At 63.7% G+C, this 57671-nt stretch carries 54 protein-coding genes and 1 pseudogene (2 of these 55 only partly in view); 44 read left to right on the top strand and 11 right to left on the bottom strand.

What is annotated here, in order from left to right:
* From C1H69_RS02460 to C1H69_RS02415, 10 genes are all read left to right on the top strand, one after another.
* A protein-coding gene (locus C1H69_RS02460) for an ABC transporter permease (protein WP_102651827.1) crosses the window boundary here: on the top strand, positions 1-271 show its 3' portion. 491 nt of this gene lie to the left of the window's left edge; 271 of the gene's 762 nt are visible here — the last part of the coding sequence; its start codon lies off the left edge, out of view; it ends in the stop codon at positions 269-271.
* A 59-nt stretch (positions 272-330) separates the two neighbouring features.
* Positions 331-1671, top strand: a complete 1341-nt coding sequence (locus C1H69_RS02455; protein ID WP_102651826.1) for a glutamine synthetase family protein — start codon at positions 331-333, stop codon at positions 1669-1671.
* A gap of 232 nt (positions 1672-1903) precedes the next feature.
* Entirely contained in the window at positions 1904-3109 is a 1206-nt protein-coding gene (locus C1H69_RS02450; protein WP_102651825.1) for an NnrS family protein, read from the top strand.
* Between the two features lie 48 nt (positions 3110-3157).
* The gene (locus tag C1H69_RS02445; protein WP_205738394.1) at positions 3158-3553 is read left to right on the top strand and encodes a SirB2 family protein; all 396 of its coding nucleotides are present in this window, start codon (positions 3158-3160) and stop codon (positions 3551-3553) included.
* Positions 3554-3662: 109 nt separating this feature from the next.
* Positions 3663-3980: a carboxymuconolactone decarboxylase family protein gene (locus tag C1H69_RS02440; RefSeq protein ID WP_102651824.1), complete on the top strand. Its 318-nt coding sequence runs from the start codon at positions 3663-3665 to the stop codon at positions 3978-3980.
* Between the two features lie 241 nt (positions 3981-4221).
* A complete protein-coding gene (locus C1H69_RS02435) occupies positions 4222-4668 on the top strand; it encodes a c-type cytochrome (RefSeq protein ID WP_102651823.1) in 447 nt (148 codons plus the stop codon).
* Between the two features lie 32 nt (positions 4669-4700).
* Positions 4701-6047, top strand: coding sequence for a cbb3-type cytochrome c oxidase subunit I (locus C1H69_RS02430; protein WP_102651822.1), 1347 nt, complete (start codon positions 4701-4703; stop codon positions 6045-6047).
* A gap of 58 nt (positions 6048-6105) precedes the next feature.
* Entirely contained in the window at positions 6106-6927 is an 822-nt protein-coding gene (locus tag C1H69_RS02425; RefSeq protein ID WP_102651821.1) for a CbbQ/NirQ/NorQ/GpvN family protein, read from the top strand.
* A gap of 169 nt (positions 6928-7096) precedes the next feature.
* Positions 7097-9037, top strand: coding sequence for a nitric oxide reductase activation protein NorD (locus C1H69_RS02420; protein ID WP_102651820.1), 1941 nt, complete (start codon positions 7097-7099; stop codon positions 9035-9037).
* 13 nt (positions 9038-9050) lie between these two features.
* Positions 9051-9266 (top strand): hypothetical protein, encoded by a 216-nt coding sequence (locus tag C1H69_RS02415; RefSeq protein WP_102651819.1) that lies wholly within the window; start codon positions 9051-9053, stop codon positions 9264-9266.
* Positions 9267-9300: 34 nt separating this feature from the next.
* On the opposite strand, the gene C1H69_RS02410 is transcribed toward C1H69_RS02415, so the two are convergent.
* The 8 genes from C1H69_RS02410 to C1H69_RS02375 form a co-directional block, all read right to left on the bottom strand.
* Positions 9301-9612, bottom strand: coding sequence for a cytochrome C oxidase subunit IV family protein (locus C1H69_RS02410; RefSeq protein WP_102651818.1), 312 nt, complete (start codon positions 9610-9612; stop codon positions 9301-9303).
* Between the two features lie 2 nt (positions 9613-9614).
* Entirely contained in the window at positions 9615-10202 is a 588-nt protein-coding gene (locus C1H69_RS02405; protein WP_102651817.1) for a cytochrome c oxidase subunit 3 family protein, read from the bottom strand.
* Between the two features lies 1 nt (position 10203).
* Entirely contained in the window at positions 10204-10770 is a 567-nt protein-coding gene (locus C1H69_RS02400; RefSeq protein ID WP_102651816.1) for a hypothetical protein, read from the bottom strand.
* An 18-nt stretch (positions 10771-10788) separates the two neighbouring features.
* The gene (locus C1H69_RS02395) at positions 10789-11238 is read right to left on the bottom strand and encodes a DUF4870 family protein (RefSeq protein ID WP_102651815.1); all 450 of its coding nucleotides are present in this window, start codon (positions 11236-11238) and stop codon (positions 10789-10791) included.
* Between the two features lie 177 nt (positions 11239-11415).
* Complete coding sequence (locus C1H69_RS02390; protein WP_102651814.1) at positions 11416-12918, bottom strand: MFS transporter; 1503 nt, start codon at positions 12916-12918, stop codon at positions 11416-11418.
* 57 nt (positions 12919-12975) lie between these two features.
* Positions 12976-13434 (bottom strand): universal stress protein, encoded by a 459-nt coding sequence (locus tag C1H69_RS02385; RefSeq protein ID WP_102651813.1) that lies wholly within the window; start codon positions 13432-13434, stop codon positions 12976-12978.
* Between the two features lie 63 nt (positions 13435-13497).
* The gene (locus C1H69_RS02380) at positions 13498-15126 is read right to left on the bottom strand and encodes an MFS transporter (RefSeq protein WP_205738393.1); all 1629 of its coding nucleotides are present in this window, start codon (positions 15124-15126) and stop codon (positions 13498-13500) included.
* Positions 15127-15542: 416 nt separating this feature from the next.
* Positions 15543-16451, bottom strand: a complete 909-nt coding sequence (locus tag C1H69_RS02375; protein WP_165789402.1) for a LysR family transcriptional regulator — start codon at positions 16449-16451, stop codon at positions 15543-15545.
* Positions 16452-16719: 268 nt separating this feature from the next.
* On the opposite strand from C1H69_RS02375, the gene phnA reads away from it, so the two are divergent.
* Genes phnA through C1H69_RS02345 form a run of 6 tightly spaced genes read left to right on the top strand, consistent with a single transcriptional unit; the run spans position 16720 to position 24187 of the window.
* A complete protein-coding gene (gene phnA, locus C1H69_RS02370) occupies positions 16720-17946 on the top strand; it encodes a phosphonoacetate hydrolase (protein WP_205738392.1) in 1227 nt (408 codons plus the stop codon).
* Positions 17946-19232 carry an alkaline phosphatase family protein gene (locus C1H69_RS02365; protein WP_102651810.1) on the top strand — a complete coding sequence of 429 codons (1287 nt, stop codon included), beginning with the start codon at positions 17946-17948 and terminating at the stop codon, positions 19230-19232. Before phnA ends, C1H69_RS02365 begins: the two co-directional genes overlap by 1 nt.
* A complete protein-coding gene (locus C1H69_RS02360) occupies positions 19229-20794 on the top strand; it encodes an ABC transporter substrate-binding protein (protein WP_165789401.1) in 1566 nt (521 codons plus the stop codon). The genes C1H69_RS02365 and C1H69_RS02360 overlap by 4 nt, the downstream gene beginning before the upstream one ends.
* On the top strand, positions 20791-21669 hold the full coding sequence (locus C1H69_RS02355; RefSeq protein ID WP_108724225.1) for an ABC transporter permease: 879 nt from the start codon (positions 20791-20793) through the stop codon (positions 21667-21669). The genes C1H69_RS02360 and C1H69_RS02355 overlap by 4 nt, the downstream gene beginning before the upstream one ends.
* Positions 21666-22577 carry an ABC transporter permease gene (locus tag C1H69_RS02350; protein WP_102651809.1) on the top strand — a complete coding sequence of 304 codons (912 nt, stop codon included), beginning with the start codon at positions 21666-21668 and terminating at the stop codon, positions 22575-22577. Before C1H69_RS02355 ends, C1H69_RS02350 begins: the two co-directional genes overlap by 4 nt.
* Positions 22574-24187 carry a dipeptide ABC transporter ATP-binding protein gene (locus C1H69_RS02345; RefSeq protein ID WP_102651808.1) on the top strand — a complete coding sequence of 538 codons (1614 nt, stop codon included), beginning with the start codon at positions 22574-22576 and terminating at the stop codon, positions 24185-24187. Before C1H69_RS02350 ends, C1H69_RS02345 begins: the two co-directional genes overlap by 4 nt.
* A 136-nt stretch (positions 24188-24323) precedes the next feature.
* Here C1H69_RS02345 and narL read toward each other — a convergent pair whose 3' ends face one another.
* Complete coding sequence (gene narL / locus C1H69_RS02340) at positions 24324-24989, bottom strand: two-component system response regulator NarL (protein WP_102651807.1); 666 nt, start codon at positions 24987-24989, stop codon at positions 24324-24326.
* An 8-nt stretch (positions 24990-24997) separates the two neighbouring features.
* Positions 24998-26890, bottom strand: coding sequence for a histidine kinase (locus tag C1H69_RS02335; RefSeq protein WP_102651806.1), 1893 nt, complete (start codon positions 26888-26890; stop codon positions 24998-25000).
* 184 nt (positions 26891-27074) lie between these two features.
* On the opposite strand from C1H69_RS02335, the gene C1H69_RS02330 reads away from it, so the two are divergent.
* From C1H69_RS02330 to C1H69_RS02220, 23 genes are all read left to right on the top strand, one after another.
* A complete protein-coding gene (locus C1H69_RS02330) occupies positions 27075-28370 on the top strand; it encodes an MFS transporter (RefSeq protein ID WP_102651805.1) in 1296 nt (431 codons plus the stop codon).
* Positions 28371-28576: 206 nt separating this feature from the next.
* Positions 28577-32347 (top strand): nitrate reductase subunit alpha, encoded by a 3771-nt coding sequence (locus C1H69_RS02325; RefSeq protein WP_102651804.1) that lies wholly within the window; start codon positions 28577-28579, stop codon positions 32345-32347.
* On the top strand, positions 32344-33906 hold the full coding sequence (gene narH, locus C1H69_RS02320; RefSeq protein WP_102651803.1) for a nitrate reductase subunit beta: 1563 nt from the start codon (positions 32344-32346) through the stop codon (positions 33904-33906). The genes C1H69_RS02325 and narH overlap by 4 nt, the downstream gene beginning before the upstream one ends.
* Positions 33899-34693 (top strand): nitrate reductase molybdenum cofactor assembly chaperone, encoded by a 795-nt coding sequence (gene narJ / locus C1H69_RS02315; protein ID WP_102651802.1) that lies wholly within the window; start codon positions 33899-33901, stop codon positions 34691-34693. The genes narH and narJ overlap by 8 nt, the downstream gene beginning before the upstream one ends.
* 13 nt (positions 34694-34706) lie before the next feature.
* Positions 34707-35399: a respiratory nitrate reductase subunit gamma gene (gene narI / locus C1H69_RS02310; RefSeq protein ID WP_102651801.1), complete on the top strand. Its 693-nt coding sequence runs from the start codon at positions 34707-34709 to the stop codon at positions 35397-35399.
* Positions 35400-35579: 180 nt separating this feature from the next.
* Positions 35580-36401 carry a peptidylprolyl isomerase gene (locus C1H69_RS02305; protein ID WP_102651800.1) on the top strand — a complete coding sequence of 274 codons (822 nt, stop codon included), beginning with the start codon at positions 35580-35582 and terminating at the stop codon, positions 36399-36401.
* A 10-nt stretch (positions 36402-36411) separates the two neighbouring features.
* Entirely contained in the window at positions 36412-36996 is a 585-nt protein-coding gene (gene moaB / locus C1H69_RS02300; RefSeq protein WP_102651799.1) for a molybdenum cofactor biosynthesis protein B, read from the top strand.
* Positions 36993-38243 carry a molybdopterin molybdotransferase MoeA gene (locus tag C1H69_RS02295; protein WP_102651798.1) on the top strand — a complete coding sequence of 417 codons (1251 nt, stop codon included), beginning with the start codon at positions 36993-36995 and terminating at the stop codon, positions 38241-38243. The genes moaB and C1H69_RS02295 overlap by 4 nt, the downstream gene beginning before the upstream one ends.
* Positions 38203-38946 carry a Crp/Fnr family transcriptional regulator gene (locus C1H69_RS02290; protein ID WP_102651797.1) on the top strand — a complete coding sequence of 248 codons (744 nt, stop codon included), beginning with the start codon at positions 38203-38205 and terminating at the stop codon, positions 38944-38946. Before C1H69_RS02295 ends, C1H69_RS02290 begins: the two co-directional genes overlap by 41 nt.
* Positions 38947-39038: 92 nt before the next feature.
* Positions 39039-39446 carry a putative zinc-binding protein gene (locus C1H69_RS02285; protein WP_102651796.1) on the top strand — a complete coding sequence of 136 codons (408 nt, stop codon included), beginning with the start codon at positions 39039-39041 and terminating at the stop codon, positions 39444-39446.
* A complete protein-coding gene (gene moaA, locus C1H69_RS02280) occupies positions 39443-40432 on the top strand; it encodes a GTP 3',8-cyclase MoaA (RefSeq protein ID WP_102651795.1) in 990 nt (329 codons plus the stop codon). The genes C1H69_RS02285 and moaA overlap by 4 nt, the downstream gene beginning before the upstream one ends.
* 86 nt (positions 40433-40518) lie before the next feature.
* Positions 40519-42600 (top strand): prolyl oligopeptidase family serine peptidase, encoded by a 2082-nt coding sequence (locus C1H69_RS02275; RefSeq protein WP_102651794.1) that lies wholly within the window; start codon positions 40519-40521, stop codon positions 42598-42600.
* A 268-nt stretch (positions 42601-42868) separates the two neighbouring features.
* Positions 42869-44251, top strand: a complete 1383-nt coding sequence (locus C1H69_RS02270; protein ID WP_240609782.1) for an ABC transporter substrate-binding protein — start codon at positions 42869-42871, stop codon at positions 44249-44251.
* A 460-nt stretch (positions 44252-44711) separates the two neighbouring features.
* Entirely contained in the window at positions 44712-45635 is a 924-nt protein-coding gene (locus C1H69_RS02265; RefSeq protein ID WP_102651793.1) for an ABC transporter permease, read from the top strand.
* Positions 45632-46501 (top strand): ABC transporter ATP-binding protein, encoded by an 870-nt coding sequence (locus C1H69_RS02260; protein ID WP_240609781.1) that lies wholly within the window; start codon positions 45632-45634, stop codon positions 46499-46501. The genes C1H69_RS02265 and C1H69_RS02260 overlap by 4 nt, the downstream gene beginning before the upstream one ends.
* A gap of 65 nt (positions 46502-46566) precedes the next feature.
* On the top strand, positions 46567-47325 hold the full coding sequence (locus tag C1H69_RS02255) for a GntR family transcriptional regulator (RefSeq protein WP_102651792.1): 759 nt from the start codon (positions 46567-46569) through the stop codon (positions 47323-47325).
* Complete coding sequence (locus C1H69_RS02250) at positions 47322-49058, top strand: fumarate reductase/succinate dehydrogenase flavoprotein subunit (RefSeq protein ID WP_102651791.1); 1737 nt, start codon at positions 47322-47324, stop codon at positions 49056-49058. Before C1H69_RS02255 ends, C1H69_RS02250 begins: the two co-directional genes overlap by 4 nt.
* 47 nt (positions 49059-49105) lie before the next feature.
* Positions 49106-49339, top strand: coding sequence for a 4Fe-4S dicluster domain-containing protein (locus tag C1H69_RS02245; protein ID WP_102651790.1), 234 nt, complete (start codon positions 49106-49108; stop codon positions 49337-49339).
* A gap of 3 nt (positions 49340-49342) precedes the next feature.
* Positions 49343-50302 carry a HEAT repeat domain-containing protein gene (locus tag C1H69_RS02240; RefSeq protein WP_102651789.1) on the top strand — a complete coding sequence of 320 codons (960 nt, stop codon included), beginning with the start codon at positions 49343-49345 and terminating at the stop codon, positions 50300-50302.
* Positions 50303-50469: 167 nt separating this feature from the next.
* Entirely contained in the window at positions 50470-50793 is a 324-nt protein-coding gene (fdxA, locus tag C1H69_RS02235; protein ID WP_102651788.1) for a ferredoxin FdxA, read from the top strand.
* A 3-nt stretch (positions 50794-50796) separates the two neighbouring features.
* Positions 50797-50994 carry a hypothetical protein gene (locus C1H69_RS02230; protein WP_102651787.1) on the top strand — a complete coding sequence of 66 codons (198 nt, stop codon included), beginning with the start codon at positions 50797-50799 and terminating at the stop codon, positions 50992-50994.
* On the top strand, positions 50991-51323 hold the full coding sequence (locus C1H69_RS02225; RefSeq protein ID WP_102651786.1) for a DUF971 domain-containing protein: 333 nt from the start codon (positions 50991-50993) through the stop codon (positions 51321-51323). The genes C1H69_RS02230 and C1H69_RS02225 overlap by 4 nt, the downstream gene beginning before the upstream one ends.
* A 190-nt stretch (positions 51324-51513) precedes the next feature.
* Positions 51514-52293, top strand: coding sequence for a ferredoxin--NADP reductase (locus C1H69_RS02220; RefSeq protein ID WP_102651785.1), 780 nt, complete (start codon positions 51514-51516; stop codon positions 52291-52293).
* A 4-nt stretch (positions 52294-52297) separates the two neighbouring features.
* Here the strand turns inward: C1H69_RS02220 and C1H69_RS02215 are convergent.
* Positions 52298-52582, bottom strand: a pseudogene (locus C1H69_RS02215) (thioesterase family protein); the annotation flags it as partial.
* Between the two features lie 178 nt (positions 52583-52760).
* Here C1H69_RS02215 and C1H69_RS02210 point away from each other — a divergent pair.
* From C1H69_RS02210 to C1H69_RS02190, 5 genes are all read left to right on the top strand, one after another.
* Positions 52761-54344 (top strand): ABC transporter substrate-binding protein, encoded by a 1584-nt coding sequence (locus C1H69_RS02210; protein WP_102651784.1) that lies wholly within the window; start codon positions 52761-52763, stop codon positions 54342-54344.
* Positions 54345-54411: 67 nt separating this feature from the next.
* On the top strand, positions 54412-55392 hold the full coding sequence (locus C1H69_RS02205) for an ABC transporter permease (RefSeq protein WP_102651783.1): 981 nt from the start codon (positions 54412-54414) through the stop codon (positions 55390-55392).
* Complete coding sequence (locus tag C1H69_RS02200) at positions 55389-56366, top strand: ABC transporter permease (RefSeq protein WP_205738391.1); 978 nt, start codon at positions 55389-55391, stop codon at positions 56364-56366. The genes C1H69_RS02205 and C1H69_RS02200 overlap by 4 nt, the downstream gene beginning before the upstream one ends.
* Before the next feature lie 43 nt (positions 56367-56409).
* On the top strand, positions 56410-57438 hold the full coding sequence (locus C1H69_RS02195; RefSeq protein WP_102651782.1) for an ABC transporter ATP-binding protein: 1029 nt from the start codon (positions 56410-56412) through the stop codon (positions 57436-57438).
* Positions 57428-57671: the start of an ABC transporter ATP-binding protein gene (locus C1H69_RS02190; RefSeq protein ID WP_102651781.1), read on the top strand. The gene runs 806 nt beyond the window's last position; the window shows 244 of its 1050 coding nt (coding positions 1-244); it begins with the start codon at positions 57428-57430; its stop codon lies off the right edge, out of view. Before C1H69_RS02195 ends, C1H69_RS02190 begins: the two co-directional genes overlap by 11 nt.

Raw genomic sequence — 57671 nt, 5'->3', positions numbered from 1 at the left:
CTTCTTTTTTGTCGTTTTTCCGGCAACGATACCCTTTATCTTTACGGGTATGCGGCTGGCGATGGGTAATTCTTTCATGACGGTCGTGTCGGCGGAAATGATAGCGGCCCAAGAGGGGCTTGGTTACATGATCATTCACGCCAGGCTATTCATGGCACTTGATCAGATATTTGTAGGAATCATCTGTCTTGGCTTGTTGGGTTGGGGTACTGATACAGTGCTTCGCTTTCTGATCAGAAGGTTCGGCTCTCGCTATCAGCCAGTAGCTTGATTGAGGTTTTTTTTGACGAATATCTTATCCCAAGCAACTCTCGGAAAGAGGATTGTCTTATGTCTGAAAAAGAACAAGTGGCGGCCATGCTGCGTGCCGCCGATGTACGTTGGGTGCGTGTGTTGTGGTGCGATAATGCCAATATCATCCGTGCTAAATCATTCAATGTTTCACAGCTGGATAGTCGTTATATCGATGGTGTTGGAATTGCCGAAGCGCAAATGGCTCTACCTGTCATGTATGATGCCGTGGTCCCGGACAGTGGTCTGACCCCAGTCGGTGAAGTCAGGTTACGGCCGGACTGGAATACGTTGAATGTCCTGCCCTATGCACCAGGCCAGGCCCAGGTCATGGGGGACATGGTCACGGCAGGAGCGACATGGCCGGTCTGTCCTCGGGAATTCCTGCGCAGGCAGATCGCCAGGGCCGCCGAGCATGGACTAGAGATCGTGGCTGCTTTCGAAAATGAGTTTTTCCTTCTGGAAGCCGGTGGCGATGGTATCACCCCAGTCGATGAAACGCCGTTCGCTTCTACATTGGCCATGGGGCAGAGTGGCGCTGTCATCAATGATATGGTTGATGCGCTGGAAGCGCAGGGAGTCATCGTCGAGCAATACCACCCCGAAGCCGGCCCTGGACAACATGAGTTGGCTACCCGCTATTGTGATGCCATGGCTGCGGCTGATAGGCAAATCATCTTTCGTGAGACCGTGCGCGGTGTCGCATTGGGTCATGGGTTGCGAGCCTCGTTTCTACCGAAACCTTTTGAACATGCCGCTGGCAGTGGTTGCCACCTTCATCTCAGCCTTTGGCGAGATGGAAAAAGTTTCACAACGGATCCGCAGCAACCCTATGGGCTGACAGCCGAGGCCATGGCTTTCATGGCCGGCGTATTGAAGCATTTGCCAGCCCTGATGGCGATTACTACACCCAGCATCAACTCCTATCGACGTATCCAACCCCATTTCTGGAGCGGTGCGTTCTGTGTCTGGGGTATGGATAATCGTGAAGCCGCGTTGCGTGTACCAAAATCGCCTGACGGCGGTGCACCTAGCAATATGGAATTGAAAGCGGTCGATGCATCTTCCAATCCTTATTTGGCGCTTGGCGCAGTTATTGCCGCAGGCCTGGATGGTGTGGTTAACCAGCTGGTTCCCGGGGAGCCGGTTGACGTGGATCCAGGCACGCTGTCCGATGACGTCAGGAACGCTTCCGGGATCGCTCCGCTCCCCGGTTCGCTCAGTGAAGCCCTGGTTCACCTTGAAAAGAATGCCGTATTGCTCGAGGCGCTGGGACCGGCGCTCGCGCACGCTTTCATAGCCGTGAGAAAGGCCGAATGGGGCGCGCTGAAGAACGTCTCATTCGAGGAAGAGACCAGGCTGTTATTGGAAAAATACTAATGGTTGACTGTGCCACGACGCCCTGTTGAAAGAGTCCGAACCTTGTCCGCACTGGGAAAGCTTGTCGCTTATAGACGACTTTGCCGGCCCATGTTCGGCAGTAGTCGTGAGTTTTTTAATGTACTCAGGAGCCGTGTTCTCTAAAAGAAGCATTCTTGATACCCGTCATGGTGCTGCCCTGCCCTAATGCTCACAATAGCTGTGTCCAAGCGTTTGAGTCGGGTATGCCATCATGAATTCACCCTCTGCACCTGTATCCGGCCTGACGCGTCTGCCCGTGGCGCGTCTCGCCTTTCGTCCCTTCTTCCTTCTCTCCTCGCTGTTCAGCGTGCTGGCCATGGTGGTGTGGTTCGCCTTCTGGCACGGCGACATCCTGCTGCGGCCCCATGGCGGCCTGATGTGGTGGCATCAGCACGAAATGATCTTCGGTTTCGGGGCCGCCGTGGTGGTGGGCTTCCTGTTGACGGCGGTACAGAACTGGACCGGCCGGCGCAGCATAAGCGGAGCGCCGCTGCTGGGACTGGTAGGCGTCTGGCTGGCGGCACGTCTGCTGCTTGCTTCCCCCATGGGCCTGCCGGCCTGGCTGCTGGCGCTGGTCGACGTGGCGTTCCTGCCGCTGGCGGCCCTGGCCATGGGACAGTTGGTGGTACGCGCCAGGCTATGGCGCAACCTGATGTTCGTGCCGGTACTGCTGCTGCTGGCCCTGGCCAACCTGGCCATGCACCTTGGCGTCATCCAGGGCAAGCTGCCGCTGATCCGCGAAGGGGGCTACCTGGGTGTGCTGCTGATCGCCGTGCTGATGGTGCTGCTCGGCGGTCGGGTCATTCCTTTCTTCACCTCGCTCAAGCTGGGCCGCCCAAAGCCTGCGCCCATCGCGTGGCTGGAGACGCTCTCGCTGGGGTCGATACTGATGGTGGCCGTTCTGCAGCTGCTGATATTGCTCGGCGTGCCCGTGGCGGCGGGCCTGCTGGCCCTGGCCATGCTGGTAGCCGCCGTGGCCAACCTCCTTCGCCTGGGGCGCTGGGAGGGGTATCGCACCCTGCATGAGCCGCTGCTGTGGGGGCTGCACCTGAGCTATGGCTTCATCTCGCTGGGGCTGGTGATGTGGGCAATGGCGCTGATGGGTGCCTTCCGTGTCGAGCTGGCGCTGCATGCCCTGGCCATAGGCGGCATCGCCGCCATGATGCTGGCCATGATGTCCCGGGTCTCATTGGGGCATACCGGCCGTGCGATTCGTACCCTGCCGGGAATTGGCGTGGGTCTCGGACTGATGTTTGCCGGCGCGCTGCTGCGCTCACCGATCCTGGCGCTGTTCCCCCAGATCACTCACTGGACCTACAACCTGAGCATTCTGTTCTGGTGCATTGCCTACCTGATCTTCCTGCTTCACTACACCCTGCCGCTTCTGAGTACCCGGGTGGATGGCAAGGACGGCTGAAGCTGCCTGCGCTCGTCGACGTTTCAACCAGTGCCCCGGGAGACGGCCATGATCGAATACTACTTTCTGGTCAAACACCTGCACATGACCACGGCGGGGCTGAGTCTCGCCTTCTTCATCCTGAGAGCCTGGTGGTCGGCGCGCGAGGCGCCGATCCTGGGGCGGCCCTGGGTCAAGGTCGTACCGCACATCATTGATACCCTGCTGCTCACGTTTGGCATCCTGCTGATGGTGATGTTGTCGATGTGGCCGCATCAGCATCCGTGGCTGGCCGCCAAGATTCTCGCCCTGCTGACTTATATCGGCCTGGGTACGGTTGCGATCAAGCGGGGTCGGACGCCGCAGATACGCGTCATGGCGGCCCTGGCCGCGGTGGTCGCGTTTCTCTACATGGTAGGAGCAGCGGTGCATAACGATCCACTCTCCTGGCTGGCGTCTCGCTGAGGAAAGCGACCGAGTCCCCGCTGGCTTTCGTCTGATGACACGACATCTATACTGAGATCACATTGATTCACGTCGCATCTCTGCTTCATGCCGAACCAAGGAGAACCGCATGACCCAACAGGATCTACCCTCCGGCGCCGGCAAGGTGGCCAAGCAGTATCCCGAGGTCTGGGATGCCTTTGCTTCCCTTGGACAGGCCTGCGCCGAAGCCGGGCCGCTGGACGCCCGTACCCGTCGCCTGGTCAAGCTGGCATTGGCTGTCGGGGCCGGCTCCGAAGGCGCCGTTCATTCCCATATGCGTCGTGGCATCGAGGAAGGCATCGAGCCCGAGGCGCTCAAGCAGGTGGCCATGCTGGCTATTCCCACCCTGGGGCTCCCCTCTGGCGTGGCGGCACTGACCTGGATCGAGGACATGACAGAGTCCTGACATGATTCGACACATGGCGGGCCCTGCCGCCTGCCATGCGACACTAGGCCGCAATCCCGTTACGTCCCGCACTACTTCGACTCCTGCGGTTCTTTACCCACGATTTGACGAAGGTCAATGCCTCCCCCCGCCGGCCCCTGCTACCCTAAACATGCATTGAAAATGCATGTTATAAGGAGTGGGACTGGTCGATCACGGTCGCAAGTCCTGACAATGCCACATGAGCAAGGGGGAAAGGCCCATGACCGAAGGCCTCACCAAGGCGGCGGCTCGTAATATATTCTACGGCGGTTCGCTATTCTTCTTCCTGCTGTTTGCCGCGCTGACGGCTCACAGTCATTTCTACATCGTCAATACCTCGACCCAGCCCCTGACTGACTCCGTCAGGCTGGGCAAGCACGTCTGGGAAGAGAACAACTGCATCAACTGCCACACCATTCTCGGCGAAGGTTCCTATTTCGCGCCCGAGGTCGGTAACGTCTGGACCCGCTACGGCGGACACGACAACCCCGACGGTGCGCGTATGGCCCTAGAGGCCTGGATGAATGCCCAGCCCACCGGCGCACCTGGCCGCCGCCAGATGCCCGCCTTCGATATCAACGACGAGGAGATGGCTGCCCTGATCGACTTCTTCGAATGGACCGATTCCATCGATACACAGGGCTGGCCGCCGCATCCGGCCGGCTGATCCGGATTCCAGAACCAAGGAGAGTCGAACCGATGAAATACGAAACGCAGAAGGTGGCCTTACCCTTCTTCATGGTGGCCATGGCGCTATTCGCGCTACAGATCGTTTTCGGACTGCTGGCGGCAGCGGCTTATGTGTGGCCGCACTTCATGTCCGAGGCAATGCCGTTCAACATCACCCGTACCAGTCATACCAACCTGCTGATCGTCTGGTTGCTGATCGGCTTCATGGGCTGTACCTACTATCTGATGCCGGAAGAGGCCGAAAACGAGATCTACAGCCCCAACCTGGCCTACTTCCAGTTGGGGCTGTTCGCCATCGCCGGTGCCGGTGCACTGATCAGCTACCAGTTCGGCATCCATGAAGGCCGCCATTATCTCGAGCAGCCCCTGTGGGCGAAGGTGGTCATAACGATCTCCTTCCTGCTGTTCCTGTTCAACACCAGCCTGACCATGCTGAAGGGGCGCAAGACCGCCATCAACATGGTCTTGATGCTGGGCCTGTGGCTGGCCGCGGTGTTCTGGCTCTTCGCCTTCTACAACCCGGACAATCTGGCGCTGGACAAGCTGTGGTGGTGGTGGATCGTTCACATCTGGGTGGAAGGCGTGTGGGAGCTGATCATGGCCTCCCTGCTCGGCTACCTGCTGATCAAGATGACCGGTGTGGACCGCGAAGTGATCGAGAAGTGGCTCTACGTCATCGTCGGCCTGGCGCTGTTCTCCGGCCTGCTTGGCACCGGACACCACTACTACTGGATCGGCACCCCCGGCTATTGGCAGCCGATCGGCAGCATCTTTTCCACGCTCGAGGTGATTCCGTTCTTCGCCATGGTGGTGTTTGCCTTCTACATGTTCTGGAAAGGCAGCCGCAACCATCCGAACAAGGCCGCCATGCTGTGGACCCTGGGTTCTGCCGCCGTGGCTTTCTTCGGCGCCGGCGTATGGGGGTTCATGCATACCCTGTCATGGATCAACTACTACACCCACGGCACTCAGATCACCGCCGCCCATGGCCACCTGGCCTTCTACGGCGCCTACGTGATGCTGGTGCTGGGTGTCATCACTTACGCCATGCCGCAATTGCGTCGGGTGCAGCCCTACAACCAGGTGCTGAACATGTGGGCGTTCTGGATCATGACCTCGGCCATGTGGTTCATGACCTTCACCCTGACCTTCGCAGGCGTGGTCCAGACTCATCTGCAACGGGTCCTGGGCATGAATTTCATGCAGATCCAGGCACAGCTCGACCTGTTCTATGTGATGCGCTTCAGTACCGGCATCTTCGTGGGCATTGCCGCCCTGATGTTCATCTACTCGGTCTTCGGGCCGGCGCGGGAGCAGGTGCCCGCCACCAGCAAGCCGCTGACTGCCACCGAGTGACAGACCCTCGGCGGGGCGCGCTTCGCGCTCCGCCGAGACCTTTTCCTGGAGTAACGCCATGTCCCACATCGCTACCGCCACTGCGACTGCTCCTCACCTCGATCAGGATCTGCCCTACTATGAGCCGGTCGGCAACGAATGCGCGCTTTTCGAGCAGGCGTATCGACAGCGGCTACCGCTGCTGCTCAAGGGACCGACCGGTTGTGGCAAGACGCGCTTCGTCAGCCACATGGCGGCAAGGATGGGCCGTCCGCTGTTCACCGTGTCGTGTCACGATGACCTCACCGCCGCCGACCTCACCGGACGCTACCTGCTGCAGGGCGGCGAGACCCGCTGGGTCGACGGTCCGCTGACCCGCGCCGTGCGCGAAGGCGGCATCTGCTACCTCGACGAGGTGGTCGAGGCGCGCAAGGACGTCACCGTGGTGCTCCACCCCTTGACGGATGATCGCCGCATGTTGCCGCTGGAACGTACCGGCGAACTGCTCGAGGCGCCCAAGGATTTCATGCTGGTGGTCTCCTACAACCCCGGCTACCAGCACATACTCAAGTCGCTCAAGCCGAGTACCCGGCAGCGCTTCGTGGCGATGTCCTTCGACTTCCCGCCCCCCCGGGTGGAGTGCGACATCGTGGCCCGTGAAAGTGGCCTATCGCATGAGCGGTGTGCCGCCCTGGTCAATCTGGCCGCGCGGCTGCGCGCGCTCAAGGGCCAGGATCTGGAGGAGGGCGTTTCCACCCGCCTGCTGGTCTACTGCGCCACCCTGATCAATGCCGGCATGCCGATTCTCGAGGCCACCCGCGCCACCCTGGTCGAGCCGCTCTCGGATGACCTGGACGTACAGGAAGGGTTGATGGAGTCGATCAGGGCAACCTTCGGCTGAAACATTCCACAGCGAGGGGCGTAGGGGGCAGGCCGAAGAGGAGGTCCTACGCCAGGGATGGCGTCGGTAGCGTACAGGGAAGTATTTACAGCGCCTCCTCGCAGGCCTGCCGCCGAATCAGCCGCGAGCCATGGTGCCGGTTGGCGCCTTGTCGAACAGGAGATCGGTTATGCACTTTCTCGAACTCGAGGAGTTCGTCGGTCGCCACTGGCACCGCTGGGCGTCCAGTGCGGCAAGCTACCAGCGCTATCCCGAAGCGGCCGTGAACCTGGAAGCGTTGCGCCACGTGCTCGGCGTGTTCTTCCGTGCCAGCGGTGGCGAGGCCGGCGTCGAGGTCGCCGCCATCGTCGCGCGCAGTTCGCAGCACCGCCTGTCGCTGCGTCAACGCCTGGGCTTCGACGACGAGGCCATCGATCAGGCGCGCCGCGACGAAGAGAACCTGCTCCTGCCGCCCACGCTGGACGTCTTTCCCGATGCGGGCCTCAACCGGGATCTCTACTTCTGGCTGGTGGCCTACCTCGCCGTGGCACGGCGCCCGGTCGCCCAGCGAGATCCGTTGCGTGACGACCTCTCCCGACTGCGGGAAGCGGTGCGCGCCCGCGATACGGCGCTCGTTCGCTTCCCGGGGCTTGCCGAACGCTACCGCCGTCTGAGCCTGGCATTGCTGATCGTTCGCCCGTCGAGACAGCGGCTGCCACCCATGGAGAAGGCGCTGGAAGAGACTCTGCGCGTGCTGCTGGGAGAAGAGCTGGTCCTCGAGGGCTGGGCTGCCGCCATGCACCGGGCGGTATGTGACGGCGAGGCGTCGCTGGCGGAATTCCGTGCTCCTCGCGGTTATCGCCCGCCGTTGCCGGTTCCGCTGTGGGGGCAGGTGGTGGAGCTAGGTACGGGAGCCGGCCGCGCCGAGGATGACAGCGATCCCCGGGAGGAGGGCACCATCAACAGCCCACAGACGGTGAGCGACGGCAAACGCAAGGCCGAGCGCAAGACCCAGGACCAGACCGAGCGCGACGATCCGCTGATCGCCAACCGTTTCGAGAAAATGCTCTCCTGGACCGAGATGGTCAACCTCAATCGCCTGGTCGAGGACAACGAGGACGAAGAAGCCAAGCGTGCCGCAGAGCAGATGGAGGAGATCATCCTGAGTCCGCACAAGCAGCGTGCGGCGACTCGCATCAAGATCGACCTCGACCTGCCGCCGGACGAAGTGATGGGTGAACGGCTGCGCGGCAAGCACCCCTATGTGGAGTGGAACTACCGCAAGCAGGTCTACCTGCCCGACCACTGCCTGGTGCATACCGAGCTTGCGAGCGAGGAGGGCGAGCAGTGGGAGCCCGATGCCGCCACCCACCGGCGCATCCGCCGGGTGCGCCGCGAATTCGAAGCGCTGCGCCCACGGCGCGAGACGCTGCGTGGCCAGCTCGACGGCAGCGAACTGGACATGGATGCGGTGATCCGCTCGCGCTGCGACCTGGCCGCCACCGGCGAGTCCAGCGACCGCCTCTACCAGGCCACCCGGCAGCAGGCCCGCGACCTGGCGGTTTCGATCCTGGTCGACGTCTCGCTCTCCACCGACGCCTGGCTGGAGGACCGCCGGGTGCTCGACGTGGAGAAGGAGGCGCTGCTGGTGCTGGGCCACGGCCTGGCCGGCTGCGGCGACGACTATGCCATCCACTGCTTCACCTCGCATCGCCGCCAGAAGGTCTGGGTCAATACCCTGAAGACCTTCGAGGAGAGCATGAGCGAGCGGGTGGCACGGCGCATCTCGGCGCTCAAGCCGGGGCACTACACCCGCATGGGGCCAGCGATCCGCCACGTGACACAAGAGCTGGCCAAGCGACCCAACCGGCACCGACTGCTGCTGGTGATCACCGACGGCAAGCCCAACGACACCGACTACTACGAGGGGCGCTACGGCATCGAGGATACCCGCAAGGCGGTGCTCGAGGCGCGCCGGCAGGAGGTGCGGGTCTTCGGGGTGACCGTCGACAGCGAGGCCCACCAGTATGTCTCGCGCCTGTTCGACCGCGGCAGCTACGCCATCGTCAACCGACCCGAGCACCTGGCCCAGGCCTTGCCGGGGATATACCGTCAGATCATCGGCAACTGAGGGAGGACTTCACATGACACTCACAATGAGCCGTCCCGTCAAGGCAATGCTGTTCGGCGTGATAGCAGCCTTCGTCGTGCTCACGCCGCTGATCTGGCTGATCAACACCCGCGACTGGGGCATCTTCCTGATGCTGGTGGTTCCCTTCGTGATCTACGGCCTGATCCACGCCGGACGCCGGCTGGCGGAGTGGGCCGATCCGTTGCCACCGCCTCTCGAAGATGACTGATGGTGTCACTTCGTCGGTTTCCCCTCTCGGCTCGTCAACTGCCCAGCCGTGCCAGCAGGTAGCCGGAGGCCACCAGCACCAGCGTGAGCAGTACCAGGCCGATGAAGGCGCCCCGCCAGGCGGAACTGGCGTCGCGCAGGCCCAGGTAGGTCATCAGCACCTGATGCGCCTTGAAGGCGGTGCTGAGCAGCAATAGCCCGGCCGACCACAATGGCAGCGCCTGCAGGCGGGCGTCACCGCCCAACTGTGCCGAGAGCATGGTGACCAGGGTCAGGCCCATCAGCACCGCCCAGGTGAACAGCAACCGGCGAGTGGCGTGGGGCAGGGTGGCGAGCAGCGTCGGCATGATCACCTCAGCAGGTAGATGACGGGATAGAGCAGGATCCAGATCAGGTCCACCATGTGCCAGAAGGCGGCCGCCGTCTCCACGTTGTCATGGGAGATGCGCCAGGCCACCAGGGCGATCAGCCCCAGTCCGAACAGCACATGGGCGAAGTGGAAGCCGGTCAGCAGGTAGTAGAAGGTGAAGAAGGTATTGGTTTCCGGCACAAGGCCGGCGCCGAGCTTGTCGGCGTACTCCATCACCTTGACCACGCAGAACGCCACGCCCAGGGCGAAGGCACCGGCCAGCCACTGGCGGCAACGACGTATCCGGCCGGCCGAGATGGCCTGGACGGCAAGGGCGGCGAACAGGCCGCTGGTCAGCAGCACCAGGGTATTGATGCCGCCAGCCACCGGGTCGAGCAATTGCCGGGAGGCGTCGAACACCTCCCGTTCACCGATCCTCAGCCAGGCGAAGAGTCCGAAAAAGGCAGCGAAGACCACCATCTCACTGAGGATCAGCACCCACATCAAGGGGTTGCCCGGCAGGGTGGAAAGCGGCCCCCAGCCCGGATTGGGCACGGGGCGGGGGTATGCCTCCTTGCGCTGCGGCATCTCAGCCCTCCGGGGCGATGGGAGTTCGGTCGAATTCGGCGCGCACGGCCGGTGTGGTCAGCTTCCATCCCGCCCAGGCGAACAGAGCCACCAGCAGGGTTGCCATCAGGACCAGCAGGCCGAGAGCCCCGACCAGGCCCGCCACTGGATGGGCGGGATTCACGGCATCGGCCATGGCGGCATCCGGCAGCAGGCCGAATGTCATCGGCGTGAGGGCCGCTCCACCGAAGACGCCAACGAAGCCGGCCACCATCAGGCCGACAAAGGCTCGGCGGGCCCAGGCGCGTCGCTTCAGCAGAGCCACGGCCAGCGTCAGCGTGACCAGGGCACCGATCATCAACAGGACGGCCAGGACGCTGCTGCGATCAATCAACCAGGCCACGCCGCCGGTCAGTCCGCCGCTCCCGGATTCCACACCCAATGATGCCACCATGGCCTCGCCGGGCAGCAGCGGCAGGGTCAACAGCGCAAGGGTAAGGACCGAGAAGGTGATGAAACCCCAGGCGATGCCGGAAACGGCAACGGAACGGGATGGCATCGAGCGAGAGTGATGGGTGGCCGTGTGCATGTGACGCTCCCTGACGAATCAGTCTTCCAATGAGACGATGGCGCCGCCGAACAGCAGGCTGCGTGGCGCATCGATGGCACGGTTGTTCATCAGGCGGTTGATGCCGACGCCGCAACGGCCGATGGTCCAGCCCAGGCAGGCGGTGAAGAAGCCATAGCCAAGCACCCAGGAAGCCCAGGAGGGCGCGCCGATCAGGCCCAGCAGATACCAGGCGGCAAGCACCGCGGCACCGGCCAGGGCGCCAAGCCAGAAGGTGCGGATCTGGAACAGCAGGTGGCTTTCCACCCAGGCGGCGGCACGCCGCCGCCGCAGGTGAGCGATCAGCACGCCGATGGGGGCGGTGACCACTGCCATCACGCTGCCCAGGTAGAGCACGTAGACTACGGCGGCAAGCACCTTGCCACGGCGATTCAGGTCATCCTGCGGTGCGCAGGAGGTATCGGTCTGCGAATACGCGGTGGAGGACATCGTCACCTCCCAGTGAAGTCATGTATTGAACAGGTATTAAGAATACCACTATCTGCCACTATGCCGTTTGCTGTCAGGAGCGTCCTTGTCATGGGTCAAAACCCGTCTCGGAGCGACAGAAAAAGGGGCCTCGCGGCCCCTTGAAAGAAGCGGCTCCCGAGCCGCCCTGACATGCTCTCAACCCTGCTGCGGCTTGGCCTTGGCCATCTCCTGCTCCTCGATCATGCGATCGACGGACGACACGTAGTACTCCTCGTCGAATGCGCCTTCCGGTTCCTTCAGCCACACCAGGCAGATCAGCCAGCTGAGGAAGGCGCCGCCGGCGATGATGTAGAAGAACTGGGTCGGGGTGACGAAGGTGAAGATGGTCAGGTAGACCACCGCCCCCACGTTGCCGTAGGCGCCGGCCATGCCCGAGATCTGGCCGGTGATGCGGCGCTTGATCGAGGGAATGATGCCGAAGGTGGCGCCCTCCGCACCCTGCACGAAGAAGGAGGTGAAGATGGTGATGGCGATGGCGATGACCAGCGGCCAGCTGGAGTTGAGCAGGCCCATCAGCACGAAGCCGATACCGATGCCGAACATGTAGCTGAGCATCACGAAGCGGCGGTTGCCCATGCGGTCCGATACCAGGCCGCCCATGGGGCGCGCCACCAGGTTCACGAAGGCGAAGGAAGCGGCGATCAGGCCCGCCGTGGCGGCATTCAGTCCCCAGGTCTCCTCGAAGAACATCGGCAACATGGAGACCACGGCGAGTTCAGCGCCGAAGTTGGCGAAGTAGGTGCTGTTGAGGGCGGCGACGCTGCTGAACGGGTACTTGTCGTCTTCCGGTACCCCCTTCTTCAGGATCGGCACGTTGACCCGCAGGATCTGCACGACTTGATAGATGATGACGGAGACGATGGCCAGATAGCAGATCACGGCGGCGGTCACCGACATGTAGCCCATGCTCTGGACGCGCCACACCAGGATGCCCAGGCAGCCCACCAGCGGGATGGTCCAGATGATCAGCTTGATCATGTCGCCCCAGGTGCTCACCTCCATGGCGGCGGCCTTGCGCGGCTTGCGGTGGGCGCGGGCATCGGGGCCGTCGGTGATGGCGAACCAGTAATAGACGCCATAGGCGGCCATGACGATGGCGCTGATGGCGATGGCATAGCGCCAGCCGTCGTCGCCGCCGAATAGGGTCAGGGCGATGGTGGGCAGGGTCATGGCGGCGGCGGCGGAGCCGAAGTTGCCCCAGCCGGCATAGAAGCCCTCGGCGAAGCCGATGTCCTTGGGCTTGAACCACAGTGCGGTCATATGGATGCCGACCACGAAGCTGGCGCCGATGGAACTCAGCACCAGGCGCGAGATCAGCAGCTGGGTCATGGTGTTGCCGAAGGCGAAGGCGAGTGCCGGGATCGCCATGGTCACCATCAGCACCGAGAACACCCGGCGCGGGCCGAAGCGATCCAGCGCCATGCCGATGACGATGCGGGCGGGAATGGTCAGCGCCACGTTGAGGATGGCGAACAGGCGGATATCATCCCGGGTCAGCCAGTCGACGCTCTTGAGCATGCTCGATGCCAGCGGCGCCATGTTGAACCAGACGTAGAAGGTGATGAAGAAGGCAATCCAGGTCAGGTGGAGTGCCCTGATCTCAGGGTTGCGGTACTTGAAAACGGCGGACACTTTCATGGTCGTATCATCCTGCAGATGGCGAAAAAGCGGAGACGAGTGGCTGCGATGGACTGCTCAGGGGCTGGGCAGGATCAACAGGGGGCACTCGACGCGCCGGGCCAGGAAGGAACTGACGCTGCCGAAGGTCATGTAATCGAGTTCGTCGACGAAATAGCTCAACGACTGGGCGATGATCCCGCCGTCAGGCTTGTTGCTGTGGCGTGCGATGACCAGCACGTTCGGCTGGTGCTTCTGGGTGGCACGCAACAGCATCTTGCGCGGATCCCCCTCGGCCAGGATCCAGTCGACGTCGAATCCCTCGCGGGTAGCGAAGTCGACGCCCTCCTGGAGGGCCGCCTTCAGCGCTTCGTACTCCTGCTGGAAGAGATCTTCGTTGGCATCGGAGGCATCGCGGGGGTTTTCCGCCACGCCGACCAGCACCAGGGTGGGGGCGTTGCAGCGAAACAGGTCGACGGTCTGGGCCAGGGCCAGCTTGGCGTTGCGCGAGCCGTCATAGGCGATCATGACTTTCATGGCATCCCTCCGGAGAAGGCGAGGTAGGGAATAGGCTCCGGAACTCTCCGGAGCACGGCTGAATCAGGGATTCTTTACGTAGGCGCCCGGGCGCAGGTAGAACCACCAGTTGACCACCAGGCAGACGGCGTAGAAGACCGCAAAGCCGTACATGGCGAGTTCCGGGGTACCGGCCTGGATCTGCTCACCCATCACCCGCGGGGCGATGAAGGCACCGTAGGCGGCCACGGCGGAGGTCCAGCCAAGTACCGGGCCCTTCTGGTGTTGGTCGAAGATCACGCCGATGCTGCGGAAGGTGGAGCCGTTGCCGATGCCGCTGGCGGCGAACAGGATCACGAACAGGATCATGAACAGGGCGAAGTAGCTGTTCGGGTCGGTGGAGTTGTAGGCCAGCATCATCACGTAGCCGGTGACGGCGGAGGCCACGACCATGACGACCGAGATGATCTGGGTGACGATGGAGCCGCCCACCTTGTCGGAAACCCAGCCGCCGATGGGACGGATCAGAGCGCCGACGAAGGGTCCGATCCAGGCCCAGGTTAGGGCGCTGGGGCCGTCGGGGTTGGCCACCCGGGTCACGCTGCCGTCGGCGGCCACGTCCATCATGTTGCCGAAGATGACGTTGATCGAGAGCGGCAGGGCGGCGGAGAAGCCGATGAAGGAGCCGAAGGTCAGGATGTACAGGACCGTCATCGACCAGGTGTGCTTGTTCGAGAAGATCGCGAACTGCTTCTGGATGTTGGGCTTGATGTCACCGGGAATCAGGCGCAGCAGCACCAGGGTCAGCACGATGGTCAGCGGCAGGGCGAGCCACATGCCCAGCAGGCTCAGGGCAAACATGCCCACGATGCTGGCCACCGCCCCCACGGCATAGAGGCCGAGAATCTTGCCGAAGGCCTGGAGCGGGGAGCCGGGATTGGGAGTGATGGGGCGCAGATTGTTCATGCCGAACCAGCCGGCGATGGCCAGCGGGACCAGGAACAGCAGCCAGACGAAGCCGGCGTTCTGGATCCAGGTGTCGGTACCCGCCTCGATCCGTCCGATCAGGGTGCCGCTGGCGCTTTGCAGCTCCATGGGGCTACCGGCGATGACGCCGAAGAGGCCCACGGTCATCACCAGTGGAATGAGTATCTGCATGGTGGTGACGCCGAAATTGCCCAGGCCGGCATTCATGCCCAGGGCGTAGCCCTGCTGCTTCTTGGGGAAGAAGGTCGATATGTTGCTCATGGAGCAGGCGAAGTTGCCCCCGCCGATACCGGAGAGCAGAGCCAGTGCCTGGAATACCCAGAGAGGCGTCTCGGGATTCATCAGCGCGAGACCGGTGCCCAGCGCCGGGACCATCAACAGGGCGGTGGTCAGGAAGATGGTGTTGCGCCCGCCGGCGATGCGGATCATGAACGAGGCGGGGATGCGCAGGGTGGCGCCCGAGAGGCCGGCCAGCGCGGTCAGGGTGAACAGCTCGCCGACCGTGAACGGGAAGCCCAGGTTCTGCATCTGGGTGGTGATCATGCCCCACATCATCCACACCGCGAAGCCCATCAGCAGGCTGGGAATGGAAATCCACAGGTTGCGATTGGCGACCTTCTTGCCCTCGCGCTCCCAGAATTCATCGTTTTCGACATCCCAGTGCTCGATGTCGGCATTCTTTCCGGGCTTCATGACGGGCCCGGTATCGGCACTCGTTCTGGCCATGATGATTTCCCCTTGGTGGCTCCGCTGACTCCCGGCTTGCGACCTGCGGCCTGACCGGGATCAATTCAGGTTCGTATGGCGCAAAGATACGCCGCGCGAAAGGGCGGCGAAACCGGCCGAAAATGCCGGAAAATCAGCGGAATACCACTTGAGGGGTAGCGGGGGTATATGTCTAACCAGCTGTTCTGTAAGCGTTTGCAAAAAACAGAAGGGGAGGGGGTGGCGCCTTGAGGGCGCCCGGAAGTATTTGGAGGTATCCACACAGAACCGAGTGTGGCAGCGAAGCGGGACTCCTCATACTACAGTCGGAACTCAATTTGGCGACTCGGTATATCAGAGAGCTCATGGTTGACCGCTGCGCGCTGGAAAACCTCGAGCATCATCCCGATGAGCATGACTGATCGAGGAACCAAAGGTCATCTAACCTCGATCTCTCTACCGCTGGCCGGCGAAGTGGCAGGTATTTCGTTTTCGTTCAATTCCGTGGCGGCGTCGCTCACGGTCTTCACGAGCCAATCGACGAAGGGTTTGGCAGCACTCGTCGCCGGTGAAGTCTGGTCGATGCCTACGCGGTAGATCGAGCCCGCGACACGCCGGTTGGGCCACGGTTCGACCAATGCTCCCCGCATCAGGAGTTCCTCGATGATTTCGAGCGGCACGACGAGCGCGCCGTTACCCGACAACGCGGCTTCCAAAGCGATATAAAAATGCGGCAGGCGCATCGGTTCACCCCACGGCTCCGTCATACCCGCTGCCTGTCGCCATTTCTGCAACTCCCCTGGGCGTGTGTCGGCCTCGATATAGGGCAGGTCGGCACATGGCCGACCTGCAAGAGAAGGTGCCACTACCAAGCCCAGCGTCTCAGAGAAGAGTTTGCGAGGTGTGAAGTGCTCCGCCAGGGACTCGGCCCGACGGATCATTACATCGAACTCGAGGGCATCCCAGTTATCGGGAGTATGCATCGGCCGAACTCGAACGCTCACGCTCGGATGCTGAAGGTGAAATGCCGGCAGCCGAGGAATCAGCCACCGCATCGCCAGTGTCGCAGGTGCAACGACGTTGAGCAGTGTGGGAACCGGTACGTCCATTTCGTCGAGTGTGGCTTCGAGAATCGCACGGGCCTTGCCCATCGCTTCCGCCAATTTCACGCCGTCGGAATTGGGCGACATGCCACGTCGCTTCTCGCTGAATAGAGGGCGTTCGAGCCAATCCTCCAGTAGGGCGAGTTGCTTGCTCACCGCACCATGAGTGACGCCAAGCTCCCCCGCTGCGGCGGAAACACTACCCGTACGGACCACGCTTTCCAGCGCGGCCAACGCCTTCATCGAAGGTAATCTTTTCTTCATGTGAACATAACTCACAAGAGGGTAGAGTTTATTTCGTTTTACAAATAAAACCCGTATCAACAGAATAAAAAAACAAGCAGAAAAGCACGAGCCCCAATCTTTGATATTACATTAATGTGAAGATTTCATTTTAAAGAAGTTAAATTTTAATATATCACAGGAATGCAACGTTTTTATGACCACAGTGCAAAAAATCTCTTCGCAGGCAGGAGGCTCCGAGGCTCCCGCCCACACCAAGACTCTTTCAGTGAATGGTCGTGATTATCGCTATCCTCGGCAACCGGTTGTCGTGATTTGCTATGACGGTTGCGATCAGCGCTATATCGACGCGGCCATTGCCCAATCGATCATCCCCAATATGCAACGAATGATGGAACACGGTTTCGCGGGCTCCTCATTGGCGACCATGCCGACCTTCACCAATCCAAACAATGTATCGATCGTCTGCGGAGCGCCCCCCAGCGTACATGGTGTCTCGGGCAATTATTACCTGGATCGCGAAACGCGACGCGAGGTCATGATGCTGGATGCCACGCTGTTGCGTGCGCCGACTATCCTGTCCTCTTTTTCCCACCAAGGCGCCCAGGTGGTTGCCATCACCGCCAAAGATAAGCTGCGCAAGGTGCTTGGCCATGAAATGCTCGGCATCGCCTTTTCGGCGCAACATGCCGACACATGCACGCTCGAAGAAAACGGTATCGAAAACGTAGAGGAACTCGTGGGACGCCCGGCGCCGATGCAGTATGACGCGGACCTTTCGCTGTTCGTGCTCGATGCGGGAGTTCGGTTGCTCGAAACGCGCGGATTCGGCCTTGCCTACCTGTCGCTCTCCGACTACGTACAGCACGCCCATGCGCCGGGAACGCCGGAAGCCAACGCTTTCATGGCGGCCGTCGATGTGCGGCTGGGGCGCCTGGCTGAACTCGGCGCCATCGTAGGCATCGTCGCCGACCACGGCATGAGCGACATGGCGGATGCCGACGGCGCTCCCAAGATCCTATACCTGGGTGACGCCCTCGACGAGACTTTCGGCAAGGGTGCCACACGAGTGATCTGCCCGATCACCGATCCTTTCGTGCGTCATCACGGTGCCCTTGGCGGCTTCGTGCGGGTCCACTTCATGCAGGATGGGCTGGACGCAGCCTCGGTGCTCGACTTCATCGCCTCGCGAGACGGTGTCGCACTGGCGCTGCCCGGTCCCATCGCCGCGCAACGCTTCGATCTGCCTGCCGATCGCGAGGCCGACATCGTCGTCATCGCAGAACGCGGTGTGGCCCTGGGAGCGGGCACGCAGGACCATGACCTGAGCCAGCTTGCCGGTACGCGGCTGCGCTCCCATGGAGGCCTGGAGGAGCAGCCAGTGCCTTTCATCGTTTCACACTCGCTCAGTGATGCCTATGCCGAGCGCGCGAAGGCCCAGCCTCTGCACAATTTCGACATTTTCGACTTCGTGTTGAATGGAGTGGAGGTCTGATGCGCCGCGTGGTCGCCGTCATCCTCGACGGGCTGAGACGTGATTTCGTTCGCCCCGACACCACCCCGCACCTGGCACGCTTCAAGGAGCGCTGCCAATGGTTTGCAGCGCACCGCAGTATGGCGCCCTCGGTGACCCGGGTCTGCTCGTCGAGCTTTGCGACCGGCTGCCTGCCCATGCGCCACGAAGTCGAGGGGAACACGCTGGCGCTGGTCGAGGATGGCCGCTTTGCAGTGCACGATGTAGGCCAGCCCGGCTTCTTCGCTCACAAGCGGCGTGTCACCGGCCGCTCGCTGGCCGCCCCCACGCTCGCCGAGCGGCTACACAATCATGGAGGCGCCGTGCTCTTCTCCAACGTCTCGCCGGGGGCCGCCTATGCGCACGATCCGGACGGGCATGGCTTCGTCTACCATCGCGCCGGCTCTTTTGGCCCAGGCGGCAAGCCCGTGGCACCGGAACGAGCCCTCGGCATCGGCCCCGATATCACCGGCGACAGGATCATGGCCGAGCGCTTCGTGGCAGAGACGTTGACCGCGCATGAGCCGGCTTTCGCCCTGATATGGCTCGGTCACCCCGATACGACCCAGCATGCGGTACCGCTTGGCTCCCCCGAACATCTCGCCGCACTCAAGTCGGCGGACGAGCATGTCGCGCTGGTCATTGACGCCGTCGACCGCCTGCGCGCCGCGGGCGATGACGTGCTTCTGCTCGTTGGCTCCGACCATGGCCACCAGACCGTACACAGCGTGGTAGACGTCGAAGCGGAGACGGCCAAGCTCGGCTACGCGGATGCGATCACGGCCAACGATCTCATCATCGTGCCAAATGGCACCTCGGTTCTCGTCTATGCCAGCGAGGCAGGGCGCCCGCTTGTCCCGCAACTCACCGAACGGCTCGCTGCGCAGCCCTGGGTCGGGGAGGTGCTCGCCGGATCGGCGCTCGCCAGGATCGGACAAACGGAACGGCGCGGTCTCGCGCTGTTCCTCTCTTTGACTGCCGATCATGAAGTCAATGCCTTCGGCGTACCTGGCCGCAGCTATGCCGCCAAACCCCGTGGCGGCAAGGCCGACCGCCTTGGCTGCGGGCAGCACGGCGGACTCGGCACGTATGAGCAGTCACCGGTCCTGGCGATCGAGGGTTCCGGCTTCACCGCGGGAGCCGCCGTCGATCACCCCTCCTCCCTTATCGACATCGCCCCGACCGTCCTCTGCCATCTCGATCTCCCCTCGAACGGCATGGACGGTAGGTCTTTGCAAAACCCGCCAGCAATGGAGCTCTTCCGATGACGATCGAAACTCTCACAATCACCCGGCGCCGCTTACTCGCCGCCGCCGCCGCGACCGGCCTTGCTAGCACCACTGGCCTTGCTGGTCTAATGCGAATCGCACACGCCAATGTGGCCAGTACGGGCGGCGTGCTGCGTTATGCGACACTCGGTCTCGACACCTCCGACCCACATCGCCACACCGGCAGTATCGGCGTGCAGCAGGTCTTCGTGGAAGCCCTCACCTCAATCGGCCCGGACGGTGGTATCGAGCCTTTCCTGGCAGAATCGTTCGAGGTTTCGGACGACGGACGCGTCTATACCTTCCATCTCCGCCCGGACGTGCGCTTCCACAATGGAGACGTGATGACCGCGGCCGACGTGGCTGCCAATATCGAGCGCGTGCGCACCCATGTGACGGGGGGCTGGCTCGCCTCGGCGATGGCCTTCGTCGAGCGGGTCGAGACCCCGGACGATACGACAGTCGTGCTCACCATGCAGCGTTCCTATGCGCCATTGCTGGCGCTCATGTCCGAACTCTGGGTCCTCTCGCCGAAGTCGGACGGCTGGGACGATACCATTTCGCTACCAATCGGTACCGGTCCCTTCCACTTCGGCAACTGGCAGCCCAATGTCCAGTTGGTATCGCCACGCCACAGTGGCTATTGGCAACCGGAGTTGCCGCATGTCGACACCATCAGGTTTGACCTACGCGAAGACACCGATAACGCCTTGGCGCTCCGGGCGGGCGATCTCCATATCGGTGTGATCGATCGTGCCAGCGCAGAGCAGCTTGCCCCGGACCCCGCCATCGACATCAAGCCGCTCAAGGACTCTAACTGGTTTTTCATCTCCTTCAATAACCGCAACCCGCGTCCACCCTTCGACGATGTGAGGGTGCGCAAGGCGATCACCTATGCCATAGACAAGGCGGCTTTCATCCGCTTTACCGCCGGTGACTATGGCGTCGTCACCAACCAGATGGTGAAACCGGGCAACCTATACTTCGACCAGTCGGTACATGACGCCGACGTTCATGCCGAGCCCGATCTAGACAAGGCGCGGGAGTTGCTTCAGGAAGCCGGCGTGGACCCCTCCACGGTTACGATCCAGTTCATATCCTGGCAGGAGAGCTATCCTCAGGTCGTCGTTCAGATGGTACGCAGCCTCGGTTTCCAGGTGAACCATGTCGCCCTCGACGATCTCGGTGCGCAGAACCGGCTCGGGGAATACGACTGGGACATGAACTGCATGGCCTCTGGCCCCAGGGCGGACATCTTTCTGCGCTATGTGCGCCTGATGAGTGATGGCCCCAATCCCGTACTTTGGGGTGGGGTACAGGATCCCGAGTTCGATCGACTCGTCAATGAAGCCGTTGGCGAGCCCGACTTCGAAGAGCGCAAAGCCCTGTACCTTGCCGCCTGGCAGCGTGCCATGGACAATTACTATACCGTAGTGCTCGGGCACGGCTCGGATCTCATTGCCGTACGACAGGAGGTGGAAGGCTTCGATACCGGCTTCACCTGGTCGCCAAACTGGGCGGGTGGCGGCGTCGGTCATGCGCAACTCGTGGATGCCTCGTGAGTCTGCCTGTCCACCCGGACACCGCACCGGCGCATGCGCGACTACCCTTTCCGAGCGGGGCTAGCGTCGGTGCGGTCCTGGTCACGGCGATTCTGGTCATCGCACTCATTGCACCCTGGGTCGTCCCCTACGACCCGCTCTACCAGAACCTGCTGGCGATCAATACACCACCGGGCCCGGAGTATTGGCTGGGTGTCGATCATCTCGGTCGTGACGTTCTGTCACGGCTGATCATGGGCAGTCGCACCACGCTCGCCATCAGTGTTGGCGGCGTAACGCTTGCTTTCTTCATCGGGGGCTGCCTCGCACTCCTGGGCCTGGCTCTTGGGCGCGTCAGCGAAAGGCTCGTATTTGGAGGGATCGACCTCGCTCGCGCAATGCCTGACATCCTGCTTGCGCTGCTGCTGATCGTAGCCTTGGGGTCGGGTGCGGTGCCGGTGGCGATAGCCCTCGGTGTCTCTTTCTCGCCATTCTTTGCCTATGTGGCACGGACCGCCTACAAACGAGAAATGGCCCAGGACTACGTGCGCGCGGCGCGCCTGTTCGGCGGCGGCCGATTGCACGTCCTCCTCCGCCACGTACTGCCCAATATCGCGGGCGGCCTCGTGACCCAGGCGGCCATCATCCTGCCGCGCTGTATTGTCACCGAATCGGTACTGAGCTTCCTGGGTCTTGGCTCCTCGCCCGATGCTCCCACCTGGGGGCGCATGATCTCCGATGCGAGCCGTTTCATCGAGCAAGCGCCGCACGCAATCCTCGCCCCAATGCTCACCCTCGTCCTGCTGACCGTGAGCCTGTTACTGGTAGGTGACTATTCGCGGGCACGGCTCGATCCCCTGCGTGGGGCACGCAATCGCCAAGGAGTGATGCCATGAACCTGCTTCAAGACATCGCGTTCCAACTTGCCAGGGCACTGATGCAAGCGTTTGCCATCATGGTTATTGTCTTCTTGCTGGTGCGTGTCACTCCGGGTGACGTGGTGGATGTTCTTGCCATCGAGGGGGACCTCACTGCCGAGCAGCAGGAGGTGATGCGCGAAGAGCTTGGCCTCGACCGTCCGCTGGTTACTGAATTTTTCAATTGGGTCAGGCAGGCGGCAACCGGTGACTTGGGTCAATCGTTACGCTATGGCAGGCCAGTTGCCGACATGGTGGGCAACGCTCTGCCGACGACGCTCACCCTCGCGGCATCAAGCTTTATCATCGGCCTCGTGCTCGCTTTCTCCACGGCACTCACCGCCACCATGACGCAAGGCCGCTTCACCACCTCGCTGGTCAATCTCCTCAACATCTGGTCGATCGCCTTTCCGACCTTCTGCGTGGGGGTGGCGGCAATCCTGGTCTTTTCCATCTGGCTCGGCTGGCTGCCCGTTCTTGGTGCCATGATCGCTCCTGTCGTCATCATCGGTATCGACAACGCGGGTCAGATTGCCAAGCCCCTGTTCGAAGAATTGCGCGAGGCTGCCAATTCGGCCCATGTCAGGACAGCTCGGGCCAAGGGGTTGCATCCCGTGCGCATCGCCATTGCCTACCTGCTTCCAACCGCAATTCCCATCGCGCTTGCGCTCTCCGGCCTCATACTGGCCGGCCTGGTTGCCGGTACGCTCACCATGGAAGTGCTTTTCGGCCTATCGGGTATCGGCAGCCTGACGCTGCAAGCCATCCATGGCCGCGACTATCCGGTGGTGCAGGGGGCGGTCGTAGTGATCGCGCTCGGCATCGTCGCCATCAATACCGTCATGGATATCCTTCATCGGCTGATCGACCCGAGGCTCGCACGATGACAGCTCCTCTTCTCAAAGTGGATAATCTATGTATCTCGGCTCCCTCCGGGCCTATCGTCCAGGGGGTTGGTTTCACTCTGGAGCGTGGCCGAACGCTGGCGCTGATAGGCGAATCCGGTTCCGGCAAGTCGATGACTGCCCTCTCGATCCTGGGCCTGTTGCCACCGGGGCTATCTCATGCGACCGAAGGCGGTGTCATCTTCGCGGGCGAGGCGTTGCCGCTTGGCGAGGAGCGGCGGATGCGGACGATTCGCGGCAAGCGCATCGCCATGGTCTTTCAGGATCCAATGGCTTGCCTCAATCCTTTCTCGAGCGTCGGCTCGCAGCTCGATGAAACGCTGCGACGGCTCAACGTCACGGCTCGTGAAGTGCGTCGCGAACGCTCGCAACGTCTGCTGACCGAGGTCGGGTTGCCCGACCCGCCAACGATCTTGCGCCGTTATCCGCACGAGCTCTCCGGTGGGCAGCAGCAGCGCGTCATGATCGCCATGGCCATCGCCGGCGAGCCGGAGCTGCTAGTCGCCGACGAACCCACCAGCGCGCTCGACGCAAGCGTCGCCGACGGCATCGTACGTCTGCTCGCCGATCTCCAGAGGCGCCACCGGATGGCCATGCTCTTCATTACCCACGATCTCGCGATCGCTGCACGACTCGCGCACGACATCGCAGTCATGCAGCGTGGAAAGGTCGTCGAGATCGGTGCCGCTCAAGTGTTGATGTCGGCTCCTCGCCACCCCTGTTCCACCCGGCTCATCGGTGCACGTCGCATGCTGGGAGCGCCGCGCTCTCCGGCGCCGACGACAATCGAAAGTCGCGTTCTTGTCGCCAATGGAGTATCGGTCGACTACGCGCCGCGCCGGCTGTTCGGCCGCCCATTCCGCGCGGTCGAGGACGTATCGCTCACGCTGGGTGCCGGCAACACCCTCGGCATCCTGGGGGAATCAGGCTCAGGCAAGAGCACGCTCGGTGCGGCCATTGCCGGGCTGATCGGCATCTCAGGCGGGTGCATGACGGTCCTCGGCCAAGAGAGGACACAGCGCCTCCACACCCTGCAAGGCAGCCGACGGCGCGAGTGCCAGCTCATTTTCCAGAATCCTTACGGCGCGCTCAATCCACGTCTCACCATCGCGCAACTCATGGCTGAACCGCTCGCATTGATGGGGGTGGCAGCGGCACAGCACACGGAGCGGACTACGGTAGCGCTCGCCGAGGTCGGGCTAGAGCGGCAGCACATGATGCGTTATCCACACCAGCTTTCTGGCGGCCAGCGCCAACGTGTTTCCATCTCCCGCGCGCTTCTCTGCCGGCCACGGCTGCTCGTATGCGACGAGGTGGTCTCGGCGCTCGACACGACCGTGAAGGTTCAGATACTGAAGCTACTCAAGCGCTTGCAGGAGGCGTACGGCTTCGGCATGGTATTCATCGGTCACGACATCGAGGTCGTACGCTGGATCTCCGACGAGATCATCGTCATGCACAAGGGCCGGATCACGGATCGTTTCGCCGCGGCTGAGATGGAGGCGGACGAACGCGACACCTGGACCAAGCGACTTCTCGCTTGCACTAGGGTGCCATCCCATTCACCGAGTACGGCTCACGCCTGCGGGTGAGTACGGAATGCGCTTTCCAGCGACTGCCCCTATCACTACAGTCGTGGCTAAACTTGCCGACTACATCGATGACCTGGCCCGTGGTTGGGCGATACCTCCCCTGATGAAGGTCGCGCCATGACTGTATACGGCAGTACTAGCGGTCGATACCTTCCTGCACTGCCCACACCGCCGCCTCCACCCGCGAGCGCAGGTTGAGCTTCTTGAGCAGGTGCTTGACGTGCACCTTGACGGTGCCCTCGGTGATGTCGAGCTTGCGGGCGATCAGCTTGTTGGATAGCCCGGCGGCCAGTTCGCGCAGGATCTCCCGCTCGCGCTGGGTCAGGCTGTGGATGTCCGGCGTGGCCGGCTGGGAACGCTGGTTGCGCAGTGCCTCGGCCAGCAGGGCGGTGAGGCTTTCGCTGACCACCATGCGCCCCAGTGCCACCTGGCGCAGCTGGCGCACCATGTCTTCGGGCTCCATGTCCTTGAGCAGATAGCCGTCGGCACCGCCGCGCAGGGCCGCGACAAGATCCTCTTCGTGGTCGGAGACGGTGAACATCACGATGCGTCCGGCATATCCCTCCTCGCGCAGCCGCTTGAGGGTCTGGATGCCGTCCATGCCCGGCATGTTCAGGTCCAGCAGGATCATGTCCGGGTCCAGTTCGCCGGCCATGTGCACGCCGACTTCCGGTTCGCCGGTATCGCCGACCAGCAGCAGGTCGTCCTCCAGCTCCAGCAACTGGGCCACGCCCCGGCGCAGCAACGGATGGTCGTCGATGATCAGGATACTGGCGGGGGTCTCGTTGGTTGACTGGCCCATTTGTGCTCTCAGTTTCCGTGGTCGTGAATGGTGGGTTCCTCGACGGGCTGCCGGGTGATCAGGCGTGCCGTCTGCGGGGTGAAGATCACTTCGACTCGGGTACCGCCCTCGGCACGGTTGGCCAGGCGAAGCTCCCCGCCCAGGGTGTTGGCCCGGTCACGCATGATCACCAGCCCGTAGTGCATGGGTGGGGAGTCGTCGTTGGCAAGCCCCACGCCGTCGTCCTCGATGCGCAGCACGATCCGCGCATTCTGGAACTGTACCGTGACGGCGGCCCAGTGGGCCTGGGCGTGCTTGTGGGTATTGCTCAGGGCCTCCCGGGCGATCTGCAGGACGTGGATCTCCTCGTTGGGATTGAGCAAGTGGGGCGGCACGTCGTAGTGCAGCTCCACCGGTGCGCCCATGCGGTCGGAAAACTCTTCGGTGGTCTGCTGCAGGGCCGATTGCAGACCCGACCCTTCCAGCTTGAGTCGGAAGGTGGTGAGCAGTTCGCGCAGCTGGCGATAGGCGCTGTTGAGGCCGGTACGCAGCTCGTCGAACACCGCCGCCTGCATCTCCCGAGGGGAACCCTTGCTCTGCATTCGCTCCAGCCGGGCCACCTGCATCTTGAGATAGGAGAGAGACTGGGCCAGGGAGTCGTGCAGCTCGCGAGCGATGATGGTGCGCTCGTTCATCAGCGATACTTGCTGCTCCTCCTCGATCCTCCGCTGCAGGTAGACGGCCGTGGCCAACTGGTCGGCCAGGGCGTTGAGCAGGCGGCGAACGCTGTCGGAAAGCCGCCGGTCCCTGGCGTGCCAGATCTCCAGGGTGCCCAGCATCTCGTCACCCACGCTCACCGGCAGCAGCAGGCATTCTCCCTCTTCCGTATTCGGCAGGGTCATCGGATTGGGATCGATCAGGCAGGCGTGGCAGTCGTGATCGCGACAGTATTCGGGGCGACGAGCGGCATGAGTCGCCAGGATCGGGATCTGACGATCCTCATGGGGATCGTTGATCGATAGCCGTATGGGCCCGATCTCGAGCAGTTGCTCGACCTGGCGCAACATGGGGGCGGCACTGGTGCAGAGATCGTTGCCGCCCCCATAGAGCCAGCGACTGCCATCGTGCAGTACCCGCATGACCTGATTGCTGCGCTCCAGCTCCTGTGTCTTGTACGTGACCCGAGCCTCCAGTTCGGCATAGCTGGACGCCAGCTGTTCGGCCATGTCGTCGAAGGTGCTGCCAAGCATCGCCAGCTCGTCGCTGCCCCTGAGACGCGTGCGATGGGAGAAGTTGCGGCGTGCGGTTTCCCGTGCCAGCACCATCAGCTGGCGCAGCGGTGCCACAAGGTTGTGGCGAATGTCGTAAAGGGCGATGGCCACCACCACGGCGGTGAGACCCAGGAAGAGGATCTGCAAGGCGCTCAGCAGACGGATCTTGGCTTCGGTGTTCTGCTCCAGCTGGGTGACCATGGTGTCGATCTCGCCGACCAGTCCGTCCAGCGCGCGATTGAGCGCTTCGACCCGCACATGCTGACTGGCAACGGCCTGGCTCACCTCGGGGGCGAGCTCGTTGTGCCAGCGCGACAGCACCAGGCGATACTGCTGGCGCAGTTCGTGAGCCTCCGAAACGGGAATGGCGCCGGTCAGATTGTCGCTGGCCAGGCGCGTCTCGAAGCGGCGCTTCAGTACATGCACTTCGGCCTGGTGCTCCATTGAGGGGGTTCGCTCGAAGCGCTGCAGGGCGGCCACGATCTGGTAGGTATTCATGCGCAGCGAACCCGCCACGTTGATGGCGGCGGCATCGCCCCGGCTGCCGCCGGCCACGGCCATGGTCACCACGATGCTGATCAGCGCCATGGCACTGATCGCCAATAGTGAGGCCACGATGCGGGCCACCAGGGAGCGTTGCAGCAGTTTCATCGCCAGTTGGGCACTCCGGAGCGTTTCAGGAGGGGGGCATTCACTATACCCCAGTGGGTAACCGCTGCATCCTACCCTAATAAGTCGCAGCGTCACCCTACAAAGGGGTACCTCTCATGCCCTTTTGACCTGATGGCCAAGGGTGCCGAGAATTCCTTCGACCACTCCATGAGACTCCCCGTTCATGCTGTCTGCCGGAAAAGCCCCTGCTGCGGGCCTGCAGGTCGACTATCGTTCGCTGGTGGTCGTGCTGCTGTCGCCGCTGGCTTTCGCGCTGGTCTTTGCCAGCTGGACCATCTTCGCCGTACTGGGCGTCGAGCTGAAGAGTGCGCTGCACTTCGGTGAAGTCCAGTTTGCCGCCCTGCTGGCCATGCCCATGTTCACCGGTGCGCTGGCGGCCCTTCCCATGGCGGCCCTGGCGTCACGCTTCGGTGGCCGTCGGGTGATGATCGCCTGCCTTCTGTTGATCTGCCCCTTTCTCTGGGGCATCGCCCACTCCCGGGACTACTGGAACTTCCTGGCGGCCGGCGCCGGGCTGGGACTGGGTGCCGGTTCGCTGGCGGCGGGACTCGTCTATGTTGCCGCCTTGTGTCCGCGTCGCCATGCCGGCCTGGCCCTGGGACTCTACGGCGCCGGCATGCTCGGGGCGGGTCTCACCTATTTCCTGCTGCCGCTGGTCAGCCAGGCCTATGGCTGGCCGATGGCGCCCAAGCTCTTCCTGCTGCCGATACTGCTGGTGGCGGGACTGCTGTGGGTCTTTGCCGAGGATGCACCCAGGGTGTCGCAACCCGAACCAGACGACGGCCTTGACGAACTCGAGGCCGGTGACAGGGGCGGCACGCCGGCGCGACGTTGGTTGCCGCCGCCGCCGGCGGTGTGTCGCCTGGCGCTCTACTACAGCTTCTTCTACGGCGCCTTCGTGGCGCTGGCGCTATGGCTACCGGGCTACCTGGCGGCCCAGTACCAGTTGCCGCTGAAGAGCGCGGCGCTGTGGTCGCTGCTCTTCACCCTGCCGGGTGGGCTGGGGCAGATACTCGGCGGGGCGCTGGCCGATCGGCGCGACTTCCGCGATTTGCGCTGGTGGGTCAGCGCCTGCGTGATGGTCTGTCTATTCCTGCTCTCCTACCCCGACTTCACCATGCAGGTCCATGGCATATACGGTGACCTGATGCTGTCATTCTCCATGCCGCTGGGGGGCCTTGTCGGCCTGCTGACGATAATGGGGCTGGCCATGGGAGTCGGCAAGGGCAGCCTGATGTGCCTGCTGTACCGGGACCATGGCGACGACATGCCCAGGGCGGGCGGCCTCGCACTCGCCCTGGGCGGGCTGTTCGCCAGCCTGCTGCCGCTGATGTTCGTTCTCGGCAACGAATGGATCGGCATTCGCACCGCCGGCTTCATGTTCCTCTATGCCGCGCTCGCGGTGTGCATGCTGGTGATGTTCCGGGACCCGGACTCACGCCCCGTCGTTCGTTGCTAGCAAGGCTTATCCCCTTTCTTTTCGGTCTCTATCACCTTGTGGGTAGTCGGGGTGTATATGGAGGTAACCGGGCAGTAATCCGCTTTTCGATACTCCAGAATCCCCTCCATGAACTTGCCTGTCGGGTGGCCTGCGAAAGACGCAGCGCGGCACGCGGGCGGGGTGGCCCAGGGCCACGCATCATTTCAAGGAGCCTGGAGACGACCATGAGTCACTTCTTAGATCGGCTGAATTTTTTCCGCAAGGCGCGCGAGCCCTTCGCCAACGAGCATGGTGAATCCCGCGAAGAATCCCGTGGCTGGGAAGACGGCTACCGTCAGCGTTGGCAGCACGACAAGGTCGTGCGTTCCACTCATGGGGTGAACTGCACCGGCTCCTGCAGCTGGAAGATCTACGTCAAGAACGGCCTGGTCACCTGGGAAACCCAGCAGACCGACTACCCGCGCACCCGCCCCGACCTGCCCAATCACGAGCCGCGTGGCTGCCCGCGCGGCGCCAGCTACTCCTGGTACATGTACAGCGCCAACCGCCTCAAGTATCCCTTGATTCGCAAGCCGCTGCTCAAGCTGTGGCGCGAGGCGGTCAAGGAGAAGGGCGACCCGGTCGATGCCTGGGCCTCCATCGTCGAAGACCCCGCCCGCACCAGGCAGTACAAGCGCGCCCGCGGCATGGGTGGCTTCGTACGTGCCAACTGGGACGAGCTCAACGAGCTGATCGCCGCCTCCAACGTCTATACCGCCAAGCAGTACGGCCCGGACCGCATCATCGGCTTCTCGCCGATCCCCGCCATGTCCATGGTCAGCTACGCCGCGGGCAGCCGCTACCTGTCGCTGATCGGCGGCGTATGCATGAGCTTCTACGACTGGTACTGCGACCTGCCGCCGGCCAGTCCCCAGACCTGGGGCGAGCAGACCGACGTGCCCGAGTCCGCCGACTGGTACAACTCCGGCTACATCATCGCCTGGGGCTCCAACGTGCCCCAGACCCGGACCCCGGACGCCCACTTCTTCACCGAAGTGCGCTACAAGGGTACCAAGACCATTTCCATCACGCCGGACTACGCCGAGGTTTCCAAGCTCACCGACGAATGGCTTTCGGTGAAACAGGGCACCGACGCGGCGTTGGGCATGGCCATGGGCCACGTGATCCTCAAGGAATTCCACCTCGAGAAGCCCAGCCCCTATTTCACCGAGTACGTGCGCCGCTACTCCGACATGCCCTTCCTGGTGGAACTGGAAGCGCGCGAGGACGGCAGCTTCGTGCCGGGGCGTCAGCTGCGTGCCAGCGACTTCGACGCCAACATGGGCCAGGACAACAACCCCGAGTGGAAGACCGTTGCCTGGGACGAGACCCGTGATCAACTCGTCGTCCCGCGTGGCTCCATCGGTTTCCGCTGGGGCGAGGAGGGCAAGTGGAACCTCGAGCCCATCGATGCCGATGGTGCCGAGATCACGCCGCTGCTGACCCTGGCCGAGACGCACGATGAAGTGGCCAGGGTCGCCTTTCCCTACTTCGGCGGTATCGAGCACGAGCATTTCAACCATGTGAAGGGCGAAGGCGCCGGTGCGGCCGATGACCTGCTGTTCCACTGCCTGCCCGCCAAGCGCATGACGAAGGCCGACGGCAGCGACGTGCTGGCCGTGACCGTCTTCGACCTGATGTGCGCCAACTACGGTATCGACCGCGGCTTCGGCAAGGAAGGCGAGGACGACGGCGCGACCTCCTACGACCAGATCAAGCCCTACACCCCGGCCTGGCAGGAGAAGATCACCGGCGTATCCGCCGAGCAGGTCGCCCGCATCGCCCGCGAGTTCGCCGACAACGCCGACAAGACCCGGGGTCGTTCCATGATCATCGTCGGTGCCGCGATGAATCACTGGTACCACATGGACATGAACTATCGCGGCCTGATCAACATGCTGGTCATGTGCGGCTGTATCGGCCAGAGCGGCGGCGGCTGGGCCCACTATGTCGGCCAGGAGAAGCTGCGTCCCCAGACCGGCTGGACCCCGCTGGCCTTCGGCCTCGACTGGCAGCGTCCGCCGCGCCACATGAACTCCACCTCGTTCTTCTACAACCACTCCAGCCAGTGGCGCTACGAGAAGCTCGAGATCAAGGAGATCCTGTCGCCCCTGGCCAAGATCGAGGACTACCCGGGTAGCCTGATCGACTTCAACGTACGCTCCGAGCGCATGGGCTGGCTGCCCTCCGCGCCGCAGCTGGGTACCAACCCGCTGCGCCTGGCCAAGGCCGCGGAAGCCGCCGGCCTGTCCACCAAGGACTACGCCGTACAGCAGCTCAAGAGCGGCGAGCTGTCCTTCGCCGCGGAAGACCCGGACAACCCCCGGAACTTCCCGCGCAACCTGTTCATCTGGCGCTCCAACCTGCTGGGCAGCTCGGGCAAGGGCCACGAGTACATGCTCAAGTACCTGCTGGGCACCCGTCACGGGATCCAGGGCAAGGACCTGGGCGAGTTCGGCGGCCAGAAGCCGCAGGAAGTGACGTGGCACGACGACGCGCCGGAAGGCAAGCTCGACCTGGTGGTCACGCTGGACTTCCGCATGTCCTCCACCTGCCTCTACTCGGACATCGTGCTGCCCACGGCGACCTGGTACGAGAAGGACGACCTCAACACGTCCGACATGCACCCGTTCATCCACCCGCTGACCGCGGCCACCGACCCCGCGTGGGAGTCGCGCAGCGACTGGGAGATCTACAAGGGCATCGCCAAGGCCTTCTCCAAGGCCTGCGTGGGTCACCTGGGCGAAGAGACCGACCTGGTCACCCTGCCGCACCAGCATGACTCCCCGGCGGAGCTTTCCCAGCCCGAGGTGAAGGACTGGAAGAAGGGCGAATGCGAGCCGATCCCCGGCAAGACCATGCCGGCGTTGATCGAGGTCAAGCGCAACTACCCGGAAACCTACGATCGCTTCACGTCCATCGGCCCGCTGCTGGAGAGCATCGGCAACGGCGGCAAGGGCATCAGCTGGAACACCGAGTCCGAGGTGGAACTGCTCGGCAAGCTCAACCACCTGAAGAAGGACGGGCCGCACAAGGGGCGCCCGCAGATCGAGTCCGCCATCGATGCGGCCGAGATGATCCTCACCCTGGCGCCGGAGACCAATGGCCAGGTGGCGATGAAGGCCTGGGGCGCGCTGTCCAGGATCACCGGGCGGGATCACACCCACCTGGCGGAGCCCAAGGAAGACGAGAAGATCCGTTTTCGCGACGTGGTCGCCCAGCCGCGCAAGATCATCTCCAGCCCGACCTGGTCCGGCCTGGAAGACGAGCACGTCTCCTACAACGCGGGCTACACCAACGTCCACGAGATGATTCCGTGGCGTACCGTCAGCGGCCGCCAGCAGTTCTACCAGGATCACCCCTGGATGCGCGCCTTCGGCGAGAGCCTGCTGGTCTACCGTCCGCCGATCAACACCAAGACGGTGACCGGCTTCCAGCTGCCCGAGGACAACGGCTATCCGACCAAGGCGCTGAACTGGATCACCCCGCACCAGAAATGGGGCATCCACTCCACCTACAGCGACAACCTGCTGATGCTGACGCTCAACCGCGGCGGCCCGGTGGTCTGGATGTCCGAGCCCGATGCCAGGGAGATCGGCATCGAGGACAACGACTGGATCGAACTGTACAACGCCAACGGTGCCATCACCGCCAGGGCGATCGTCAGCCAGCGGGTCAAGGCCGGCATGGTGATGATGTATCACGCCCAGGAGCGCAACGTGAACGTGCCGGGCTCCGAGGTCACCAAGACACGTGGCGGCATGCACAACTCGGTCACCCGGGTCTGCCCCAAGCCGACCCACATGATCGGTGGCTACGCGCAGCTCTCTTACAGCTTCAACTACTACGGAACCGTTGGCTCCAACCGCGATGAATTCGTCCTGATACGCAAGATGAAGCATATCGACTGGCTGGACGGCGAAGGCAACGACAGCGTTCAGGAGGCCGTGAAATGAAGATTCGTTCCCAGGTAGGCATGGTCCTCAACCTCGACAAGTGCATCGGGTGTCACACCTGCTCGGTCACCTGCAAGAACGTCTGGACCAGCCGTGAAGGCATGGAGTACGCCTGGTTCAACAACGTCGAGACCAAGCCCGGCATCGGTTATCCGAAGGAGTGGGAGAACCAGAAGAAATGGAAGGGCGGCTGGCTGCGTCGTGCCGATGGCAAGATCGAGCCGCGCATCGGCGGCAAGTGGCGGGTGCTGGCGAACATCTTCGCCAACCCCGACCTGCCCGAGATCGACGACTACTACGAGCCGTTCGACTTCGACTACGAGCACCTGCACACCGCCAAGCAGGCCGATCACCAGCCGGTGGCCCGTCCGCGTTCGCTGATTTCCGGCGAGCGCATGAAGAAGATCGAATGGGGCCCCAACTGGGAGGAGATCCTCGGTACCGAATTCGCCAAGCGTCGCAAGGACTCGAACTTCGAGAAGATCCAGGCCGACATCTACGGCCAGTTCGAGAACACCTTCATGATGTACCTGCCACGCCTGTGCGAGCACTGCCTGAATCCCACCTGCGTGGCCTCGTGCCCGTCGGGCGCGATCTACAAGCGGGAAGAGGACGGCATCGTCCTGATCGACCAGGACAAGTGCCGCGGCTGGCGAATGTGCATCTCCGGCTGCCCGTACAAGAAGATCTACTACAACTGGAAGACCGGCAAGTCCGAGAAGTGCATCTTCTGCTACCCGCGCATCGAGGCGGGCATGCCGACCGTGTGCTCCGAAACCTGTGTGGGCCGTATCCGCTATCTCGGCGTGCTGCTGTATGACGCCGACCGCATCGAGGACGTGGCGAGCTCGCCGGACGAGCGCGATCTCTACCGTCGCCAGTGCGAAATCTTCCTGGACCCGAACGACCCGGACGTGATCGCCCAGGCGAAGAAGGACGGCATTGCCGACAACGTGATCGCCGCCGCCCAGGCCTCACCGGTCTACAAGATGGCAATGGAGTGGGGCCTGGCCCTGCCGCTGCACCCGGAATACCGCACCCTGCCGATGGTCTGGTACGTGCCGCCCCTGTCGCCGATCCAGTCCGCCGCCGAGGCCGGCAAGATCGAATACGACGGTGTGCTGCCGAAGATCGAGTCGCTGCGCATCCCGGTACGTTACCTCGCCAACATGCTCACCGCCGGTGAGGAAGAGCCCGTGGTGCTGGCGCTCAAGCGGCTCATGGCCATGCGCGTCTACATGCGCGGAAAGCACGTGGAAGGCCAGGCGGATGCCGAGGTACTCGACGCGGTGGGTCTCACCGGGACCCAGGTGGAAGAGATGTATCGCTACCTGGCCATCGCCAACTACGAGGATCGCTTCGTGATCCCCACCAGCCATCGCGAGATGGCAACCGAAGCCTTCCCGGAGCGTGGCGGCTGCGGCTTCAGCTTCGGCGATGGCTGCCACGGCGAGAGCAAGCCGAGCCTGTTCAACGGTCGCTCGCAGACCACCACCCTGGTCAAGCCGGTGGACGTCTTCGATCCGAAGGTGGGCACCAAGGAGACGCAACATGGCTGATGCCGCTATCCAGAAGAGTGAGCCGATGGCCCAAACGGAAGTCGGCATGCGCAGCCTGCGCGTGCTGGCCCGCCTGCTGGACTATCCGACCGAGGCGCTTCAGGGCGCCGCGGGGGAGTTGATCGAGGCCATCGACGCCGAGCGTCGCCTGGGCGGAGCGCTTCGCAACGACCTGATGCGCTGGTGCCAGCGCATCGCCGACGGCGACCTGCTCGAGCTGCAGTCCGAGTACGTGGCGTTGTTCGACAAGGGACGCGCCCACTCGCTGCTGCTGTTCGAGCACGTCCACGGTGAGTCCCGCGATCGCGGTCAGGCCATGGTCGACCTGATGAACGAATACCAGGAAGCCGGCTTCGAGCTGGATGCCCGGGAGCTGCCGGATTACCTGCCGCTGTTCCTGGAGTATCTCTCCACCCGCTCCGAGGCCGAGATCGGCCGCTGGCTGGGCGAGATCCGCCACATCCTGGCGCTGCTGGCGGCCCGTCTCGAGGAGCGCGATGCCGACCATGCCCTGGTGCCCCGTGCCCTGCTGGGGCTGATCGGCGCCGAGGCAGAGGTGGAAGCCCAGCGTGAAACCGTCGTGGGAGAGTCCCGCGACGATACCCCCGAGGCCCTGGACGCGGTATGGGAAGAGGAGGCGGTGCGTTTCTCCGCCAAGTCCGATGAGGACTGTGCGCTGCAGTCCGCCGAAGGGCGCCGTCTGGCCGAGCGCAAGCGCGAGACCCCGAGCCAGCCGGTACGGATCATGTCTCCCGGGGCGGATGCGCCCCCTGTGACCGGTCGCTAACAGGAGAACCGTCATGTTTGACGCCATTGCCACCTATTTCAACCACTTGATCTACGGCTACTACCCCTATCTGGTCGGCACCGTGTTCCTGCTCGGCAGCCTGATGCGCTATGACCACGGTCAGTTCACCTGGAAGACCGGCTCCAGCCAGATGCTGTCGTCGAAGAACATGCGCCTGGCCAGCAACCTCTTCCATGTCGGCATCATCGTAATCTTCTTCGGCCACCTGTTCGGCATGCTGACGCCGCACTGGATGTACGACAGGTTCCTCGACCCCAGCACCAAGCAGCTCCTCGCCATCGTGGTGGGCGGCATCGCCGGAGCCATGTGTGTGGTCGGCGGCGCCATGCTGCTGCATCGCCGCCTCACCAACGCCCGGGTTCGCGCCTCCTCCAGCGTCATGGATACGGCCATCCTCGGCCTGATCGTATTCCAGGCGGCGCTGGGGATGGTCACCATCCTCTTCTCCCTGGGCCACATGGATGGCGAGATGATGGTCACCCTGGCCAGCTGGGCCCAGGCGATCGTGTTCTTCGGGGGCGGCGCCGCCAACTACCTCGAAGAGGTGTCCTGGATCTACAAGCTGCACATCTTCGTCGGGCTGACCATCATCCTGCTGTTTCCCTTCACGCGGCTGGTGCATGTCTGGAGCGTGCCGTTCGGGTATATCACCAGGCGCTACCAACTGGTCCGCCGCCGGGGTTGAACACAAGCTGGCTGCGCTCGGCTTCGCGAGTAATGGCACCACCCGAGGGAGCCGGGGACAGGTGGACGAGGAGGTCTTTTTCCAGGGAAGGAAAAAGTAGCGTCCAGGGAAGGATTCACAGCGCCTCCTTGGAAACCTTGTCCCCGGGGCTGCCCCGGCAAGATTATTGAGGTGAATGACATGCAAATGATCGAAATCGAACAGCTGCCGGGGAGTGTGAGCCCCCCGCCCATCCGGGTCGGCGGAAGGTCGATCGACGAGGAAAGCATCGCCCGGGAAATGCAGTATCACCCGGCTGCCACGGCGGGCGAGGCCCAGCTGCAGGCCGCCCGTGCCCTGGTGGTACGCGAGCTGCTGCTCCAGCGTGCCGACGAGCTGGGGCTGGTATCGGCCGACAACGCCGAGGAAGGCGACAACGATGCCGCCATCGCCAGCCTGCTGGCGCGGGAGCTGGAGGTGCCGGAACCCTCGGAGGCCGACTGCCGGCGCTTTTTCGACGCCGCGCCGGAGCGCTTCAGCGAACCGACCCGGCTGGCGGTTCGCCACATTCTGCTGGCCGCGGCGCCGGACGATGCGCCGGCCCGCGACGCCCAGTATCGCCTGGGCGAGTCGCTGATCGCGGAGCTGGAGACCATTCCCGAGCGCTTCACCGAATTCGCCATGCGCCACTCCGCCTGCCCGTCGAAGGAGGAGGGCGGCGAACTGGGCTGGCTGGCGCCGGGCCAGACCGTCGGCGAGCTGGATCGTGCCCTGCAGCACCTCCCCGAGGGACTCCACGAGCGGCCGCTGGCCTCGCGCTACGGCTGGCACGTGATCCTCATCGACGAGCGGGCAGAAGGGCAGCGCCTGCCGTTCGACCAGGTCGTCGACCGGGTGCGCCACAACCTGCGTGAGCAGGCCACGAGGCGCGCCCTGCGTCACTATTTGCTGGCGCTGGAAGCCGAGATCGGTGTCGAAGGAGTAGAGCTCGACGATGATGCCGCCGGCAGCCTGATGCAATAGGAGAGATTTCATGGCCCATGTTCACGCCGATACCCCCTTCGCACCGCTCGGCATCGCCGTGTTGACCGTGTCCGACACCCGCGGTTTCGATCGCGACGGCAGCGGCGACCTGCTCGGCGAGCGCCTGTCCGAGGCGGGCCATGCGCTGGTCGAGCGCCGTATCGTGCCCGACGATATCTATCGCATTCGTGCGGTCGTCTCGAAGTGGATCGTGAGTGACGACATCCAGGTGATACTCGTCAATGGCGGAACCGGCTTCACGGCTCGCGATACGACGCCCGAGGCGCTGACGCCACTCTTCGACCGGGCGGTGGATGGCTACGGCGAGCTGTTCCGTCAGCTCTCCTTCGAGTCCATCGGCACGTCCACGATCCAATCCCGCGCCGTGGCCGGCGTCGCCAACGCGACGCTGATCTTCGCCATGCCCGGCTCGCCCAAGGCCTGCGCCACCGCCTGGGATGGCATTCTGGCCGATCAGCTGGATGCCCGGACCCGGCCCTGTAATTTCGTGGCCATGGTGATGCCCGAGCAGTCGGCATGCGCGTCTCGTGTGCCGGGCACGGCGCCTGACCATGGTCAAGGAGCGCACGCATGAGCTGTGCCAACCTTGGCAAGGCCCTGCTCGACCTGGAAGTCGCCCGGGAGCGAATGATCGCCGCCGCCAGGCCGATCCAGGGTGAAGAGCGGCTGGCCCTGGTGCGGGCCGCCGGCAGGGTGCTGGCGTGCGATATGACGGCGCAGCTGGATATGCCGGGTGTCGACAACAGTGCGATGGACGGCTATGCCTTTCGCCTGGCCGAGCTGAAGGCAGCGGGCGAAGAAGGCTTGCCAGTCGTCATGCGGGTACCGGCGGGCGCTGCGGTATCGGCACTGCCTGACACTGGCTGTGCAAGGATATTCACCGGTGCGCCGGTACCGGAAGGCGCCGACTGCGTGATTCCCCAGGAGCGGGTCACGCTGGACGGCGAGGGGCACATGCACGTCATCGGCGAGGTGACGTCGGGCGCCAACATTCGCCGGCGCGGTGAAGAGTATCGCGGCGGCGATGCGCTGCTGTCGGCGGGCTCGACCCTCGATGCGCCGGCCCTGGCCATGCTGGCCAGCCAGGGGTTCGCCGAGGTGCCGGTGCTGCCGCGCCTGACGGCCGCGTTGATCTCCACCGGCGACGAACTGCTCGAGCCCGGCCTGCCGTATGCTCCGGGGCGGGTCTACAACAGCAATCGGGTGATGCTGCAGGCGTTGCTCGAGCGGCAGGGCTGCGATGTGCTCGATCTGGGGATCGTCGCCGACACGTCGGAGGCGCTGCGCGAGGCCTTCGTGGTTGCCCGCGATAGTGCCGACCTGGTGATCTGCACCGGCGGGGTGTCAGTGGGCGAGGAAGATCACGTCCGGCCGGTGCTCGATGAGCTGGGCGGGCTGGTGTTTCATGGGGTGGCCATCAAGCCTGGCAAACCCTTCGCGTTCGGCTTCCTGGATGACGGCACGCCTGAGGGGGTGCCCATGATCGGGTTGCCGGGCAACCCGGTGGCATCGCTGGTGGGATGGCAACTGCTGGCACGACCCTTCATCCAGAGGTGCCAGGGGCGAGCCGTGGGGGTATTGCAACGAGTTACCGCCCGTGCCGGCTTTTCGCGACGGGGCAGCCCGGGGCGGTGTGAATTGCTACGCGTCACGCTCGACTGGCAAGGCGGCCTTCCGGTAGCCTTTCTTGCCGGTGGCCAGGGTTCCCATATGCTGCGGGCAGCCAGCCAGGCGCACGGCTATCTGATGATGGCTGCCGATACCGACGTGGAGGAAGGTCATGAATACCCCTATCTGCCCGCCGGACAGTTCGACGGCTGATCTGCTGTTCAAGCCCAAACAGCTGCGCGAACTCGTTCATGGCGTACCCTGGTTGGACGCGCTGGATGATGACGAAGTGACATCGCTGCTGGAAGGCTCCGAGCTGCATGCGCTGAAGAATCGCGAGTGGCTCTTCCGCCAGGATGCGCCGGCGCATTGGCTCTATATCGTCATCAATGGTGCCGTGCGCCTGGCGCGCTCCGCCGGGGATGGCCGCCTGGCCACCATCCGCTGCGTCGAGCGTGGTGGCACCCTGGGCGAACTGAGCATGGTATCCAGCGCCGGTATCTATCTCTATTCGGCGGAAGCACTGCGCCGCACCCATGTGCTGGCCATCCCCGCACAGCGCTGCCGCGATCTCATGGACCGGCAGCCGGCGTGTCGCGCCGAATTCATGAGCCGCCTGGCGCTGGAGCTTACCGAGCGCCTCGAGGACCTGGCCCTGTTGACCCAGGCCGACGCCATGTCGCGTCTGGTCAGCTATATCCTGCGCCAGTTGCCCGGAGGACGTTCGAAGAGCCCCCGGGTGGTGCGCCTGTCCATACCCAAGCGTTGGCTGGCCGCCCAGCTCGCCATGACGCCGGAGACCCTGTCGCGGTTGCTGGCCAAGCTGCGCGACAGCGGGGCCATCAATATCGACCGTCAGCGGCTGCTGGTGCTGGACGAGCAGAAGCTGCGCGATGCCATGGTAACGGACGACTGACCCCTGACTCCACGCACGGCTGTCCACCTGGCCGGTGCGTGGGTCGCCATGCCGAGCAACGACTGGCCAACATGCCGCCAGTGGGAGGCGATATGCCCCGACTTTCCAAGAAGCCGCGCACCCTGGTCTACTCCTGTTCGGGCTGCTCCGACGTGGCCCAGCTGGCCAACGACGTGGCCTTGCGACTCGACCTCCTGGGTGTGGCGGAAATGTCCTGCGTTGCCGGGGTGGGCGGCGGTGTGCCCGGCCTGGTTCGCACGGCTCGTTCCGGCCGTCCCATCGTGGCCATCGATGGCTGCCAGATGCACTGTGCCAGCCACTGCCTGGCCAATGCCGGGGTCACGCCTACCGAGCACGTGAAGCTCTACGAACAAGGCTTCCGCAAGCGTCGCCGCCAGCGCTACGGCGACGACGAAGTGGCCGCCGTGGCGGAGGGCGTCGGTAACCTGATCGCCCGTCTGCCCATGGACGCCACCGCCTGCGTCGAGGAAGCCCCATGACAGCACTGGTCGATGGCTTCGGCCGTACCGTTCGCTATGTTCGCCTCTCGGTGACCGATCGTTGTGATTTTCGCTGTGTCTATTGCATGGCCGAAGAGATGACGTTCCTGCCTCGCGCCAAGGTCCTCACCCTGGAGGAGATAGCCACGCTGTCGCGGGCCTTCGTCGACCTGGGAGTGGAGAAGATCCGCCTGACCGGTGGGGAGCCGCTGGTGCGGCGCGGCATCGAGGGGCTGGTGGGCGAGATCGGCGCCCTGGAGGGGTTGCATGATTTCGCCATGACCACCAACGGTGCCGGCCTGGCCAAGTATGCCACCGCCTTGCGCGATGGCGGCCTGAAGCGACTCAATATCAGCCTGGATACCCTCGATCCCGAGCGCTTCCGCGAGCTGACCCGTACCGGCAGCCTGGGCAGGGTCATCGGCGGCATTCGTGCCGCCCGGGGAGCCGGCTTCGAGCGCATCAAGCTCAATGCGGTGATCCTCAAGGGACGCAACGACGACGAGGTGCTCGATCTGGTCGAGTTCGCCCGTGCCGAAGGGGTGGACATCAGCTTCATCGAGGAGATGCCGCTGGGCCAGACCATCGGCCACGACCGCGCCGAGACCTTCTGTTCCAGTGACGAGGTGCGCTCTCGCATCGAGGCGCGCCATGCCCTGATGCCCACCACCGAGAACACCCTGGGACCGTCCCGCTACTATCGCATGAGCGACAGCGACTCCCGTGTCGGCTTCATCTCCCCCCACAGCCACAACTTCTGCGATGCCTGCAACCGGGTGCGGGTTACCGCCGAGGGCCGGCTGTTGCTGTGCCTCGGCAATGAGCATTCGGTCGACCTGCGCGGCGTGATGCGCCGCCACCCCGGCGACCTCGACCGGCTCAAGGTCGCCATCGTCGCCGCCATGCAGAAGAAGCCCGAACGCCATCACTTCACCACCGATGGAGACGTCCAGGTGGTGCGTTTCATGAACATGACCGGGGGCTGAAGGCGTCAGTGCTCGGCCTCGTTCCCGTTGAGCCCACGCCCTTCTCCAGCTAGGTTGGTGTTCACACCCCCGCCAGGAGAGTTGCCATGGCCGACCACCCCCCCGAGACACGGCACGACGAGCAGCCCGATCCCTACCTCTGGCTGGAAGAGGTCGACAGCGACCGGGCGCTTGCGTGGGTGCGCGAGCGCAACGCCGAGTGCCAGGCGAGCCTCGAGGCCGACAGCGGCTTCGCGGCCCTTCAGGCCGACCTGCAGGCCATTCTCGATGCCGACGACCGCATACCCTTCGTGGTCAAGCGCGGCGAGCACTACTACAACTTCTGGCAGGACCGCGACCATCCCCGCGGGCTGTGGCGCCGCACCACGCCTGCGGAGTACGAAACGCCCCAGCCGCACTGGGACGTCATCATCGACCTGGATGCCCTCAATGCCGCCGAAGGCGAGAACTGGGTCTGGCATGGCGCCCACTGCCTGACGCCAGGCGATCCGGGCGAGCCCTGGCGCCACTGCCTGATCTCCCTGTCGAGGGGCGGTGCCGATGCCGACGTGACCCGCGAGTTCGATCTCATCGAGCGACGCTGGGTCGATGACGGTTTCTTCCGCGACGAGGCCAAGGGTGCCCTGCGCTGGATCGATCACGATACCGTCTATGTCTTCACCGATTTTGGCGAGGGTTCGCTGACCACGTCAGGCTATCCCCGCATCGTCAAGGAGTGGCGTCGTGGTACGCCGCTCGAGGCGGCGACCACGGTCTTCGAGGGGGAGTCGACCGACATGGCGATCGGCGCCATGCACGATTCGACCCGAGGTTTCGAGCGCGACTTCATCAGCCGCGCCAGGGCCTTCTATGACAACGAGCTCTACCTGCGCGAGGGCGACGGCACGCTGTGCAAGATCGAGGTGCCCGACTCGGCCCGCAAGCAGGTGCATCGGGAATGGCTGACCCTGGAGCTGAGAGAGGCGTGGGAGGTTGGCGACACCACCTATCCGGCGGGTGCGCTGCTGGCAGCCGACTTCGATGCCTTCATGGCCGGTGAGGGAACGCTCCGGATGCTGTTCGCCCCCACGGAGCAAAGGTCCCTGGAGGATACGACCTGGACCCGCCACCACCTGATCCTCAATGTACTGGATGACGTGAAGAACACGCTCCATGTGCTCACGCCCAGTCACGACGACTGGCCCTGCGGGCCGCTGGCCGGGGCGCCCGAGCTGGGCAGCGTGAGTGTCAGCGCCGTGGATGACGAGGAGTCCGACGATGTCTTCATGGTCGTCACCGATTACCTGACCCCGACCACGCTGCTGCATGGCCGAATCGGCGAGACGCCACGGCCGCTCAAGCGGGCACCGGCACTGTTCGACGCCGAGGGGCTTCGCGTCAGCCAGCACTTCGCGACCAGTCAGGACGGTACGCCGGTGCCCTATTTCCTGGTCGCCCGGGACTCGCTCGAGGCCAACGGCACCAACCCGACCCTGCTCTATGGCTATGGTGGCTTCGAGATATCGCTGCTGCCGGCCTACAGCCCCGGCGTCGGGCGCGGCTGGCTAGGCAAGGGCGGCGTCTACGTGGTGGCCAATATCCGCGGTGGCGGGGAATACGGCCCGCGCTGGCACCAGGCCGCACTGCGCGACAAGCGCCACAAGGCCCTGGAAGACTTTGCCGCGGTGGCCGAGGATCTGATCGCGCGAGGCATCACCTCGCCGCGCCATCTTGGCATCCAGGGTGGTTCCAACGGCGGCCTGCTGGTCGGTAACATGCTGGTGCGCTATCCACGGCTGTTCGGCGCGGTGGTCTGCCAGGTACCGCTGCTCGATATGCGTCGCTACCATGAACTGCTGGCCGGTGCCTCCTGGATGGCCGAATATGGCGACCCCGAAAGTGACGACTGGACCTTCCTGCGCCACCTGTCCCCCTACCATAACCTGGACCTCGCGGCGGTTTACCCGCCCATGCTGCTCATGACCAGCACCCGCGACGACAGGGTCCACCCCGGCCACGCCCGCAAGATGATGGCGCGCATGAGCGAGCAGGGGCATCGGGTGCTCTACTACGAGAACATCGAGGGTGGCCACGGTGGTGCGGCCGACAACCGCCAGCGCGCCCACATGCAGGCGCTGGCCTTCACGTTTCTCGGCCAGCAATTATCTGGCGAACTCTTGAGTTCCTAGCCTTGGATTAATTTGTCCTAGTTGTCTTGTCCGGCAGTGACTTGGCCGCGCCATTATGATGCCGAAAACCCTATATTGCGCACTATGCGTGCGCAATAGGGGAACTTTCGGTCGAGCGATTCACCTGGATAAGAAAGCTTTTTCCCTTATTCGAATCATGCAGATGCGCGGTAAGCCGTGCAGGATGGCATGCGACCTGCAGCTAAAAGGGTGAAGGTAATGACTGGATAGTACAAGTATAACCCACCCTGACCGGAGGTGACTGGACATGAAGGACCGGAACCTGCTTCTTGGCAGTTTTTTTATAGCCTCACTGCTCCTTGTCAGTAGCCACGCCTTGGCGGAGCGCATTTCCATCGGAATCGGCCATCAGAGCATGGTAACCAATACCGTGGCGGGCGGTATCGTGCTGGAGAAACTTGGCCTCATCGAGAAATATCTCCCGACTGACGGCGACTACGCCGATGCCGAGTATGACATCGTCTTCCGCGACTACGATTCGGGGCCGCCCATTACCAACCAGATGATGGCGGGCAACCTGGAGTTCGGCGTGATGGGCGACTATCCGCTGATCGTCAACGGCGCCAGCTTCCAGGCCACGGGGCGTAACGAGACGCGCTTCATCGCCGTGACCGGCTACAATCGGCAGGGAACCGGCAACGGCATCGTGGTGCCGGTGGCCTCCGATGTCTACTCCCTCGAGGAACTCGCCGGCAAGCGCATCTCCACGCCGGTGGGCAGTGCCGCCTGGGGGATGACGCTCAAGGCGCTGCGCGATGCGGGTCTGGACGGCGACATTGCCATCATCGACCAGAGCCCGCCCGTGGGTGTGGCCAACATTGCCGGCAACCGTATCGATGCCCATGCCGACTTCGGTCCCTGGTCGGAAGTGATGGAATTCCGTGGCACCGGGCGCAAGATCTTCGACGGCAGCGAAGCTGGCGTGCCAACCTTCCATGGCATCGTGGTGCGCAAGGACTTTGCCGATCGCTATCCCGAGGTGGTCGATGCCGTGCTTCAGGCCACACTCGAGGCGCAGCGGTGGATCGAGGAGGACCCGATGCGTGCCGCCACTCAGCTCAGCGAGTGGACCGGGGTGGCCAAGGAGGTGCTCTATCTCTATCTCGGGGAGGGAGGCATCAGCACCATGGATGCCACCATCAAGCCCGAGTGGGTCGAGGCGCTCGAGTACGACCACGCCTTGCTGCAGGAAGAGCGCAGCATACCCGACCTCGATTTCGATGCCTGGGTCGATGACAGCTTCGTGCGCCGCGCCTATGAGGCATCCGGGCTGGACTATGCCGCCGAGCTGGAGCGCATGGTTACCCCGATAGCCGGAAATCCCGATCTCAAGCCGGCGCAGATATGGTTTGCCGACGAAGGAATAGTCGAATACGACAGCGTGGCCGAGATGGTGACGGCATTCCGAGACGCCGATGGGGAAGGGCGGGAGGTATACACCACCTACGTCTACGATCATCACAGTGGAATAAAGATGTTCGGCAAGGCGTCCTTTCTCTCCGAAACCCCTGATGGAGAAGTGGCGGCCTTCATGAAACGTGCCGACTCCGAAGCATATATAGCCGATAATGGCGGCAGGATGATCGCACTGTCTGCTTCCGACGAAGAAGCCCTTGCCATGAATGATTGATTCAAAGTCTTCCAATCACCTGAAAGACAATCTCAAGGGGTGCGGTATTTTACCGTGCCCCTTCTTGTATTTGTTTCGTGTGTATTCCTTTCATTACTTGCTCATGATATTGCGGTCATGACATGTCCTACTTGTCATAAGGCCCTTGCATGAAAGCACTGAAAAATGCATCGACCTGGCGCCGTTCAAAGACGATTTGCACCATGCGGACGCGCCGATTGGTTCAGGAAACACACCTTCCTGATAAGTTGAAAAACGAAAAACGTCTTTTGGATTAAATCCTTGAAAAGAATTGGCGGGAAGTTGGCATGGCTGATGCAACTTACTGGGTAAACGACATGACCTGATAGTACAAGCTTCGCTTTCGATGACTATGCCTCCGGCGACAACGACAGAACAAGAGCCGGGCTTCATTACCCCAGCATGGCGCTACTGCGCTCCCGTGACGAGAGGTGACACCATGAGCTTGAACCCCAGGCCCCGCCCTCCGCTCTCCGAGGCTGCCCTGTCCAGCCCGCTCGAGACCTCCGAGCGACAGCCGATCGAGGCCACCCCTGCCGCAGCGACTCCTTCCGGGGTGGCCCTCGGCGCGTCTCGGCGTTTGCTGCCCGAGAACTGGGATCGCTACCTGGTGCGCATCGGCGCCCTGCTGGTGGCCGCCCTCTGCTGGCATCTCGCCTCGACCTACGGTTTCGATTTCTTCGTGCGCTTCGACAACGTGCCCGGGCCGCTGGTGGTGGGGGCGGAGTTCCTGGCTCAGGCGTCGAGCCAGCAGTTCTACCTGCATATCCTGCACAGCATTCAGCGCATCGCCATCGCCTATGGCCTGGCCGTGGTGATCGGAGTGGTACTCGGCGTGATGATGGGTCGTTCGCGTTTCGCCGAGGACGTGATCCTTCCCTATATCGAGATCCTGCGGCCGATCCCGGCGGTGGCCTGGATCCCGCTGGCGATCCTGATGATGCCCACCGAGCAGTCGAGCATCGTCTTCATCACCTTTCTCGGGGCGCTGTTTCCCATCGTGATCAACACCGTGCACGGCGTCGAGCAGACCCCCAAGGTGCTGGTGCGCGCCGCCCGCAGCCTGGGTGCGAGCAACGCGGCCATCCTCTGGCACGTGGTGCTCCCCGGCGCATTGCCGAGCATCGTCACGGGGCTGGCCATCGGCATGGGCGTGGCGTGGTTCTCGCTGCTGGCCGGCGAGATCATCAGCGGCCAGTACGGCATCGGCTACTTCACCTGGTCGGCCTACACCCTGGTCGAGTACCCCAAGATCATCATCGGCATGCTGGTCATCGGTGGGCTGGGCTCGCTGTGCACCCTGCTGGTCCGCAAGGCCTGCGCGCCGCTGCTGCGCTGGCAAACCGAGGGGGCCAAGTCATGATGACCATCTCCAGGCTCAACCGTGCCGCCGTCATCGATCACCCCCGCAGCTTCCGCCCGCGCAGCGCGAGCGGCAAGGGCAGGATCAGCGCGCGCGACATCGACCTCGTCTTCGCCACGGCCAACGGCCCCCACCGCGCCGTGGAGGCGGCCAGCCTCGAAATCCAGCCGGGCGAGTTCGTCTCGCTGCTGGGGCCCTCCGGTTGCGGCAAATCGACCCTGATGAATTGCGTGGCCGGCTTCGTCAAGCCGACCCGGGGCGAGGTGCTGCTCGACGGCCAGGCGGTCGTCAAGCCCGGCCCCGACCGTGGCATGGTGTTCCAGCAGCACTCGCTGTTCCCGTGGAAGACGGTGAAACAGAACGTCGCCTTCGGCCCGCTGATGGCGGGAGTGGGCGCGCGGGAGGCCGACAGCGTGGCCAGAACCTTCCTCTCGCTGGTGGGGCTGTCGCGCTACGCCAGCGCCTATCCCACCACCCTCTCTGGCGGCATGCAGCAGCGCGTGGGCATCGCCCGGGCGCTGGCCAACTACCCCAGCGTGCTGCTGATGGACGAGCCCTTCGGCGCCCTGGATGCCCAGACCCGCAGCATGATGCAGGAGAACCTGCTCGAAATCTGGAGCGAGTTCAAGAACACGGTGCTGTTCGTCACCCACGACATCGACGAGGCGGTGTTCCTCTCCGACCGTATCGTGGTCATGAGCGCGAGCCCGGGGCGGATCATCGCCGACATTCCCGTGCGACTCGCGCGCCCGCGCACCCAGGAGCTGCTCACCACACCCGAGTTCATGGCGATCAAGCGCGAGTGTCTCGCGCTGATTCGCGAGCAGACCCTGCATGCCTTCGAACAGCAGAACCAGGCGGGCTGAACCGAATACGACATGCCTACGCCCCCTCGGGCCGACATGACATGTCATAACAAGAGGCAACAACCATGAAGAGCCAGGAACTCAAGCTGCAGCCGGGCGACTCGCCGCAGCCGCTCTACGTGCAGATTCGCGACACCCTGCGACGCAACATCCTGGAGGGTGGCTGCTCGCCCCACGAGCGGCTGCCCTCGGAGAATGCGCTGATGAAGAGCTTCGGCGTGAGCCGCATCACCATTCGCCAGGCGCTGCGTGACCTGCACAACGAAGGGCTGGTGTTCAGCGCCCAGGGCAAGGGCACCTTCGTCAGCAAGCCCAAGGCGGTACAGAACGTGCAGCGCCTGCAGGGCTTCGGCGAGGCCATGGCGGCGCAAGGGTATGAAGCCACCGCCAGGCTGCTGTCGATCCAGGAGCGCAAGCCGGGCAAGGCGGTGGCCGCCGCTCTCGGGTTGCGTTCGGGCGATGCCGTAGTGGAGGTCAAGCGGGTGCGCTACCTCAACCGCGAGCCGGTCTCGCTGGAGAGCAGCTATTTCCCCATGGACATCGGCCGGCGACTGTTTGGCCAGGATCTCTCCGGTGACATCTTTCCCTTGCTGGAGAACCGCTTCGCCATACCGCTCGGCGCGGCGGACATCGCCATCGACTCCACCCTCTGCGACGAGGAGACCCAGCAGCACCTCAACCTCAGAATGGGCGAGCCCGTTCTGCGCGTCGAGCGGCTGACCTATGACCGGGCGGGCCGGCCGATCGACTTCGAGTACCTCTGCTTCCGCGGGGACGCCTTCAAATACCAATTCCGAGTGGATCGGAAACCGGAGGAATCATGAACGCAAGCGACATTTCCGTCATCGACACCGACGTGCTGGTCATTGGCGGCGGCACCGCAGGCCCCATGGCTGCGGTCACCGTCAAGGAGCAGGATCCGAGCCTCGACGTGATGCTGCTGGAGAAGGCCAACGTCAAGCGCAGTGGCGCCATCTCCATGGGCATGGACGGGCTCAACAATGCCATCGTCCCCGGCCACTCGACGCCTGAGCAGTACATCAAGGAGATCACCATCGCCAACGACGGCATCGTCCACCAGCCGGCGCTGATGGCCTACGCCCAACGCTCCTTCCCGATGATCGAGAAGCTCGACTCCTGGGGCGTGCATTTCCAGAAGGACGAGACCGGCGACTATGACATGAAGAAGGTCCACCACCTCGGCACCTACGTGCTGCCGATGCCGGAGGGCCACAACGTCAAGAAGATCCTCTACCGCCGGCTGCGCCGCAACCGGGTGCAGATCGAGAACCGCTTCCAGGCCACCCGCCTGCTCAAGGACGCCGACGGCCGCATCGCCGGCATGATCGGCGTCAACACCCGCACCGCCGAGCCCATCATCATCCGCGCCAAGGCGGTGATCATGGCCACCGGGGCCGCCGGGCGCATCGGCCTGCCGACCTCGGGCTACCTGTTCGGCACCTACGAGAACCCCGCCAACAACGGCGACGGCCACGCCATGGCCTTTCACGTGGGGGCCGACCTGGCGAACCTCGAGTGCTTCCAGATCAACCCGCTGCTCAAGGACTACAATGGTCCCGCCTGCGCCTACGTCACCGGCCCCTTGGGTGGTTTCACCGCCAACTCCCAAGGCGAGCGCTTCATCGAATGCGACTACTGGTCGGGCCAGATGATGCTGGAATTCTTCAAGGAGCTGGAGGGCGGCAACGGCCCGGTGTTCCTCAAGCTCGACCACCTGGCCGAGGAAACCATCCAGGAGATAGAGACGGTCCTGCACACCAACGAGCGCCCTTCGCGCGGGCGCTTCCACGACGGCCGCGAGATCGACTATCGCCAGAACATGGTGGAGATGCACATCTCCGAGGTCGGCTTCTGCTCGGGTCACTCCGCCTCCGGCGTGTGGGTCGACGAGACCGGCGCCACCACCGTACCGGGGCTTTACGGCGCCGGCGACATGGCCTCGGTGGCCCACTCCTACATGCTCGGCGCCTTCGTCTACGGCCAGATCTGCGGCGAGAGCGCGGCCGCCTTCGCCAAGGGGCGCGGCGAGATGCCCTCCCTCGACCAGGCGTTCATCGCCGCGGAACTCGAGCGCATCCAGGCGCCGCTGAAGGTGGCCGACGGCATACCGCCGGCGCAGATGGAATACAAGGTGCGGCGCCTGGTCAACGACTACCTGCAGCCGCCCAAGGTGACCAGAAAGATGGAGATTGGCCTGCAGCGCATCCTGGCCGTGCGCGAGGACCTGCCTCGCCTGCAGGCTACCGACCCCCACGAGCTGCTGCGCGCGCTGGAGGTACAGTCGATCATCGACTGCGCCGAGATGGCCGCCCGCGCCTCGCTCTATCGCACCGAATCGCGCTGGGGGCTTTACCACTATCGCGTCGATCTCCCCGAGCAGAACGACACCGACTGGTTCTGCCACACCCGGCTGTACAAGGACGACAACGGCAACATGGCCCACGGCAAGCGCCCGGTGGCGCCCTACCTCGTCGAACTCGGTGAGGAAAAGGACGCCTACCAGAAGCTGCGCGTGCGGAAGGCCGCCAACGCCTGAGCCTCCACGGTGGGCGACGAGAGACGAGAGAATTCAAGGAGAAAACCATGCCGACTGCAACGCAACGCACCAGCGTCCCGGTGATCGTCGACGAGGACAAGTGCATCGCCGACAAGGGCTGCACCGTCTGCATCGATGTCTGCCCGCTCGACGTGCTGTGGATCAACCCGGACACCGGCAAGGCGCACATGCGCTACGACGAGTGCTGGTACTGCCTGCCCTGCGAGGCCGACTGCCCGACCGATGCCGTGAAGGTCGAAATTCCCTATCTGCTGAGGTGAGCCATGAAACGCTACGACGACCCCGAGCTGCAGGAGATCGCCGAAAGGCTCGCCGACCCGGACCCCGGCATCCGCCGCGTGGCGGTGCTCGCCCTGGTCGATTCGGGCGAGCCCGAGGCGGCCGAGCTGTTGATCCAGGCGCTCAAGGACGAGGATGCCGCAGTGCGCCAGGAGGCGGCCAAGGTGGTTGATGAGTTCGACGCCGAGGACATCGCCGACTCGCTGCTCGCCGCCCTGGGCGATGCCGACGAGGTGGTGCGCAATGCTGCCGCCCACGCCCTGGCCGACCTCAAGGACCCCGGTGTCGCGCCACCCCTGCTCGCCGCACTGGAACGCAGCGACGACCCCTTCGTGGTGGCCGGCATCCTCCGTGCGCTCAAGCCGCTGCGCGTAGTGGCGGCGCAGACCCCGGCGCTGACGCGGCTCAATGATGACGACCCCCATGTACGCCGCGAAGCGGTGGGTGTGCTCGGCTGGCTCAAGGCCGAGGAGAATCTGCCGGCGCTGATCGACCGCGCCAAGAGCGACGCCGACCCCGAGGTGCGCCGCGCCGCGGCCGGTGCCCTGGTCTACGCTGCGCCGGAGCGGGCGGGCCCACCGCTGATGGTGATTCTCGACGATCCCCACTGGCAGGTACGCTGCGAGGCCGCCATCGGCATCGGCAAGCTCGACTACCGGGCCGGGCTCGAGCCGTTGATCGCGGCCAGCCACGATACCACCTGGCAGGTGCGCGAGAAGGCCGCCGAGGCCATGGGCAAGCTGCGCGTGGCAGCGGCAGTGCCGGCGCTGGGCGAATGCGCCAGGGATCCGATGAGCAACCTGCGCAAGGCGGCCATCGGTGCGCTCGGCGCCATCGCCGAACCGGAATGCCGCCCGTTCATCGAACTGGCTCTCGACGACCCCGACCCGGACGTGCGCAAGCTGGCGCGCTGGGCTCAGTCGCAGCTCGACAACGCGGCCTAGAGCCGGGCTACAAGACAAGCGGCTGCGCGTCGGCGATACCGCGGAAGCGACCTCAGATGCTCATTGACTACCGTAAACTCCGCGTCTTCGGCGGCTTCCGCCTTGTCTCGTTCCAGCTCGCTTGCTTGTAGACCGGCTCTGAACGAACTCTGTAGAGGCAAACGACCATGACTTATGTGGTGACCGAAAACTGCATCCGCTGCAAGTACACCGACTGCGTCGAGGTGTGCCCAGTGGATTGCTTCCACGAAGGACCCAACTTCCTCGTCATCGACCCGGTGGAGTGCATTGACTGCTCGCTGTGCGTGGCGGAGTGCCCGGCGGACGCCATCTACGCCGCCGACCAGCTGCCGCCCGAGCAGGCGCACTTCCTCGAGATCAACGCCGAACTCGCCCAGGTGTGGCCGGTGATCGCCCAGACCCGCCTGCCCCTGAGCGAGGCCGACGCCTGGATCGACCGGGGCGAGAAGCTGCGGTATCTGGAGCGTTGAAGCATGCGTCAACTTGTCATGACGAGTTGCCGCGCACGTTTCGTGCTGCTGGCCGTCGTGCTGGGTGCCAGCGTCAGCGACAGCGCCCGGCCGATGGTTGACGTAGCCGTTCCCATCCCGCCCGCGGGAGTGCCGATGCTGTGCCTGCGGGACCGTCTACTCCCAAGACTCACGGATCTGACCGCCAGGAGGTCGCCATGACTGCCATTGCCAATTCCCGCGAACACTTGCGCCATACCATCGCCCCGCCCGACGGCGTGCACCTGAACCGCCGCACGCGGGAGGTGGAGATCCGCTGGCCGGACGGTCGCACGGACAGGCTCGCCTGTCTCACGCTGCGGGCCGCCTGCGCCTGTTCCAGCTGCCTGCACGCCAAGCGTAGCGGCCGCCTGGCGCTGTACGACGCCGACATCACCGTCGTCAACGCCAAGCCCTTCGGCGTCAGCGGCTTGCAGCTGTTCTTCTCCGATGGCCACAGCCGTGGCGTCTTCCCCTGGGCCTACCTGCGCGAACTGGGCGGGGCGGAGTGACGGGCGCCCCCCGGTCCGCTCGTATCGGCGCCGTCCTGGGAGGCGTTCAAGCTGGGCCACTGCGCACTGCATGTGCGCCGGGCTGGCATTTACCGTATGGGCCCGTCGGTGTTGCTGTCGACGGCCTGAACTCGACAACAAGCGTATACCCCCGCATCGCTCGCGATGCATGACGACTGGAGGAAATCTCATGGCTGCTGCTATCGGAACCGCCGACGTACTGAGCGTTCACCACTGGAACGACACCCTGTTCAGCTTTCGCACCACGCGCGACCAGGCGTTGCGCTTCGAGAACGGCCACTTCGTGATGATCGGCCTCGAGGTGGGGGGCAAGCCGCTGATGCGCGCCTACAGCATCGTCAGCGCCAACCACGATGACTATCTCGAGTTCCTCAGCATCAAGGTACCCGACGGCCTGCTCACCTCGCGCCTGCGGCACCTCAAGGTGGGCGACCAGATCATGGTCAGCCGCAAGCCGGTGGGCACCCTGGTGATCCACGACCTGACCCCGGCCAGGAATCTTTACCTGCTCTCCACCGGTACCGGCCTGGCGCCGTTCATGAGCATCATCAAGGACCCGGAGGTATACGAGCGCTTCGACAAGGTGGTACTGGTGCACTGCGTACGCTACGTCAGCGAACTGGCCTACCACGACCACATCACCCGGGAGCTGCCCGAACACGAATTCCTCGGCGAGGAGATCCGCGACAAGCTGATCTACTACCCCACCGTGACCCGTGAGCCGTTCCGCAACCAAGGGCGCATCACCACACTGATCCAGAGCGGCACGCTGTGCGCCGACATCGGCCTGCCACAGCTCGCCCGCGAGACCGACCGGGTGATGCTGTGCGGCAGCCCCGCCATGCTTGCGGACCTCACCGCCATGCTCGACGACATGGGCTTCCAGGCCAGCCCGCAGCAGGGCGAGCTGGGCGACTACGTGATCGAGCGCGCCTTCGTCGAGAAGTGAACGGCAGCCGCTTGGCGTCGTGGTTCAGCAGGGCCACCTCTACGGCCAGCGGCTGACCCTCATGAGCCTCGCGGCGATAGCAGAGATGGGCTTCCAGGGTGTAGATCGTATAGCCGTATCTTGCCCGGCCTTCCGCATCCAGGCCAAGGCGGTCCATCAGTGCCTCCGCCGCCAGGGAGAAGACCCTGGCATACTCGGCATCATTCATGTAGCCGTTGTAGTCGACCCACTCCGGCGCCACGCAAGTCTCCAGTAGTGCCCATTCGCTCCTGCCTCCTGTCGCATTGATCACCTGCACGCTCAAGCCGTTCCACCATGGATCGTCGCGCGCGCCGAAAAAGCAACTGCCAATAGTCGAAATAGCGCTGAAAATCCCTCGCAGGGTAAAACTGGCTTTATTGTCTAAGGTATGGGAGAAACTCGTACCAGGGCTACCGCCCATCGAACGCTTGATTGAGGATAACAAGATGATGCTCAAGAAGACCCTTCTGGCCAGTGTCGTGATCGGCGCCATGCTGGCAACCGCCGCCAACGCAGAGACGCTGCGCTGGACCCGTTCCGCCGACAGCCTGACCATGGACCCCCACTCCCAGAACGAGGGGCCGACCCACGCGGTCAATCATCAGGTCTTCGACACCCTGCTCTACCAGGACATGGACGTGGAGTACCAGCCGGGGCTGGCGACCGAATGGTATGTGAAGGAAGACGACCCCACTGTCTGGGTCTTCAAGATTCGCGAAGGCGTGACGTTTCATGAAGGACAGTCGCTGACCGCCGATGACGTGGTCTTCTCGCTCAACCGGGCCCGTCATGAGCATGCCGATATGCGCGGCCTGTTGACGGCCATTGCCGAAGTGCGCGCCGCCGACGACTACACGGTGGAAGTGGTGACCCACGACCCCAACCCGCTGCTGCCCAACAACCTCACCAACCTGTTCATCATGAGCCATGAGTGGGCCGAGGAGCATGGGGTCGAGGAGCCGCAGAACTACGCGGCCGGCGAGGAGACCTACGCGGTTCGCAACGCCAACGGCACAGGCCCCTTCCGGGTCGAGAGCCGCGAGCCCGACGTGCGTACCGTCTTCGTGCGCAACGACGAGTACTGGGGTATCGATCATTATCCCATGGAAATCTCGCGGCTGATCTACACGCCCATCGAGTCCGCCTCTACCCGGGTAGCCGCGCTGCTTTCCGGTGAGGTCGACCTGCTCCAGGAAACGCCGGTACAGGACATCGAGCGCCTGGCCAACGCAGAAGGCCTCAAGAACGAGCAGGGCGCCGAGAACCGCACCATCTTCCTTGGCATGCAGATGGGCGCGGCATCGCTCGAGACCACCGATGTCGATGACAACCCCTTTGCCGATCACCGGGTGCGTGAAGCGATCAACCTGGCGGTGGATGCCACCACCATCCAGACCGCCGTCATGCGCGGCAACTCGGAGCCCGCCGGGATGATCGCGCCGCCCTTCGTCAACGGCTATACCGAAGAGATGGATGTGGTGCTGCCCGCCGACCTGGACCGCGCGCAGGAACTGATGGCGGAGGCGGGCTATGAAGACGGTTTCCGGGTCACCCTGCAGTGTCCCAATGACCGCTACGTCAACGACGAGCAGATCTGCCAGGCGGTGGTCAGCATGCTGGCGCGCATCGGCATCACCGTCGATCTGGCGGCCCAGACTCGCTCGATCTTCTTCGCCGAGCTGGCCCGCGGTGAGTACGACTTCTACCTGCTGGGCTGGGGTGTGCCCACCATGGATTCGGAATATGTCTTCAATTACCTCTACCATACCAAGGAGGACGACCGCGGCAGCTGGAACTTCACCGGCTACAGCGACGAGCGGGTGGACGAACTGACGGTGTCCATGGGCCAGGAGGTCGACGAGGACGTTCGCAACGAGATGATCGCGGAAGCGTGGCAGATCGTGCACGACGAGATCGTCTACATCCCGATCCACCACCAGATGCTGACCTGGTCCATGCGCGACGACATCGACTTCAAGGTACAGAGCGAGAATACGCCACACTTCAAGTACCTGAAGTTCAACAACTAAGCCAACGATGCAAACCAGCCCCCCGGTCGCCACAAGCAACCGGGGGGCTAACTAATGTGGTAATCCCATGCTTGCATTTCTCATACAGCGCGTGCTTCAGGCCATCTTCGTGATGTTCGTGGTCGCGCTCATCGCCTTTTCGCTGTTCCATTACGTCGGCGACCCGGTGCTCAACATGCTCGGCCAGGAGGCCACCGATGCCGACCGTGCCGAACTGCGGGGTCGCCTGGGCCTCGACCAGCCGGTGGTGGTGCAGTTCTATCGCTTCATCGTCAATGCCGCCCAATTCGAGTTCGGCATCTCCTACCGCTCGGCGCGGCCAGTGACCGACATGATCATGGAGCGCCTGCCGGCGACCCTGGAACTTGCCATCATCTCGGCCGTCTTCGCCGTTGTACTGGGCATCGGGCTGGGTATCTACACGGCCCTGCGCCGTCGTAGCTTGCTGTCGCGCTTCATCATGACGACATCGCTGATCGGCGTCTCCCTTCCGACCTTCCTGATCGGGGTGCTGCTGATCTATCTATTCGCCGTGGAGCTGGGCTGGTTGCCCGCCTTCGGGCGCGGCCAGACGGTACGGCTCGGCGACTGGTGGACCACCGGACTGCTGACCACCAGCGGGCTGCGATCCCTGATTCTGCCGGCGATCACCCTGGGGCTGTTCCAGCTGACGCTGATCATGCGCCTGGTGCGAGCCGAGATGCTCGAGGTGCTGAGCACCGACTACATCAAGTTCGCCCGGGCCAGGGGGCTGTCGAAGCGCGTGGTCAACCTGCGCCACGCACTGAAGAACACCCTGATTCCGGTGATCACCATCATCGGCCTGCAGCTCGGCACCATCATTGCCTTCGCCATCATCACCGAGACGGTCTTCCAGTGGCCCGGCGTCGGGGCGCTGTTCATCACGGCGGTTCGCTTCGTCGATATCCCGGTCATGGCCGCCTACCTGATGATGATCGGGCTGGTCTTCGTCATCATCAACCTGGTGGTGGACCTGCTCTACTACGCCGTTGATCCGCGCCTGCGGGCGCAGGGAGGAGGCAAATGAGCCAGCATACCCAGCCCCGTGAAAACGACGGCCCCGCCGCACCCGTGGTGCCACCGAAGCCGGGACGCCTGAAGACCTTCCTCGAGAGCGATATCGTCTACTCCTGGAAGCGCCAGCCGGTGGTGATACTGGCGACACTGGTCACCCTGATCCTGTTCGCCGCCGCGCTGTTCGCGCCCTGGATCGCGCCGCAGAACCCCTTCGACCCGCGCCAGCTCGAACTGATCGACGCCTTCACGCCACCCATGACCACGTCGGACTTCACCGGCAACTTCTACCTGCTGGGCAGCGACAGCCAGGGGCGCGATGTCTTTTCGGCGATCCTCTACGGCTCGCGCATCTCGCTGCTGGTGGGCTTTGCCGCGGTGATCTTCGCCCTGGTGCTGGGCACCGCCCTGGGGCTGATGGCGGGTTTCCGTGGTGGCTGGCGCGATGCGCTCATCATGCGTATCGCCGATGTGCAGCTGACCTTTCCTTCGATCCTGATGGCGCTGCTGATCTTCGGCGTGATCCGAGGCTTCCTGCCGCGCTCGATGCACGCCGAGGTGGCGATCATCGTCTTGATCATTGCGATCGGGCTGTCCGACTGGGTGCAGTACGCCCGGGCAGTGCGCGGCGCCACCATGGTCGAGAAGAACAAGGAGTACGTCCAGGCGGCGCGGGTCATCGGCCTGCCGGCGGGCAAGCTCCTGTTCCAGCACATCCTGCCCAACGTGATGCGACCGGTGCTGGTCATCGGCACCATCGGTCTGGCGCTGGCCATCATCGCCGAGGCCACCCTGTCCTTCCTGGGGGTTGGCATGCCGGCCACCCAGCCGAGCCTGGGGACCCTGATCCGGGTCGGCCAGGATTACATGTTCTCGGGAGAGTGGTGGATCCTGCTCTTCCCCGGGATGGCGCTGCTGATGCTGGCGCTTTCCGTCAACCTGCTGGGAGACTGGTTACGTGATGTCCTCAACCCCAAGCTCAGGTGAACGACCGGGCACGCGTCCTCCGGGCCACGAGCCCGATGGCGCCATGTCCCAGGATGAGCCGGTGCTCAGCGTACGCCATTTGCGGGTGGAGTTCCCCACCCGTCATGGCACGCTGGTGGCATTGGACGACGTGTCCTTCGATATCGCGCCTGGCGAGGTGCTGGGCGTGGTGGGCGAGTCCGGTGCGGGCAAGTCGATGACCGGCAATGCCGTGATCCAGCTGCTGGAGCCGCCGGGCCATGTCGCCGGCGGCGAGGTCCGTCTCTCGGGGCGGCGCATCGACGATCTGGCGGAGGACGACTTCGTGCCGCTGCGCGGCAGGCACATCGGCATGATCTTCCAGGACCCGCTGACCAGCCTCAATCCGCTGTTCTCGATCGGGGGCCAGCTGATCGAGACGATTCGCACGCATCTGCCGATGAACGAGAAGCAGGCACGCGTACGGGCCCTGGAGCTGTTGCGGGAGGTGGGCATACCCGCGGCGGAAGAGCGTCTGAACAGCTATCCCCACCAGTTCTCCGGCGGCATGCGCCAGCGGGTGGTGATCGCCCTGGCGCTGGCCGCGCAGCCGGAGTTCATCATCGCCGACGAGCCGACCACGGCCCTGGACGTCTCGGTGCAGGCGCAGATCCTTGCCCTGCTCAAGCGGCTGTGTGCCGAACACGGTACCGCCGTGATGCTGGTGACCCACGACATGGGCGTCATCGCCGAGACGGCCGATCGCGTGGCGGTGATGTACGCCGGGCGGCTGATCGAGATCGGCCCGGTCGACGAGGTGATCCGCAATCCCCAGCATCCCTATACCCGGGGCCTGATGGCCTCGATTCCGGGTATCGAGAAGAGCCTCGATCGGCTCTACCAGATCGAGGGCTCCATGCCGAGGCTGGTGGCGATTCCCTCGGGCTGTGCCTTCAATCCACGCTGTCCTCATGCCCAGGAGCGCTGCCGCGTCGTGCGCCCCGACCTGATGCCGGCCGGTGCCGGTCGGGCCGCCTGCTGGCTGCATGACCCGGTCGACCCGCTCCCGCGGCTGGACGAGAATGGAAGAAAGGAGGACGCCCATGTGCGCTGATACGGCGATCAGGCAAGCGCCGGCTCCGGCCGACGGAGACGTCCTGCTGGAGGCCCGCGACCTGGCGCGCTACTTCGATGTCTCCAAGCCCTGGCTCAACCGGGTGCTGGAACGTAGCGAAAAACTGTCACTCAAGGCGGTGGACGGGGTGAGCTTTGCCATTCGCCGCGGCGAAACCATGGCGCTGGTGGGGGAGTCCGGCTGTGGAAAGTCCACGGTGGCGCGCCTGGTGG

Origin of the sequence: Billgrantia endophytica (genome assembly GCF_002879615.1) — a bacterium.
GTDB classification, from domain to species: Bacteria; Pseudomonadota; Gammaproteobacteria; order Pseudomonadales; family Halomonadaceae; genus Halomonas; species Halomonas endophytica.
Note: the sequence above shows the minus strand (reverse complement) of the source record. Positions and strands in the feature narration are given on the sequence as shown.

Bases quoted from the DNA above. Each gene is read 5' to 3' on its own strand.
- C1H69_RS02375 (WP_165789402.1), bottom strand. From the start codon at position 16,451: ATGAAGGCGTTGGCCGCGCTGGAAAGCGTGGTCCGTACGGGTAGTGTT.
- C1H69_RS02230 (WP_102651787.1), top strand. From the start codon at position 50,797: ATGCGTCAACTTGTCATGACGAGTTGCCGCGCACGTTTCGTGCTGCTG.
- C1H69_RS02325 (WP_102651804.1), top strand. From the start codon at position 28,577: ATGAGTCACTTCTTAGATCGGCTGAATTTTTTCCGCAAGGCGCGCGAG.
- C1H69_RS02435 (WP_102651823.1), top strand. From the start codon at position 4,222: ATGACCGAAGGCCTCACCAAGGCGGCGGCTCGTAATATATTCTACGGC.
- narL (WP_102651807.1), bottom strand. From the start codon at position 24,989: ATGGGCCAGTCAACCAACGAGACCCCCGCCAGTATCCTGATCATCGAC.
- C1H69_RS02395 (WP_102651815.1), bottom strand. From the start codon at position 11,238: ATGTCCTCCACCGCGTATTCGCAGACCGATACCTCCTGCGCACCGCAG.
- narI (WP_102651801.1), top strand. From the start codon at position 34,707: ATGTTTGACGCCATTGCCACCTATTTCAACCACTTGATCTACGGCTAC.
- C1H69_RS02445 (WP_205738394.1), top strand. From the start codon at position 3,158: ATGATCGAATACTACTTTCTGGTCAAACACCTGCACATGACCACGGCG.
- C1H69_RS02405 (WP_102651817.1), bottom strand. From the start codon at position 10,202: ATGCCGCAGCGCAAGGAGGCATACCCCCGCCCCGTGCCCAATCCGGGC.
- moaB (WP_102651799.1), top strand. From the start codon at position 36,412: ATGGCCCATGTTCACGCCGATACCCCCTTCGCACCGCTCGGCATCGCC.
- C1H69_RS02365 (WP_102651810.1), top strand. From the start codon at position 17,946: ATGCGCCGCGTGGTCGCCGTCATCCTCGACGGGCTGAGACGTGATTTC.
- C1H69_RS02245 (WP_102651790.1), top strand. From the start codon at position 49,106: ATGCCGACTGCAACGCAACGCACCAGCGTCCCGGTGATCGTCGACGAG.
- C1H69_RS02295 (WP_102651798.1), top strand. From the start codon at position 36,993: ATGAGCTGTGCCAACCTTGGCAAGGCCCTGCTCGACCTGGAAGTCGCC.
- C1H69_RS02195 (WP_102651782.1), top strand. From the start codon at position 56,410: ATGTCCCAGGATGAGCCGGTGCTCAGCGTACGCCATTTGCGGGTGGAG.
- C1H69_RS02210 (WP_102651784.1), top strand. From the start codon at position 52,761: ATGATGCTCAAGAAGACCCTTCTGGCCAGTGTCGTGATCGGCGCCATG.
- C1H69_RS02455 (WP_102651826.1), top strand. From the start codon at position 331: ATGTCTGAAAAAGAACAAGTGGCGGCCATGCTGCGTGCCGCCGATGTA.
- C1H69_RS02330 (WP_102651805.1), top strand. From the start codon at position 27,075: ATGCTGTCTGCCGGAAAAGCCCCTGCTGCGGGCCTGCAGGTCGACTAT.
- moaA (WP_102651795.1), top strand. From the start codon at position 39,443: ATGACAGCACTGGTCGATGGCTTCGGCCGTACCGTTCGCTATGTTCGC.
- C1H69_RS02290 (WP_102651797.1), top strand. From the start codon at position 38,203: ATGAATACCCCTATCTGCCCGCCGGACAGTTCGACGGCTGATCTGCTG.
- C1H69_RS02305 (WP_102651800.1), top strand. From the start codon at position 35,580: ATGCAAATGATCGAAATCGAACAGCTGCCGGGGAGTGTGAGCCCCCCG.
- C1H69_RS02415 (WP_102651819.1), top strand. From the start codon at position 9,051: ATGACACTCACAATGAGCCGTCCCGTCAAGGCAATGCTGTTCGGCGTG.
- narJ (WP_102651802.1), top strand. From the start codon at position 33,899: ATGGCTGATGCCGCTATCCAGAAGAGTGAGCCGATGGCCCAAACGGAA.
- fdxA (WP_102651788.1), top strand. From the start codon at position 50,470: ATGACTTATGTGGTGACCGAAAACTGCATCCGCTGCAAGTACACCGAC.
- C1H69_RS02200 (WP_205738391.1), top strand. From the start codon at position 55,389: ATGAGCCAGCATACCCAGCCCCGTGAAAACGACGGCCCCGCCGCACCC.
- C1H69_RS02380 (WP_205738393.1), bottom strand. From the start codon at position 15,126: ATGGCCAGAACGAGTGCCGATACCGGGCCCGTCATGAAGCCCGGAAAG.
- C1H69_RS02255 (WP_102651792.1), top strand. From the start codon at position 46,567: ATGAAGAGCCAGGAACTCAAGCTGCAGCCGGGCGACTCGCCGCAGCCG.
- C1H69_RS02420 (WP_102651820.1), top strand. From the start codon at position 7,097: ATGCACTTTCTCGAACTCGAGGAGTTCGTCGGTCGCCACTGGCACCGC.
- C1H69_RS02260 (WP_240609781.1), top strand. From the start codon at position 45,632: ATGATGACCATCTCCAGGCTCAACCGTGCCGCCGTCATCGATCACCCC.
- C1H69_RS02345 (WP_102651808.1), top strand. From the start codon at position 22,574: ATGACAGCTCCTCTTCTCAAAGTGGATAATCTATGTATCTCGGCTCCC.
- C1H69_RS02360 (WP_165789401.1), top strand. From the start codon at position 19,229: ATGACGATCGAAACTCTCACAATCACCCGGCGCCGCTTACTCGCCGCC.
- C1H69_RS02410 (WP_102651818.1), bottom strand. From the start codon at position 9,612: ATGCCGACGCTGCTCGCCACCCTGCCCCACGCCACTCGCCGGTTGCTG.
- C1H69_RS02270 (WP_240609782.1), top strand. From the start codon at position 42,869: ATGAAGGACCGGAACCTGCTTCTTGGCAGTTTTTTTATAGCCTCACTG.
- C1H69_RS02220 (WP_102651785.1), top strand. From the start codon at position 51,514: ATGGCTGCTGCTATCGGAACCGCCGACGTACTGAGCGTTCACCACTGG.
- C1H69_RS02400 (WP_102651816.1), bottom strand. From the start codon at position 10,770: ATGCACACGGCCACCCATCACTCTCGCTCGATGCCATCCCGTTCCGTT.
- C1H69_RS02450 (WP_102651825.1), top strand. From the start codon at position 1,904: ATGAATTCACCCTCTGCACCTGTATCCGGCCTGACGCGTCTGCCCGTG.
- C1H69_RS02390 (WP_102651814.1), bottom strand. From the start codon at position 12,918: ATGAAAGTGTCCGCCGTTTTCAAGTACCGCAACCCTGAGATCAGGGCA.
- C1H69_RS02350 (WP_102651809.1), top strand. From the start codon at position 21,666: ATGAACCTGCTTCAAGACATCGCGTTCCAACTTGCCAGGGCACTGATG.
- C1H69_RS02440 (WP_102651824.1), top strand. From the start codon at position 3,663: ATGACCCAACAGGATCTACCCTCCGGCGCCGGCAAGGTGGCCAAGCAG.
- C1H69_RS02275 (WP_102651794.1), top strand. From the start codon at position 40,519: ATGGCCGACCACCCCCCCGAGACACGGCACGACGAGCAGCCCGATCCC.
- C1H69_RS02240 (WP_102651789.1), top strand. From the start codon at position 49,343: ATGAAACGCTACGACGACCCCGAGCTGCAGGAGATCGCCGAAAGGCTC.
- C1H69_RS02285 (WP_102651796.1), top strand. From the start codon at position 39,039: ATGCCCCGACTTTCCAAGAAGCCGCGCACCCTGGTCTACTCCTGTTCG.
- C1H69_RS02335 (WP_102651806.1), bottom strand. From the start codon at position 26,890: ATGAAACTGCTGCAACGCTCCCTGGTGGCCCGCATCGTGGCCTCACTA.
- C1H69_RS02425 (WP_102651821.1), top strand. From the start codon at position 6,106: ATGTCCCACATCGCTACCGCCACTGCGACTGCTCCTCACCTCGATCAG.
- C1H69_RS02430 (WP_102651822.1), top strand. From the start codon at position 4,701: ATGAAATACGAAACGCAGAAGGTGGCCTTACCCTTCTTCATGGTGGCC.
- C1H69_RS02385 (WP_102651813.1), bottom strand. From the start codon at position 13,434: ATGAAAGTCATGATCGCCTATGACGGCTCGCGCAACGCCAAGCTGGCC.
- C1H69_RS02250 (WP_102651791.1), top strand. From the start codon at position 47,322: ATGAACGCAAGCGACATTTCCGTCATCGACACCGACGTGCTGGTCATT.
- C1H69_RS02205 (WP_102651783.1), top strand. From the start codon at position 54,412: ATGCTTGCATTTCTCATACAGCGCGTGCTTCAGGCCATCTTCGTGATG.
- C1H69_RS02225 (WP_102651786.1), top strand. From the start codon at position 50,991: ATGACTGCCATTGCCAATTCCCGCGAACACTTGCGCCATACCATCGCC.
- C1H69_RS02265 (WP_102651793.1), top strand. From the start codon at position 44,712: ATGAGCTTGAACCCCAGGCCCCGCCCTCCGCTCTCCGAGGCTGCCCTG.
- narH (WP_102651803.1), top strand. From the start codon at position 32,344: ATGAAGATTCGTTCCCAGGTAGGCATGGTCCTCAACCTCGACAAGTGC.